This window comes from Pseudomonas sp. D4002 (assembly GCF_013385665.1).
GTDB lineage: Bacteria > Pseudomonadota > Gammaproteobacteria > Pseudomonadales > Pseudomonadaceae > Aquipseudomonas.
Genome location: NZ_JACAPN010000001.1, coordinates 57191 through 114861, shown reverse-complemented (window position 1 = coordinate 114861; position 57671 = coordinate 57191). Strand labels below are relative to the sequence as shown.

The 57671-nt window shown below is 59.0% G+C and carries 49 protein-coding genes and 1 tRNA gene (2 of these 50 running past the window's edge); 21 read left to right on the top strand and 29 right to left on the bottom strand.

Going from position 1 to position 57671, the window contains the following annotated elements:
• The 9 genes in view from HX824_RS00510 to bcsQ are tightly spaced (at most 17 nt apart) and all read right to left on the bottom strand, a layout consistent with a single transcriptional unit that may run on beyond the window.
• On the bottom strand, positions 1–806 hold the 5' portion of the coding sequence (locus HX824_RS00510) for a cell division protein FtsQ (RefSeq protein ID WP_008435708.1). The gene continues 322 nt to the left of window position 1, outside the view; the window shows 806 of its 1128 coding nt (coding positions 1–806); the start codon lies at positions 804–806; its stop codon lies off the left edge, out of view.
• A gap of 12 nt (positions 807–818) precedes the next feature.
• Complete coding sequence (locus tag HX824_RS00505; protein ID WP_177054010.1) at positions 819–2234, bottom strand: MBOAT family protein; 1416 nt, start codon at positions 2232–2234, stop codon at positions 819–821.
• A 17-nt stretch (positions 2235–2251) separates the two neighbouring features.
• Positions 2252–2917, bottom strand: a complete 666-nt coding sequence (locus HX824_RS00500) for an alginate O-acetyltransferase AlgF (RefSeq protein WP_177041013.1) — start codon at positions 2915–2917, stop codon at positions 2252–2254.
• A complete protein-coding gene (locus tag HX824_RS00495) occupies positions 2917–3588 on the bottom strand; it encodes an SGNH/GDSL hydrolase family protein (protein WP_003218072.1) in 672 nt (223 codons plus the stop codon). The genes HX824_RS00500 and HX824_RS00495 overlap by 1 nt, the downstream gene beginning before the upstream one ends.
• Positions 3589–3605: 17 nt before the next feature.
• Positions 3606–7463, bottom strand: coding sequence for a cellulose biosynthesis protein BcsC (locus tag HX824_RS00490; RefSeq protein ID WP_177054009.1), 3858 nt, complete (start codon positions 7461–7463; stop codon positions 3606–3608).
• Positions 7445–8641, bottom strand: coding sequence for a cellulose synthase complex periplasmic endoglucanase BcsZ (gene bcsZ, locus HX824_RS00485; RefSeq protein WP_008435713.1), 1197 nt, complete (start codon positions 8639–8641; stop codon positions 7445–7447). Before bcsZ ends, HX824_RS00490 begins: the two co-directional genes overlap by 19 nt.
• Positions 8638–10896: a cellulose biosynthesis cyclic di-GMP-binding regulatory protein BcsB gene (gene bcsB / locus HX824_RS00480; RefSeq protein WP_008435714.1), complete on the bottom strand. Its 2259-nt coding sequence runs from the start codon at positions 10894–10896 to the stop codon at positions 8638–8640. The genes bcsZ and bcsB overlap by 4 nt, the downstream gene beginning before the upstream one ends.
• The gene (gene bcsA, locus HX824_RS00475; protein WP_003218076.1) at positions 10893–13112 is read right to left on the bottom strand and encodes a UDP-forming cellulose synthase catalytic subunit; all 2220 of its coding nucleotides are present in this window, start codon (positions 13110–13112) and stop codon (positions 10893–10895) included. The genes bcsB and bcsA overlap by 4 nt, the downstream gene beginning before the upstream one ends.
• Positions 13109–14092, bottom strand: a complete 984-nt coding sequence (gene bcsQ, locus HX824_RS00470) for a cellulose biosynthesis protein BcsQ (protein ID WP_177054008.1) — start codon at positions 14090–14092, stop codon at positions 13109–13111. Before bcsQ ends, bcsA begins: the two co-directional genes overlap by 4 nt.
• A gap of 691 nt (positions 14093–14783) precedes the next feature.
• On the opposite strand from bcsQ, the gene HX824_RS00465 reads away from it, so the two are divergent.
• Positions 14784–15014: a DUF2790 domain-containing protein gene (locus tag HX824_RS00465; RefSeq protein ID WP_003218078.1), complete on the top strand. Its 231-nt coding sequence runs from the start codon at positions 14784–14786 to the stop codon at positions 15012–15014.
• A gap of 138 nt (positions 15015–15152) precedes the next feature.
• On the opposite strand, the gene HX824_RS32840 is transcribed toward HX824_RS00465, so the two are convergent.
• Positions 15153–15476, bottom strand: coding sequence for a hypothetical protein (locus HX824_RS32840; protein ID WP_371319399.1), 324 nt, complete (start codon positions 15474–15476; stop codon positions 15153–15155).
• A 24-nt stretch (positions 15477–15500) separates the two neighbouring features.
• Here HX824_RS32840 and HX824_RS00455 point away from each other — a divergent pair.
• From HX824_RS00455 to HX824_RS00435, 5 genes are all read left to right on the top strand, one after another.
• Positions 15501–15576 (top strand) — tRNA-Thr (locus HX824_RS00455).
• 522 nt (positions 15577–16098) lie between these two features.
• Positions 16099–16440 (top strand): DUF6124 family protein, encoded by a 342-nt coding sequence (locus HX824_RS00450; protein WP_177054007.1) that lies wholly within the window; start codon positions 16099–16101, stop codon positions 16438–16440.
• A 1312-nt stretch (positions 16441–17752) separates the two neighbouring features.
• Entirely contained in the window at positions 17753–18733 is a 981-nt protein-coding gene (locus HX824_RS00445) for an integrase domain-containing protein (protein ID WP_177054006.1), read from the top strand.
• Positions 18730–19005 (top strand): hypothetical protein, encoded by a 276-nt coding sequence (locus tag HX824_RS00440; protein WP_177054005.1) that lies wholly within the window; start codon positions 18730–18732, stop codon positions 19003–19005. The genes HX824_RS00445 and HX824_RS00440 overlap by 4 nt, the downstream gene beginning before the upstream one ends.
• Positions 19006–19176: 171 nt before the next feature.
• Positions 19177–19881, top strand: a complete 705-nt coding sequence (locus tag HX824_RS00435; RefSeq protein WP_177054004.1) for a hypothetical protein — start codon at positions 19177–19179, stop codon at positions 19879–19881.
• 1268 nt (positions 19882–21149) lie between these two features.
• Here the strand turns inward: HX824_RS00435 and HX824_RS00430 are convergent.
• From HX824_RS00430 to HX824_RS00415, 4 genes are read right to left on the bottom strand one after another with little or no spacing between them, the layout of a single operon-like run.
• Positions 21150–21608 carry a hypothetical protein gene (locus HX824_RS00430; protein ID WP_177054003.1) on the bottom strand — a complete coding sequence of 153 codons (459 nt, stop codon included), beginning with the start codon at positions 21606–21608 and terminating at the stop codon, positions 21150–21152.
• Positions 21609–22961 carry a hypothetical protein gene (locus HX824_RS00425; protein ID WP_177054002.1) on the bottom strand — a complete coding sequence of 451 codons (1353 nt, stop codon included), beginning with the start codon at positions 22959–22961 and terminating at the stop codon, positions 21609–21611.
• 2 nt (positions 22962–22963) lie between these two features.
• Positions 22964–24079 carry an AAA family ATPase gene (locus tag HX824_RS00420; protein ID WP_133714000.1) on the bottom strand — a complete coding sequence of 372 codons (1116 nt, stop codon included), beginning with the start codon at positions 24077–24079 and terminating at the stop codon, positions 22964–22966.
• A gap of 10 nt (positions 24080–24089) precedes the next feature.
• A complete protein-coding gene (locus HX824_RS00415) occupies positions 24090–25367 on the bottom strand; it encodes a protein kinase (RefSeq protein ID WP_177054001.1) in 1278 nt (425 codons plus the stop codon).
• 1150 nt (positions 25368–26517) lie between these two features.
• On the opposite strand from HX824_RS00415, the gene HX824_RS00410 reads away from it, so the two are divergent.
• The gene (locus HX824_RS00410; RefSeq protein WP_177054000.1) at positions 26518–26799 is read left to right on the top strand and encodes a DUF3077 domain-containing protein; all 282 of its coding nucleotides are present in this window, start codon (positions 26518–26520) and stop codon (positions 26797–26799) included.
• A gap of 166 nt (positions 26800–26965) precedes the next feature.
• Here HX824_RS00410 and HX824_RS00405 read toward each other — a convergent pair whose 3' ends face one another.
• From HX824_RS00405 to HX824_RS00395, 3 genes are read right to left on the bottom strand one after another with little or no spacing between them, the layout of a single operon-like run.
• On the bottom strand, positions 26966–27676 hold the full coding sequence (locus HX824_RS00405) for an SDR family NAD(P)-dependent oxidoreductase (protein ID WP_003218108.1): 711 nt from the start codon (positions 27674–27676) through the stop codon (positions 26966–26968).
• Between the two features lie 31 nt (positions 27677–27707).
• Positions 27708–28358 carry a DsbA family oxidoreductase gene (locus HX824_RS00400; RefSeq protein ID WP_177053999.1) on the bottom strand — a complete coding sequence of 217 codons (651 nt, stop codon included), beginning with the start codon at positions 28356–28358 and terminating at the stop codon, positions 27708–27710.
• On the bottom strand, positions 28355–28570 hold the full coding sequence (locus HX824_RS00395) for a 4-oxalocrotonate tautomerase family protein (RefSeq protein WP_177053998.1): 216 nt from the start codon (positions 28568–28570) through the stop codon (positions 28355–28357). Before HX824_RS00395 ends, HX824_RS00400 begins: the two co-directional genes overlap by 4 nt.
• Before the next feature lie 260 nt (positions 28571–28830).
• Here HX824_RS00395 and HX824_RS00390 point away from each other — a divergent pair, with 260 nt between their 5' ends.
• The gene (locus HX824_RS00390; RefSeq protein WP_177053997.1) at positions 28831–29604 is read left to right on the top strand and encodes an alpha/beta fold hydrolase; all 774 of its coding nucleotides are present in this window, start codon (positions 28831–28833) and stop codon (positions 29602–29604) included.
• A 72-nt stretch (positions 29605–29676) separates the two neighbouring features.
• Here HX824_RS00390 and HX824_RS00385 read toward each other — a convergent pair whose 3' ends face one another.
• Together HX824_RS00385 and HX824_RS00380 are read right to left on the bottom strand one after the other, a co-directional pair.
• Positions 29677–30963 carry an OprD family porin gene (locus tag HX824_RS00385; protein WP_003218115.1) on the bottom strand — a complete coding sequence of 429 codons (1287 nt, stop codon included), beginning with the start codon at positions 30961–30963 and terminating at the stop codon, positions 29677–29679.
• A gap of 272 nt (positions 30964–31235) precedes the next feature.
• A complete protein-coding gene (locus HX824_RS00380; protein ID WP_177053996.1) occupies positions 31236–31943 on the bottom strand; it encodes a DsbA family protein in 708 nt (235 codons plus the stop codon).
• Between the two features lie 227 nt (positions 31944–32170).
• Between HX824_RS00380 and HX824_RS00375 the strand changes: the two genes are divergently transcribed.
• On the top strand, positions 32171–34243 hold the full coding sequence (locus HX824_RS00375) for a TonB-dependent siderophore receptor (RefSeq protein ID WP_102367901.1): 2073 nt from the start codon (positions 32171–32173) through the stop codon (positions 34241–34243).
• A gap of 169 nt (positions 34244–34412) precedes the next feature.
• Here HX824_RS00375 and HX824_RS00370 read toward each other — a convergent pair whose 3' ends face one another.
• From HX824_RS00370 to HX824_RS00355, 4 genes are all read right to left on the bottom strand, one after another.
• Complete coding sequence (locus HX824_RS00370) at positions 34413–34625, bottom strand: hypothetical protein (protein ID WP_003213240.1); 213 nt, start codon at positions 34623–34625, stop codon at positions 34413–34415.
• Between the two features lie 243 nt (positions 34626–34868).
• Positions 34869–35975 (bottom strand): agmatine deiminase, encoded by a 1107-nt coding sequence (aguA, locus tag HX824_RS00365; protein ID WP_102604451.1) that lies wholly within the window; start codon positions 35973–35975, stop codon positions 34869–34871.
• Positions 35976–35981: 6 nt separating this feature from the next.
• Complete coding sequence (gene aguB, locus HX824_RS00360) at positions 35982–36860, bottom strand: N-carbamoylputrescine amidase (protein ID WP_008435737.1); 879 nt, start codon at positions 36858–36860, stop codon at positions 35982–35984.
• 125 nt (positions 36861–36985) lie between these two features.
• Positions 36986–39895 (bottom strand): aminotransferase, encoded by a 2910-nt coding sequence (locus tag HX824_RS00355; protein ID WP_177053995.1) that lies wholly within the window; start codon positions 39893–39895, stop codon positions 36986–36988.
• Positions 39896–40072: 177 nt separating this feature from the next.
• Here HX824_RS00355 and rfbB point away from each other — a divergent pair, with 177 nt between their 5' ends.
• Genes rfbB through HX824_RS00320 form a run of 7 tightly spaced genes read left to right on the top strand, consistent with a single transcriptional unit; the run spans position 40073 to position 47145 of the window.
• Positions 40073–41155: a dTDP-glucose 4,6-dehydratase gene (gene rfbB, locus HX824_RS00350; RefSeq protein WP_008435746.1), complete on the top strand. Its 1083-nt coding sequence runs from the start codon at positions 40073–40075 to the stop codon at positions 41153–41155.
• Positions 41152–42027 carry a glucose-1-phosphate thymidylyltransferase RfbA gene (gene rfbA / locus HX824_RS00345; RefSeq protein WP_032899443.1) on the top strand — a complete coding sequence of 292 codons (876 nt, stop codon included), beginning with the start codon at positions 41152–41154 and terminating at the stop codon, positions 42025–42027. The genes rfbB and rfbA overlap by 4 nt, the downstream gene beginning before the upstream one ends.
• Positions 42024–42569 (top strand): dTDP-4-dehydrorhamnose 3,5-epimerase, encoded by a 546-nt coding sequence (rfbC, locus tag HX824_RS00340; RefSeq protein WP_177053994.1) that lies wholly within the window; start codon positions 42024–42026, stop codon positions 42567–42569. Before rfbA ends, rfbC begins: the two co-directional genes overlap by 4 nt.
• Positions 42566–43435, top strand: coding sequence for a dTDP-4-dehydrorhamnose reductase (gene rfbD / locus HX824_RS00335; RefSeq protein WP_177053993.1), 870 nt, complete (start codon positions 42566–42568; stop codon positions 43433–43435). The genes rfbC and rfbD overlap by 4 nt, the downstream gene beginning before the upstream one ends.
• Before the next feature lie 36 nt (positions 43436–43471).
• Positions 43472–45280: an ATP-binding protein gene (locus HX824_RS00330; RefSeq protein WP_023659335.1), complete on the top strand. Its 1809-nt coding sequence runs from the start codon at positions 43472–43474 to the stop codon at positions 45278–45280.
• Entirely contained in the window at positions 45277–46662 is a 1386-nt protein-coding gene (locus HX824_RS00325; RefSeq protein WP_087692719.1) for a sigma-54 dependent transcriptional regulator, read from the top strand. Before HX824_RS00330 ends, HX824_RS00325 begins: the two co-directional genes overlap by 4 nt.
• 27 nt (positions 46663–46689) lie before the next feature.
• A complete protein-coding gene (locus HX824_RS00320; protein WP_003213222.1) occupies positions 46690–47145 on the top strand; it encodes a YiiD C-terminal domain-containing protein in 456 nt (151 codons plus the stop codon).
• 113 nt (positions 47146–47258) lie between these two features.
• Here HX824_RS00320 and cysQ read toward each other — a convergent pair whose 3' ends face one another.
• Both cysQ and nudE read right to left on the bottom strand, forming a co-directional pair.
• Complete coding sequence (cysQ, locus tag HX824_RS00315) at positions 47259–48095, bottom strand: 3'(2'),5'-bisphosphate nucleotidase CysQ (protein ID WP_008435771.1); 837 nt, start codon at positions 48093–48095, stop codon at positions 47259–47261.
• Entirely contained in the window at positions 48092–48658 is a 567-nt protein-coding gene (gene nudE, locus HX824_RS00310; protein ID WP_003213218.1) for an ADP compounds hydrolase NudE, read from the bottom strand. Before nudE ends, cysQ begins: the two co-directional genes overlap by 4 nt.
• Before the next feature lie 87 nt (positions 48659–48745).
• Here nudE and yrfG point away from each other — a divergent pair, with 87 nt between their 5' ends.
• Positions 48746–49408, top strand: a complete 663-nt coding sequence (yrfG, locus tag HX824_RS00305) for a GMP/IMP nucleotidase (RefSeq protein WP_003213217.1) — start codon at positions 48746–48748, stop codon at positions 49406–49408.
• 120 nt (positions 49409–49528) lie between these two features.
• On the opposite strand, the gene lysM is transcribed toward yrfG, so the two are convergent.
• Complete coding sequence (gene lysM, locus HX824_RS00300; RefSeq protein WP_003213215.1) at positions 49529–49969, bottom strand: peptidoglycan-binding protein LysM; 441 nt, start codon at positions 49967–49969, stop codon at positions 49529–49531.
• Positions 49970–50099: 130 nt separating this feature from the next.
• Between lysM and HX824_RS00295 the strand changes: the two genes are divergently transcribed.
• From HX824_RS00295 to HX824_RS00280, 4 genes are all read left to right on the top strand, one after another.
• Complete coding sequence (locus HX824_RS00295) at positions 50100–50987, top strand: LysR family transcriptional regulator (protein WP_003213213.1); 888 nt, start codon at positions 50100–50102, stop codon at positions 50985–50987.
• Between the two features lie 95 nt (positions 50988–51082).
• A complete protein-coding gene (fdhD, locus tag HX824_RS00290; RefSeq protein ID WP_177053992.1) occupies positions 51083–51922 on the top strand; it encodes a formate dehydrogenase accessory sulfurtransferase FdhD in 840 nt (279 codons plus the stop codon).
• Positions 51919–54267 carry an FdhF/YdeP family oxidoreductase gene (locus HX824_RS00285; protein WP_102367895.1) on the top strand — a complete coding sequence of 783 codons (2349 nt, stop codon included), beginning with the start codon at positions 51919–51921 and terminating at the stop codon, positions 54265–54267. Before fdhD ends, HX824_RS00285 begins: the two co-directional genes overlap by 4 nt.
• 257 nt (positions 54268–54524) lie before the next feature.
• Complete coding sequence (locus HX824_RS00280) at positions 54525–55007, top strand: glycine zipper domain-containing protein (protein ID WP_008435777.1); 483 nt, start codon at positions 54525–54527, stop codon at positions 55005–55007.
• Between the two features lie 180 nt (positions 55008–55187).
• Here HX824_RS00280 and HX824_RS00275 read toward each other — a convergent pair whose 3' ends face one another.
• From HX824_RS00275 to HX824_RS00265, 3 genes are all read right to left on the bottom strand, one after another.
• Complete coding sequence (locus HX824_RS00275; protein WP_003213207.1) at positions 55188–55619, bottom strand: thioesterase family protein; 432 nt, start codon at positions 55617–55619, stop codon at positions 55188–55190.
• Positions 55620–55679: 60 nt separating this feature from the next.
• Entirely contained in the window at positions 55680–56537 is an 858-nt protein-coding gene (locus HX824_RS00270) for a M15 family metallopeptidase (RefSeq protein ID WP_134325551.1), read from the bottom strand.
• Between the two features lie 114 nt (positions 56538–56651).
• A protein-coding gene (locus HX824_RS00265) for an ATP-dependent DNA helicase RecQ (RefSeq protein WP_177053991.1) crosses the window boundary here: on the bottom strand, positions 56652–57671 show its 3' portion. 918 nt of this gene lie beyond the right edge of the window; 1020 of the gene's 1938 nt are visible here — the last part of the coding sequence; the start codon falls outside the window, past its right edge; it ends in the stop codon at positions 56652–56654.

Below are 57671 nucleotides of genomic sequence, written 5' to 3'. Positions count from 1 at the left end.
TCGCCCACCGGCTGTAACTTCGGCGGCAACCAATCGAGACCGGCCAGGCGCACCAGGTCACCCGGACGCGGTGCGAGCGGTGCCTGGGTAATGTCGAAGGCTTGCTCCGGCGTGGCCTGGATACCGCGCTGCTGGATGCGCAGGGCCACGGCGCGGGCGCCGGCATTCGAGCCGATTTCGCTCCAGTGCGTGTCGGTACGCAGGTAGGCGTCCGGGCCGAGGGGTTTCAGGGTGTCGGTCAAATCCAGCACTTCAACGCCCGCCGCTTGCAACAGCGTGCTCCATTGCTGGATCCGGCCATCCAGCACGGCCGGACGATACAAGCCGCAACGCTGGGCAGCGGCGATGCGGGTTTTATCCGGCACCACCATCACTTGCAGATCAATACCGCGCTGGCCTAGCTGCTTTTTCAGGTCGATCACCGCGTCGGCCTTGGTGCGCGCATTGTCTTCGGCGTGGCGGTTGAGCTTCAGTTCATCGCTGATAAACAGCCAGCCCGGGCACCCCTGGCGCACCCGCGGCCCGGTGTCGCCGAACGCCAGCCAACTGGCGCCGCGCTCCAGGTTTGCCGCTTCGATGGCCATCGGTGCCTTGGACAGCTCCTTGGCAAACCGATGGGTCACTTCACCGTGCAGCAGCATGTCGCTGTCGACCTTGGGCGGCAGGAAACTCACCGGGCCCTTGACCATCAGCCAGACGCAAGACAACAGCCCCGCCGCCAGGAAAGGCACCAACACCCAGCCCGCCAGGGGGCTGGTGCGGACGGCCAATTCACTCGGTGGGGTCGGCGCGGTAGGGGCGGGCATCGTCAGGCTTCCTTAGAACTGAAAGTACAGAAACGGTACGGCATCGCGGCTGGCAATCAGCGCGAACGACAACACAAACCCGGCCACCGGCCACAGGGATGCGGCCACCACAAACCAGGGCTGCGTACCAAAACGCTGCTCGCAGCGGGTCTGCCAGATCGGCGCGATGATGCACACCAAACCGAGCAACGCGGCCATGCCATGAGCCGGGCGCATGGCCACGGCCAACGCATCACCCAAGGCCATGCCATGCATGCCGAATTGGCCGGCGTACATGGTCAGTGCCGAATGGAAGTCCGGTGCGCGGAACAGCGTCCAGGCCAGGCACACAAACAGCAGCGTCAAGATGTGCGACAGCACCGGCGGAATGCTCGGCAGGCTCGAGCGCGACCACGCCCGGTCAATGCACAACGCGATACCGTGGGCCGAACCCCACAACAGGTAGTTCCAACTGTCGCCGCCATGCCACAACCCGGCAATCGCCATGGTCAGGAACAGGTTGCGGTAGGTGCGCCATACGCCATCGCGGTTGCCGCCGAGGGCGATGTACAGGTAGTCGCGCAGCCAGCTGGACAACGACAAATGCCAGCGCCGCCAGAAGTCCTGGATGCTGCTGGCGAGGTACGGCCGGTTGAAGTTTTCCGGGAAGTGGAAGCCCAGCATCAAGCCCAGGCCGATGGCCATGGCACTGTAGCCGGCGAAGTCGAAAAACAGTTGCAACGAGTACGCCAGGCAGCCGATCCAGGCATCCACCAGGCTCGGGTTTTCCAGGTGGAAGGCGATGTCCACCAGCGGCGACAAGGTGTCGGCCACCAGCACTTTCATGCCCATGCCGATCATGAAACGCCGAGCGCCAAGGCTGAAATTCGGCCAGTTGAAATAACGCTGGTTCAGCTCGCGCCGCACCCAGTCATAACGAATGATCGGGCCCGCAATCGAGTGGCCGAACATCGAGATATAGGTCGCGTAATTAATGAAGCTGCGCTCCACCGGCACGGTGTGCCGATGCACATCCACCAGGTACGAAATCGCCTGCAGCACAATGAACGACAACCCGGCCGGCAACGCCACGCGCTGCCAATCCAGCGGCATCGCGCCGTACCAGGTGATTACCTCACTCAGGGTGCCCGCGACGATGTTGGCGTACTTGTACCAACACAGCACTGCGGTGTTGAACACGATCAACGCGATCAACAGCCGCACCCGGCCCTTGCCGTCTTCACGGGAACGGTCCACCAGCAAACCGCCGACCCACGCCACCACGGTCAACACCATGTGCAGGAACAGGAACAGCGGGCTCAACCAGCCGTAGAACAGCCAGCTGCCGATCAACAGGATGACGTTGCGCCAGCCCGGACGGGCCAGCGCATAAATCAACAGGAAGGCCGGCAGGAACAGCGTGAGGAATTCCAGTGAGGCAAAGACCATGGTGGTGTCGGGCCCGATCAGTTAGCGAGCGTGTCGGAGGTAAACAGCAACCTCGAACCGGCGGCCGATGGCAGTGCGAGCACGCTGTAGCGTTCGCCGGCCTTGAGGGTGAAGGTCAGCGGCTGGCCCACCGGCGCGTTGGCGCACTTGAGCTGCACCGACAGTTCCACCGGGTTGATCATGCGGCGCGAAATCGAGCCTTCGGCGACCTTCTTGAACAGCTCGGCTTTTTGCGCCACGGCTTCCAGGCTCGCGTCGGCGCAGGCGGCGTCGGCGTTGATAAAGGCCAGCGAGGCCTTCAGTGCGTTGAAGTCATCCGGCTGTTCGTGGATCACCAGCTGGCGCGTGCCGCCCTTGGCGTCCGGCACGGCCACTACGGTGGCGAACTCGCCCGGCGCGACGGTCACGGCCAGCTCGGAATCCTTGCCGCCCTGGCTCAACACACCCTTGATCGGGGTCTTGCCGCCCGACACCGGCAGGTAGTCAGACACCAGTTTGTCGCCACCCAACACCAGGCTGGCCTTGGAACCCTGGGGCAGCAATTTCAGCTCGCCGTCGGTGCCGTTGGCCAGGCGCAGGAACGCCGAATCCTTCTCCGGACCGGTGGGGTAAAGCGGGATGTCGGCGCTGTAGGCGCTGACGCTGGCGAGCAAGGTCGCCAGGCCCAGGGTGATCCGTTTCATTATTGCGCTCCTTTGCCCACGGCGGCCGGTGGCAACTTCGCCAGGGAGTCGCCGATCGCCTTGGCCCACTTCTGGTAGCCGTCGATGGTGAAGTGCTGGCCGTCGGTGGTGATCCACTGGCCCGGCTTGGAGAAGGTCAGCGAGTCGACGTAGGTGCACGGCGCCACGTTGGTGGCGAGGAACTGCGACATCACCTTGGTGCGCGCATCATCCTTCTTGTACTGCGAACCGACCTTGCCCCACGCCGGCCCGACCCACACACACTTGGTGCCGGTTTCGGTGATGGCCTTGGTCAGGGAAGTCACGCTTTTCCAGGCCCAGACTTTCGGGAACTGCGGCTCCGGGTACGAGGCCATGGTGTCGGCGATGATGATCACCACCAGGTCCGGCTTGTCCTTGGCGATCAGGTCTTTGATCGGGGTGGTGCTCATGGCGTTCTTGCCGAAAATCTCGGCCTTGCCAACCGGCAGGCGCTCGGCACCGCACTCGACTTTCTTCGGCACGATCCAGTCGGCTGCACCGGCGCCGCACGCGCCGATGGAGTGAACCTTGGCGCCCTGGGCGGTGAGGTTGTCCTGCAGCGGGTTGAGCAGTGAATCAGGAAAGCTCATGTGACTTTCGCCCAATACCAGCAGGGTCAGGCCGGCAATAGCAGAAGCGGAAACAGGCATGGATGACTCCTATCAAATCAATTCGAATAAGGGGAACGGTACGGACTGACCGGCAAGGGCATAGGCCCGCTCAGGTCTTCAAACAAGTAGCGCAGGTAGGCGTTACCGACGTACTGGCGATAGTCCTGAGCGTTGTCGAGACCGACTTCGCCACCCAGGTAAAAGCGCGAGCTGAGGCGGTATTCGGCGGCGGCATTGAAGCTGTAGCCGATGCCGGTCTTGCTGTCCTTGGCGTATTTCGGATCGCCCCGGGTCGGGTCATTTTGGTAATCGCTATGCCCCGGGAAATAATCGACCGCATCTTGCTCGATATGCTGGATGCCCACCGAACTTTTTATCTGGTAGCTGAAGCGATCAAAACTCTGCGCCCAGCGCACCGGCACACCCAGGGAGAAGAAGCGCTGCGGGCTGAAGTAACCGCCCTGGCCGTAGGTGTAGTAACCCTGGTTTTCCTTGAAGCCCATGACCGAACCGCTGATGCCGAGGGTCAGGGTGTCGGTCGGGGTATTGCGCAGGTACCAGTAGATGCCGCTGCCCAGCTCCAGGCGGGTGTTGTCTTCGACGTTGTTGCCCAACAGCTCGTGCAACGAGGCGTAGCCATACACACCGAGCTTCTGGTTGTCGTAGCTCAGGTCGCCACGCCCGCCGTTGGCGGTCACGCCGCCCCATTTCTCGCCGGTACGCTTGTCTTCGGAACCGGCAAAGGAGGTCACACTGTCGGTGACCGGGCGCCGCGAAACGTTGACCCCGTAACGGAAATTGGAGCCCTGGGAGAACGGTCGCGATACGCTGGCGCCACCGACGATGGTGTCGTACAGAAAGCCCAGCGGGCTTACACCAATGTCGGCCTTGAGGCCTTCATCCGGGTTCTCCACGGCAACGGCCAGACCGACGCCCGTGTCGCTCTGGGAGCCCGCCGGGTTGGCCGTGCCACCGCCAAAGCGTGTGGCAGAGTCGCTCTTCACGCTGCCGGAACTCACATGCACCGGCGTCACGCGCAGCGCAACGTTCAGATCCCCCACCGGCATCCGCGCTTCAAATGGCGCCTCGACGTCAGTGATTTTGCTCAAGCCGCTTTCGCCATTGTTGCTGCGAACGCTCAAGCCCTGCACCAGGTAACCGGTGCGATCCCGCAGGATCGTATCCAGCGCACGACGTGCCGGGCTGAGGTTGGCGGTGTCGAGTGCAGCAATGCTCGACGGTGGCTCGAACGGCTCGTTCCAGTTGTTCGACGCCGGACGCGCGGAGGCTGCCAGGGCATTGTCCGGCACGACATTGGTCGGTGCATCAATCGGCGGCGGCACGGCGCCGGCAACGGTCAGGTCGGTGACCTGGCGACGCTGGCCCGGCAAGCCGACGAAGGGGTTGTAAGGCGCGCCCTGGGAGCCGGCCTGAGCCAATTGCGTCTGGCTCTTCTGGCTGTTCTCAATCGCCAACGCCTTGCGCAGCAGTGCAGCGGCTTCGTTGTTCTTGCCCAGCCCCTGATAGATGCGCGCAGCCGAGGTGAGGATCTCGGGGTTACCCGGCTCCAGGGACAGCGCCTTTTCACTGGCGCTTTCCGCCAGGCCACGATCACGGCCTTGCAGCGCGATATCCGCCAGGCCCAGTTGCAGGCGAGCGTTGTTCGGGTTCTGCTGAATCAGCGGCGCATAAAGCTCCATGGCCTTTTTGCTATTGCCGCTGGCCGCGTACATCCGCGCCAGGGCACCTACCGCCATTGCGTCGTTGGGACGCTGGGCAAGGGCCGGCGACAGCATGTCGTAGGCCGCGACCAGGTCGTTTTTCTCACGCAGGGCATCAGCCTGTTTGACCCGGTACAGGTAGATCAAATCGTCGTAACGCTGGCGACCGGTTTCACTCAGCGGCTTGCCCTGCACTTCACGCAGGATGTCGCCCGCCTCGGTGTAGTGGTTGGCCTTGAGCAGCACATTGGCGTACAGCAGTTTCTGGTCGACGGTCGGGTTCGGATTGTTATCCAGAACCTTCTGCATGATATCCAGGCCCTGCTGCGTCGCGCCGACTTCCACATAAGCGGCCGCCAGCACCGCCAGGCGCTCAGGCTTCTGCCGGGTCATGGCTTCACTGCGGCCCAGCAGCGCGAGGGCTTCCGGGCGTTGGCCACGGCGGGCGGTCTCGATGGCGATGTCGGTCTGCTTGTGCAGCGCGATATCGATACCCAGCTCGTTCATGTCAGCGGTACGTTGCCCCGCAGGGATACGCGCGAGGGTCTCTTCAGCCTTTTTCCACTCACCCAGCTCCGCCGACAGCAGCGTGCTGGTGTACAGCGCGTCCGGCTGGTTCGGCTGCTTGGCCAGCAAGCCGTCGATCAAGGCACGGGCGTTGCGAATCTGGCCGTCGCGCAGGTAAATGCGCGCCAGGGCGAAGCGTGTCCACGGGTTTTCCGGGTCGGCATCAAGGGCTTGTTTGTAGGCGGCTTGCGCGGCTTTCAAATCGCCCCGCTGCTCGGCCAGCTTGCCGACCTGGGTAGCGCGCAACGCGGTGATTTTCACACTCGGCGCGAACTTCGCGCGCTCGGCGGGCGACACCGAGTCGATCAGCTTCAAGGCTTCTTCCGGCTGCCCGGATTGGGACAGCACGTTGATCAAGCCGCTCAGCGCGTCCGGGTCGCCAGGATGACGGGCGAGCACTTTGCGGTAGCCGGCTTCGGCGGTGTCGAACTGATTGTCCTGGGCCTGGAAACCCGCCAGTGCCACGGCAGCGCCGGGCTGGCCAGGGTTCAAGCGTTCGGCCTGGGCCACCAGGTCGCGGGCCTGGCTGCCGCGCCCGCCACGCTGGGCGTCACGGGCCTGGTTGAGCAGGTTCCAGTAGCGCACATCATTGAGCGCCGACTGCCATGCCGCGCCACCCGGCAAACGGGTGGCCTGAACCAGGTAGCTTTCAGCCTCGCTGAAGCGCTGCTGCTGTTGACGCAGCACGCCCATGCCACCGAGGGCATCGACGTCATTGGGTTTTTCGTTGAGGCGCGCCGCCAATAGCGGCTCGGCGGTTTTCAGGTCGCCGTCATCCAGCGCCTTGAACGCCTTGGTCATCTGCGGATCACGCTGCCAACCGGCGCCGGTCTTGCCTTGGGCAATGCCCTTGTTCATCAGCGCACGGATTTCGCTGTCGTCCGGATGCGCAGCCAGAAACTGCTGGAACAACGGCACCTGGTCGCTCTTCGGCGGGCCGAGCCAGATCAGCGCAAAGCGCCAGGTTTCATCGGCGTTGCCGCCCACGTCGTTGTTCGGTGCCAGCTTGGCCAGGGCGCGGATGCCGTCGGCGCGGGTGGCCGGGTTACGCGCCAGATGCTTGGCCAGGAACAGCGCCACAATCGGGTCGTTCGGCCGCTCGCGGGACAAACGCTGCAAGCCGGCGATGGCCTCGTTCGTGCCCTTGGGCGTGAAGCCCAGTGTGTTGTAATACTCGCGGGCAAGCAGGCCCTGGGGCTGGCGCCCCTGGAAAATCTGGCGATACAGCGCCACCGCTTGTTCGCGCTCTTCTTCAGGCTCGCCGAGTTCACGGGCCTGTTCCAGCAACTTGGCGTTGGCCGGGATGTTGACGGTGATGTCCTGCTCCAGCAGCAAGGCCTGGCGCGGTACCGGGCTCAGCGCCTGCAGGCGGGCCAGGTACTTTTGCGCTTCGGCCGGACGCTGTTGTTGCACCTGGATCAAGCCAATGCCGTACAGCGCATCCGGCTGTTCGGGGCTCAGGCGCAGCAGTTTCTGCCAGGTCTCGAGGGCGCGTTCCGGGTTCTTTTTCGACTGCCAGTAATAGCCCTGCTCGATCAGCAGGCTTTGTGGGTCAGTGGTTTCGGCAAAGCTGGCGCTGGAAGCCAGGGCCGCCAGAATCGCAATGGCTAGCGTGTGACGGCGCATGCAGACTCCCAGGATAATTTCACCGTGCCGTCTTGTTCGAAACGGTACTTTTGATCAGCGAAGCCCTGGCCGAACAGGCTGAGCATGTAGTCGTAGTAAATCGGCTGGGCGCTGTCCGGGGCCGAAGGCGCGAGCGCCTTGGCGAGGGCGTCGTCGACTTTCTGCTTTTGCAATTGCGCCAGGGCGGTTTCGCCCCGGGCCTGGAAGAAGGCCATGGTGGAGGCCGAGAAACCCGTCGGCGTGTAGCCGTTGTTTTTCTCGACTTCACCGGTCAGCACGTGGACTTTCTCCGGCGGCAAACCGCTGACCGACGCAGCGGTGGCACGGGAAATCCCGCCCAAGGCCTTGAGCATCGGCGCGGCCAGCGGGTCGCTCTTGGCGGTCATGCCGGCCCAGAGGTAAGTGCGGATCGCGTCGTAGCTGCCCAGGTCATCGGAAAACGGGTCGACGATAAACAGCCCGGTGTTCGCGCTGGTGGCGCGATAACCGACCCAGTTGGCCGCCAGGCCATGGGGATTGCTCGGCAGGTCGGCGAGCATCTTCGCGTTGCTCTCGGCCACTTCGTTCCAGCCGGCGTTCGGGCGTTCTTTTGCAAAGCGGCGCAGTTGCGGCAGTACTTGATAGCTGGGGTTGAAGCGCCACAGGCCTCCCGCGTGTGCATAGCCTACCGGCCCCGGCAACAGCATCTTGCCCAGGCCCGGTACGCGCACGATCAGGTTCCGTTCAACGTTGGCCAACACCAGTTGCGCGTCGCTGCGGTACTGCGGTGCGTTCCACACGCGCGCGGCTTCGAGCAACGCATAGGCCATCCACAAATCGGCGTCGCTGGCGGAGTTGCTGTCGATCGCGCCCCACTTGCCATCGTCACGCTTGCCCCACAGCCAGGCCGGCAGGTTCTGGCCGATGTCGGCGCCCGCCATGTTGGACTTGGTCCAGGTCCAGAGCTTGTCGAAGGTCGCCCGGTCGTTGCCCACCAGGGCAAAGAACATCGCGTACGACTGCCCTTCCGAGCTGCTTTCCGTCGGCTTCATGGACGAGTTCAACACCCGGCCATCGTCCTGGATAAACCGCTTGGCATAGTTCTGCCACAGCGGCCAATCGCAGGTCTGTGCCTGGGCGGCACCGGCAAGCAATGTGCTGCCAATCACCGCCAGGATCGCGCTACGCAAAGGGCTCATGCCAACCGCCGTTTTGCACGGGCACGCAGTGCCAGGTAGATCAGGCAGGTCAGCACCAACAGCCCCAGGAAGGTAATCGCCAGCATCCAGCCCAGGTTCTGGGACAGCTGCCATTGCATGAATTTGAAGTAGTTCAGGTCGCCGACGTAGTACTGCTGGTCCGCGACCAACGAGCTGATCTGCGTGCCCTGCACCACCGCCAGGCTGCCCTGGATCGAGTCTTTGTAGTCGTCACCGCCAATCAGCGCCGAGGTCGCTTCAAGCAGGCCCTGAGGCTGGTTGCTGGCGATCAGCACCACGCTGCGCCCGGCCTTGAGCGGCGATTGGAAGCCGGCGAACCAGGTGCTGTTGCTCAGGCCGCTGAAGGTGATGCCGGCATTGGCCGTATGCTGGTTGGCCGCGGCGTCCGGGCTGATCCAGCTGCGCACATAACGTGGCAGGTCAGACAACAGGAAGTGGTGCTGCAGGCCGTCACTGGTGGCCGGCAGGTATTGCTGCCATTGCTGCAGCAGCGGCTGGTTGCCGCCGGTGGCGAGCACCAGCAGGTCTTTGTCGGCAACGCTTTGCACGTCTTTGGCCTGCACCACTTTGACGGCGGTGGCCGGGTAGCCGGTGGACTCGCCGAAGCGGCCCATCACAGTCAGGTAAGCGCTCAATTCATCGGTGCCGACGTTGTCCGGCATCACCACCGCCGACTCCGAAAGGTCAGCCAGACGAGTGAACGGGAAGCCGGAATCGTTGAACACGCCCAGGTTCGGCATGGCGATAAAGTGCTGGTAGCTGCTCAGGTCCAGGCTCGAGTCCGGGTCAATCGCACCGCGCATGTTGTCGACGATGATGTCCCGGCATTCGCCTTCTTTGATGTAGTCGTACATGAAGCGCAGTTGCAGCTTGGACTTGGGCGAAGCCGAGCTGATCGGCAACAGGGTCGTCACTTCACGGGGCAGGGTTTCGTCTTTCTTCAGCTGGTCCAGCAGGCTCTGCCCGCCGCCCAGGTTGCTCACCGACGGCAACGCGACAGACTTCATGAACTGGTCATTCAGGCCGATCAGCAAGGAGGAGTTGGTGGACACCTGCTGCGGCGTGTAGCGGTATTTGACGTTGAGCGGCACGCCCTCTTCACGCCAGTTGAACAGGTCGGGCGGCAGGCGCAGGTCGACGCTGATCGGGCCCGGGTTGTAGCCGGAGACGTTGAGTTTTTTCAGTTCTACCAGCTCGCCAAGGCGTACCGGACGGTTGCTGGGCAGCCAGTTCGGCGCGTCGTAAGGGCTGCGCGGGGCCAGGGTGTCGAGCCTGGTGATGACCACGCTGTTGCCGGTCAACACCGGGTTGCCCAGCACCACGGCGGTGGCGGCACGCTTGAGTTCGGCGCCATCCCGGCCGGAGACGATCAGCAGCTTGCCATTCGGGTCGTTGGGGTTGGTGATCAGGGTCAGGGTGGGCCCTTTAGGCTCAGGGACCGCCACACCGTGTACATCCACAGCCTGGGTACTTTGCACCAGCACGATGGCGTTGCCCTTGGCCGGAATCTCGCCAAGGGTGGTCGGGAACGTCGCACCCCGGTAGCTGGCCAAGCCGCCTACCCACGACGACAGCGCACCGGCAGCTTCCAGCGCGGCGTTGTCCGGCGCGCTGGCAAACACGAACGGCAGGCTGACCTGGCGCGCATCACGCTTGTCGAAGAACGGCAGCGGCAGCACCGACAGGTCGTCTTTCAAGACGATCGGCTGCACCTGCACTTTCAGCTCACTGCTGTTGCTGATCTTGGCCCACAGGCTGCTGTGCAGCGGGTCTTCACAGGACATGGTGTAGTGGCCGATGAACTGCAGGCTCAAGCGGTTGAATTCGGTGATCAGGTGCGCCGGAATCTGCACCAGTTTTTCCTGCTGGATGCCCGCGCCTTCCTTGGGCAGCGGCAGGCTGGCGGCGACTTCGTCGTTGACCAGCACGTTGATCTGCGACAGGTCCGCCAGCAGCGCCGGCGAGTAGCTGTACTTGAGCAACAGTTGCGCGCCCTTCACCACTTCATCGGCACGGATGTCGAAGTTGACGCTGTCGGACGCTTCCACGCCTTGCAGGTTCATGGTGTCGCGACGGCCCAGTTGCTTGAGGGTCAGGCTGTAGCCGTCGTCAGTGCTCTGCACCGCAACAGCGGGTGCAGCTGCCTGTGCCTGCGAGCCCAGGCCCAGCAGCGAAGCGATCATCAGCGCGAGCACGCCGCGCGACTGCGGGCGGGCAAATAGTGTGGAAGTCATGGCTTGTCCATCAGCGTATCGAGCGGTTGTGAGGGAGTGCGGCGCAGGGCCAGACGCAATTCATGCAGCGTGGCGCGACCCAGGGTAAACAGGCCGCCGATGCCGATGGCACCGACTTCACGCAGGGCTGACAACGGTGTATCGGGCTGGCCGGCGCCCCAACTCGCGGCCCAGGTGTCGGCGCGGGAAAACGTCAGGCGTACCAGTTCGCTTTGTTGGCGCAGGGACAGTGCATCGAATTGCGCGCCAATCTGCGCGCCCTTGCTGAACACCACCCGCGCCTGGAACAGGCTGTCTTGTCCGTTGCGCGACAGCACCAACTGCAACTGTTCGCCCCGGGCAATCTGGTGCCCGTCGGCGAGGATCAGGCCGAAGCCGTTCTGCGAGAAATCCTGGGTCGTGCCTTTGAGCACACGACCGTCGGCGCAGATCACACTGACCGGCAATTTCGCGCTGACCCGCGGCTCGGAGCGCACTTGCCGCGCTTCGGAAGCCACCGCCACTGCAGCGCTGGTGATAATCAGGTTGTAGAGGGTCCAGGTCAGGTTGATCGCCACGGTGACCGCGGTGGACTCGTCGCCCCAGATCAACTGATAAAGACCGAAGCACAGCCCGACCAGGTTCACCGCCAGCAGTACCAGGTACGGCCGGGCGAGTTTCCAGTCGAAGAACTGCTTGTCGATGATCCCGCCCTTGTCGGTGACGTTGAAGCCGCCCGCCTTGGGGTTGACCAGCGCAACCAATACCGGCGGCAGGATGTACCAGGCCAGTACGGTCTCGTAGACCTCGTTCCAGAACGAGTGGCGGAAGCGCCCCTGGATCCGCGAGTTGGTCAGGCTCGAATGCACGAGGTGGGGCAACACATAGGCGACAATCATCAGCGCCGAGGCGTGGAAAATCTGCGCGCCGAAAATCAGGTAGGCCAGTGGCGCGGTGAGGAACACCAACCGTGGCAAGCCATAGAAGAAGTGCAGCATGGCGTTGGCGTAGCAGATGCGCTGGCCCCACTTCAGGCCTTTGCCCAGCAGCGGATTGTCGGTGCGGAAAATCTGCGCCATGCCCCGCGCCCAACGGATGCGCTGGTTGATGTGGCGTGACAGGCTTTCAGTGGCCAGGCCCGCGGCTTGCGGGATCGCCAGGTAAGCGGTGTTGTAGCCCAGGCGGTTGAGCTTGAGCGCGGTGTGGGCGTCTTCGGTGACGGTCTCGACGGCCACGCCGCCGATTTCCAGCAAGGGCTTGCGGCGGATCACCGCACACGAGCCGCAGAAGAACGTCGCGTTCCACAGGTCGTTGCCGTCCTGCACCAGGCCGTAGAACAACTCGCCCTCGTTGGGCACGGCCCGGAAGGTGTCGAGGTTCTTTTCAAACGGGTCGGGTGAAAAGAAGAAGTGCGGCGTTTGCAGCATCGCCAGCTTGGGGTCCTTGAGGAACCAGCCGAGGCTGACTTGCAGGAAGGAACGGGTCGGCACGTGGTCGGCGTCGAACAGCGCGATGTACTCGCCGTCGGTGACCTTCAACGCTTCATTGAGGTTGCCGGCCTTGGCGTGGAAATTGTTGTCGCGGCGGATGTAGTTCACGCCGATCTTGCGGCAGAAATCGCGGAAGTCGTCGCGACGGCCATCGTCGAGCACGTGGACGCGCAACTTGTCCTTGGGCCAGTCCATCGCCTGGGCGGCGAAGATGGTCAGTTTGACGATGCTCAACGCCTCGTTGTAGGTCGGGATGAACACGTCGACCGTGGGCCACTCCGACGGCTCGGTCTTGAGCCACACCGGCTCGCGGCGCAGCGGCCAGGCGGTTTGCACGTAGCCGAAGATCAGCACCACCAGCGCGTACAGCTCGGCGAGCACCAGGCCGTAGCCGAACAGCATGTCGAGCCAGGTTTCAAAACCCAGGGTGGAAGTCAGCCGCCAGTACATGTAGCGCAGCGACGCCACCAGCGACAACACCACCAGCGCGAGGATCGCCATGCGCCCGGGAATCTTGCGCAGCAGCAGCACCGCAAGGAAGCAAACGGCGGCAAACAGGCATTGGCTGTAGAGGTCCAGCGGGGCGCTGACAATGCTCACCAACAGCAAGGTGCCGACCACACAACTGATCACCACCAGCACTTTGCGCAGCGTATCGGGCCAGCGATTGAAGCGCGAAATCGCGGCGTCCAGCCGCTGCTCGGCGCGCCCCGGAGTGTGGGGCGTAGAGGACGTAGTGTCGGTCATGGAAGGTCCGAATCGATGCGTTCGAGCAACGTGCGGCACAGGGCATGAATGTCCTGGCAGCCGAGACTGTTGACGGTAGGGTCGAGGGGGTCGCGGCCGCAGGCCTGGGCTTCGCTGAACACCGGGTCACGGTGGACCGTGCCCAGCAGTGCATCGCCGAGGCGGGCCTTGAACACTTCGGCCATGTCCAGGCTGAAGCGGTGGGCGCCGTCGAGTTGGTTGATCACGTAGTAACGCAGTGGCGGTTTTTCGCACTCAAGGTACGGCGCCAGCACACTGTCCATCTGGGCCAGGGTGCTGAATGAGGAGACGTCCGCCTGCACCGCCACCAACACCACGTCTGCCAGGGCCATGGCCTGGTGCAGGTACACCGTGTTGCCGGCAGGCACGTCGATCACCACCGTGTCCTGGCCATTCAACTGCAAGCCGGCCAGGTGCCGGGGCAGCCATTGGGCGTCTTCGCCGAGCCAGCGATTGAGGTTTTTTTGCTGGTCGTTGTTGGTCTCACCGAAGGCCACCAGGCGGCAACCTGCAAAGCCGCGCTCAGCCAGGCCTTCCCAGGACTCATTGCTCAAGCTCGTCGCGCCGATGCCGGGCAAATTCAGGCCCAGGCACAAGTGATGACGCAGGGCATTTTGCGGGTCCAGGTCCAGCGCCACGGCCGGGTGGCCTTGACGCTGCAAGCCGCTGGCAATGGCCGCGGTCAGCGTGCTGCGACCCACACCGCCCTTGAGCGAGACCACCACGATCACCTTGGGTGAGGATTGATCCGAGTACACCTCACCGGTCGGCCCTTCGACCACTTCGGGAGGTTGCAGGTGATCGGCTTCGCCCTGGGTCAGCTCTTCGAGCAAGCGCAGCAATGGCGCCGACGGCGGCTCATCCAGCGCGACGGTGCAAGCGGTTTGGGCCGGGATGGGCACGGCGTCGAAAGGCTCGACCACCACGTCATCCTCAAGATAATCGTGGACGGCGTACATCTCCCGGTAGCCATTTGGATTGGCGCCCAGCTTATTGAATAGTTTTGAAATATCGTCTGCGCGACTCACCCACGGCCCTCCCCGGTTATTACGCTTTAAAGGCGTTAAAAAGGTCAGCCCGTTGAGCTGACCTTGGTTTTTCTAGTTATGTGTTGGCTGGCGGCATTCTGTGATATCAGATTGATGGTGTCAGTATTTTGATGCTTTTTGATTAATTCTTTCCGACGAGCGGCTGAGTGCCGTATTTTTGACTTATTTGGCAAATTTTTATCAATTTCTTTCAGATCAGAAGCTTGCGGAGGCTTCTAACAATTTTTCTGGCCGCCTGGTCAGGAAAAATTGCTTAGCTGACGAATCAAATTACAACTTAGTAATTAACCGCCAACGTTCCGTGAACCGGGTTAAACGATTCCGCTATTTATATGACGCTTAATATTTCGAAACAGAATACGGTAACACTCACCTTATTCAAGGGAAAAACGATGACCGTTATGTCGAAAACATCTAAGAGAAAGACCCTGAGGCACTAATGCCTCTAATGGATATGTTTCTGTATCAAGTTGTATGCAATCCCCTTCTCAACACATGCCGAGGCAAAACGCCGGGGTGCATGACACAGGCCGGATACCTCCCGGGCGCTCAATAGGCTCCAACGCAACACACACCCTATTGAACCTCAGAGGACATCACCATGAACCGCAACACCCTCATCGCCAGCAGCCTGTTTGCCTTGCTTAACGTTGCCGCCTTTTCGGCCCAGGCCAGCCCCAAGCTGGATGTACAGCAGGTACTGTCGACCGTGGACGATGGAGGCGCGGCGTGTGGCGTGGTGAATGCGCGGATGACCTACCTGGATTCCCATGGGCAGAAGCGGGTGTTTGAGTACAAGAAATTTGCCGATTCGTGTAATGAAGGCAGCTAAAAAGCTGAACGACAAAACCTGTGGCGAGGGAGCTTGCTCCCGCTGGAGTGCGCAGCGCTCCCACTGTTTTGGGCCTGCTGCGCAGCCCAGCGGGAGCAAGCTCCCTCGCCACAAAATTTCATCTGAAGTTAAAAGGCATTAACCGCGAATACGGTGCTCGGTGAACTCATAATCCTCCTGGCAATCGCCAGTCGGGTCCGCCGCCACACCAGGTGCCGTTCTCGGTTTGAATCGGCTGGGTTTGCTGCGCATCGCGGAAAACGTGATGGTGAAGCGGCCGTCGGGCTTGAGGTTGTTGTTCCAGGACAGGAACTGGCACTTGCCGCTTTCTGCACGCAGGCCTTTCCAGTGATCCAGCGCATGGGATTGGCGGGGCTGGGGTGGCTGAAACGAGGCCGCGCAGAGAAAACCCGGTCGGTTGCAAAAATAGTCAGAATTCAGGGGTTTACAGATGCTTGCCAATCGCTATAATCGTCGCCCTAACACGCCGGTATAGCTCAGTTGGTAGAGCAACTGACTTGTAATCAGTAGGTCCCGGGTTCGACTCCTGGTGCCGGCACCATACAAAACGAAGCCCTCGCAGAAATGCGGGGGCTTTGTTGTTTCTGGGGTGTTCATATTCTGTCTACGCCTGGCGCCCCAACTGAACAAGCCGGTGAGCCTCCAGAAAGATCAATTCCTGTAGCGAAGTCCCGCCTTCAGCGTTTTATGCAGAATTATGGGTAGCCAATAATTATGGCGTATCCATAAAAAGAGCTAATTCATGAGCACATGCCGCTGCGGCCCCGAATTTTCGTACACCCATATCAGCTTGCCTCCCCATCCACCACCCCGCTAACCTCCCCCAGTCGCTGCAAAATCAGCGGCCGGATGTGGAAGTCCGTACTATGGCTAAAGGCGCTCAAACGCCCATGAACACCTGCCGGCGTTTTTTTTCGCCTGTATTCTTGTGTTATGGCGGCTGTGTGCGGGGCACTTCGGTGCGCCGGGTTCCTTTAGCCCCGGTCTTCCACACCTGCGCACAGCTGCCACCCTCATGTGGAAGTGAGATTGGCAGTTCCTGAATCGCTAAAGGAGCTTCGCCATGTTCAAGGTCACACCCAACCCGCCTCAAGCCCCAATCGACGCCAAGCTTCATGCCGCCGCACAGCGGGCGATTGATCATTACTTGCACCCATCAGACGATGCAGAACCTGCGGCGCGTCCAGGCAGTAATCTGTTCTCCGTTTCGCCCGATGTGGATACCGAAACGCTGCTGGCCAATGCCGCAGAAACCCTCTCATCAGCCAACGAGATGGTCTCGAATCTGGCATTTGAGTTGGAAGGATCACAAAGGGCAGTGGCATTGGGGATTCAGCAACTGATTGAGTTGAGTTCAATGCTGGTAGATCGAGCGTTGGAACAAGTCGCGCCTGCAATCAGTTAATTCCGACAGACCAAAAAACGCCCCGAACCATCACGGTCCGGGGCGTTTTTCGTTCAACCGCTTCGCTTAGTGCCCAGCACTCTCCCACCGTCCACATGCAGAATTTCCCTGGTCAAAAACTCAGCCAATTCCAGATACACAATCGCCTGCGCAATATCCCGCGTTTCCCCCAAGGAATAGAGATCAAAGGGAATAGGGGTCAGATTCAATAACGAAAATCGTGGTCTGACCCCGTTTTTCTCTCAAGGCCGAGTTCATCTAGGAGCACAGACAGATCATTAACTGGTGGAGCGGGTGTCTGGAGGCCAACCGGCAGTAGCATGCCACTCCATACGAATTCGCGAACCAGACCGAAGCGAACGTCACTCGCCTAAAAGCAAAACGTGGCGCAACTGAGTAAGCGCTCAGTCTTCATATCTCAGCGATCCGCTTGTCCACGCGGGTCCATCCAAGCAGGTCTGCAAAGCCGCCCTGCTTGGATGGACCTCACTTTAAAAAACTAATGCCGATGCGTCTGTCTGTGGAAAACCACTGATTTCCATTAGTGGATAATTTCATCCACAGCCGCAGAATTCCCGAAAATTCTAGCCTTGACCCAAATTATCCACAGGCGTAGAAAAGATCGGGCAAAGCGTTGTCGTTGACAGCAACCCAGGTAGCCAGAACCTTTAAGGCTACGCCACACCGTGGTGGTTCTCCCAAAGTGCGATTAGCGTCCGGCGGTTCGCACGGTCACAACGATGTGATGGATGCCTACTTTTACCAGTGTGCCCACTGCGGCAACTCATCCCCTTTCATAGCTGCCCTGCAGCAACCTATCCGCTTGGCCATTCCCGTGCGCCAACCTGCGCCCGTCTCTTTCTCCCGGAAAGAGACGGGCGCTCCTACCACTATTGCAGGCCACATCGTACAAGGCTTTGCGACATTCCCCCCCCGTGACAATCGGCGTGACAAACACCGAAGTCACCAGCAACAGCGATGTAGATGATGGTGCCGCAGCCCAAGGAATGGACTGCACCTGACTGACAGTCAGGCATGCCCCGGCCATCGCATTACTACCTTCACCCGACTCAGGATCTCGCGGCGCTGGTCTCGTCAGCCAGTGCAGCCTCCACCCGCCCACTTCTTCGGAGGTGTTCAGGCGGCCAGATCATGAGATGCCCAAGCTCCCGGTAGTAAAGAGCCGCCAGTCCCGCGTTAGTGGACAACCCTCACAGGTCGCAGGGGCCTTGATCCCTGATAACACTCAACATTCGTGGCGGGATGACGTGGGGAAGTTTTCAAAAGTTTTGGCTTCGAGAGGGGTTTGATCATGCCACTGGTGGGTAGGCGAGATGGGCGAAATTTTGGCTATGGCCGGCAACTAAGTTATGCCGGGCCGCAAGCATTGAAAGATCTGTTTGGCGGTGGGCATTACGGGACCGTCAAAGCACACAGTGATCGCTGGCAGGGGTTTGTACGCTGGTGTCGATCGGAGGAAGGGCCGGGGTTTAACGATGCGCGGCTAATTGATCGGCAGGCGTTAATGGATTACGCCGGCCATCTCCGAAACCAAGTTGAACAAGGCTCCCTGGCCATCGCGACCGCACAAAACCGGCTGTCTAGCGTAAACCGAACCATGGCCGCGCTTCGCGGTGATCAGTCTGTGAAAGTGTCGAGTCCGAGCAAGGCTTTAGGACTGCAGCGCACAACCGTCCGCACAGAAGCCCCGCAAGGCCAGGATCGTGAGCAGGTTAAGCGAATCGTCGAGGCGCTCTGCGAACACCAGCTGCCGCGCGCGGCTGCCATCGTGCAGTTGACCCGAGCCACAGGCATGCGCTTACGCGAGGCCATTTTGGCCGACCTACCGCGCTTAAAACGTGAGTCCGAACAATACGGCAAGATCAACATCCAGGATGGTACCAAAGGGGGCCGCTCAGGCGCCTCGGCACCTCGCTGGATTACGGTAGATGATTATATTCGTGACGCGCTGAGGTTTGCCGAACAGGTCTCGCCTGACGGCAGCCACAACCTGCTTGCATCGGACGAAAGCTACCTCGATTTCCAACAAGGAATCGTCCGTCCTGTACGGGACATCCTCCATAAGCAAAGCCTCAAGGGCTTTCACGAATTGCGGGCGGTCTATGCATGCAAGCGCTATGAGCAAATCACCCATCATCCCGCGCCCATCAACGGTGGCAGTTGCTGCCAGCTCGAGCGACACCTTGATCAGGCGGCCCGAGCACAGATCGGCTACGAACTGGGGCATGGTCGTATCGACGTTGTGTCGGCTTACATTGGTGGGAGAGCATGAGCAAGGCATTTGATATGGAGCTTTTCTTGGCGGGCGCCCTGACCGGGTCACATACCACACGCCAACGCCACCTTCGTCAGGCGAAGACGATCCAAACAGCAATCTCTGAGCGCTGGCAACGCGACAATCCATGGACTTGGCAGAGAAAGCATCTTGTGTGGTTTTTGAATCACCACCTAAACCAGCACACTGAATCGACGCGCTATTACTATTTGCTGACCATGCAATTACTCACTAATCGCTTAGGAAAACCCTGGCAGTTCAGCCGCTAGACGAAGGTCAGAAAACGGCCAGGAGCCGTCAGTGGACACCATACTGGCAAAACGATAGCCTACAGCTAGAAATGCTCGAAAAGGATCGAGTCGCCTATGTCTCATTTGGATGCGACATAGCATGTCGCCTAATATAAGTTAGGGTACGTCAATACAGTACATGGATGAAACATGATCGATCTCGGAGCCACAGATTTTTATATTGACGTACCGAGCCTGCCACGGCATGAGTTCGAGAATTATTCGACTAAGTTGTTCGATGAGTGGGAGGCATATGTAGAACAAGTATTAAAAATTCCAGATTATGCACTTGCGCTTGAAGTTGAAGAAGGCTCAATAAAAGGTGGGGCTAAAATTGCAGCAGCTCTTTACGCACTTTATATGGGCATAGGCCAATATGGCTCGTTCATATCGGGAGTTCAAACAATACAAGGCCAAATAAGCTCAATAGGCGATTTTCTGGCTACTCATGCGACTACGCCTTTCTCGTCCAGTGAAGTCAAACCAAGAATCAAAAAACACAGTGGTTCTTTAGGTGAGTTACAACGATTATTCTTTAAAGTTCAGCAAGGAAAAATTACGGCTGAGCAAGCAATGCTTGAAGCTGAAGTCATATTCGGCGACGAAGCGAAATCCGAGCCAGATTTCATGAATGAAATGAAAAATTCATTTGAAAATACGCCTCTACTAGCAAAGCAACTAACGTTACCTCTAAACACTTTTGAGCAAGACGTGTTTCTACAAATCAGCAATAAAAAGCGCCAACCACGCTCACCGCGCCCTAAGCCAGAAGCACCGATTGGCCAACAATTTCGCGTAGAGGTTTGGCGCGACTCAAAAAAAGAAAAAAGAAAGGTACGTGTAATACAATTGTGAAAAATTAGGCCCCTAACATCTGGTTAAAATCGCTCGCGGGGATGGCCTAAAATCCGCTCATTAAGCAGACGTCAAGTTAACATAATCCGGAGTTATAAATATGAATGAAGCCAAAAAACAGAAGCCATTCTAAAAGATATTGATGAGTTATTCGTTTTCATCCACGATCTGATTAATGAGCAAAAACTGAATCTAGACGACCAGTATAAACGAATAAATTACACATATTTTAAGATGTTTTGCTGCCACTTTGAGTCAATTTATATATTAACAACTAACAACCACTTTAGCTCAGCCATTTTGCTAATGAGACCAGTTCTGGAGCTATTTGTAAAAAGCTTTTATTTCGAATTCATTGAAAAAGAAAAGGATTCCTGTGTAGAGGATTTCCTAGATGGGAAAAAGGAATTCCCAAACTTCTTCCTAATGACAAAGCACTTGAAGAATATACGCATGTTTCATTTGGTGATTTTAAAGAATCATTCAAGCAGTTCACCAAAAGCGGCTTGGCAAGCTACGAAAAATTTTCATTGTTTTCCCACGGCAGAGGTGAAACTTTAAAGGCATTCTACAAGAACAATAAAATCTCCTACACCACTGAACAAGTTTCAGATGTATTACTAACAGCAAAAGGACTTTTTGAACAACTATCCTTGTTGTTATTTTTTTACCCAAAATAAACCTAATGACGTTGGGCTTCTGCTAAAAAAAATAAAAGACCTAACAAATCGCTGAAGCATCGCGCGCTTTGTGCACCGTACGGTTTTTAACTCGCGGCTTTGTGGTTTTTTGCGTAAGAATAGTCCACAAAACCACAACTTAAAAACTGTCGCTTAGCTCGGCGCTATAACCCCAGTCTAAGCCAGGAAGCGAGGTAGCCTGGATGTCCATTGGTGGAAGACGCTCCGCCGTTTTTCACCCATCTCGAGCTTTGGAGCCGCGTAGTGGTAATAGGGGTCAGACCCGTTTTTCATTGCCGATCGCTGGCATCGAGATAGTCCGTGGACGTGGCAGCAGAAGCATCTTTTATGGTTTTTAAATCACCGCCTGAATGGGCATGCGCAATCGACCCGCTATTATTTTGTGCTGACTATGAGGTTGCTCACGAAGCGGCTGGGAAGATCGTGGCAGTTCGGCCTCTAGGCAGTACCGGGCAAAGCAAGGGGAAGCACTTTGTTCCGTTCACCGGCGCGCTACTTCCCGTCACCACTTGGTGCGAGGACGTTGCCGCATGTGTCTATCGAAACACCGTGGCCAGCCCCCGTTTTTTATAATGGATTTTGAGGGATTGATAAATATGAGTCGCAGAAAAGCATAACTTCATGGCCACTTGAATGCGCGGACGACAAATCCGACTCCGTATAGCCTGCCGCATCAAGCTCCTGATGAACTCCGCCGATAACAACCCCGCCGATGAATAACTCCATCATATCTCTCAGTTGTTTTGACCAGCAGAAACTATAGTTATCAATTGGTACTACTCTCGCAACATGCGCTGGAGAGTCTGCATATGCAATAGCAACATTTAAATCTGAAGTCACAAATACTGACTGGCTCCGGTAGAAAACACCGAATTTTTTCATGAACCACTCGTCTGCAGAAGCATGAATTTCCGGTGATAAATCCCTAGGACGTCGGTCTTTGCGCGTTACATGCACTTGGCGCTGAGTCATATCATAACGTGCGCTAAAACCTCTGTAAAAAATCAGATCATCAAATGTAGACATTCAGTACCCTCGTCTTTTACTTGTGGTTTGCGAAGCATAATTATCGCCTTGGGAAGTGCGCCCTTTTCTCTCATCCAAGAGTTCAAGCGCTTCAAAAAGCAATGACCTTATTTTTTTTGAATCAGGCTGATGGTGGTACTGGTCGGGTATCTTTTCCCGGGCTTCTGCTTCGCCAAATGCAATATCTATTTCGACCCCTGGCAAAAGAGAAACTCTCATTGTCCGCCGTTGCCGAGGTTTTATAGTAGATGCCTTTAACGAAAGACGGGATAAAACCTCAAGCTCATCGATCGAAATATCACATGATGGACGGGCCTCGAAATCCATCGGAGAGACCAAATCCCTTATAATCTTAATACATACGCCAGAAGCAATATTCCTCATATCAAACTCATCCGAAAGACATGCGAAAACTGCGTACCAGAAAACTATATCCGGGTAGCTCTTGACCTTATCTCTCAAAACCTCAACATGACTTAAAGAGCCAGGCAAAATCCTGTTGCAATAATAAGCCATACATATAGATTTCTGGTTCGCTGGCAAAGAGCTGGACTCAACAATTGCTGCCAAAGAGTTAAATCCAGAAACTCTATTATTGAAGGCCCCCCCTATCATCTTCGCTTCGTTAGTAACCGAAAAACTGGAAGCCAGAATATTATCTAGTTCAAACTCGTCTACCGATCCAGAAATGTACTTAGTCAGATCACTATTAAAATCTACAACATCGATTCTGGTTTTTTTTTCCGTTCTGGCTCCATCATCCATCAGCCTCAAGAACGCTATCGTAGTTTCAAGCAAAGACAAAGTTACTTCTTTATTTACGATTTTATGTGCAAGAACCCATCGTTCCGCCACATTTTCAGGCTTCATCCATGGATAAATTATATTCGAGCGCACCATTGAAAAGGAAACTGCCTGAGAGCACGATGCATAGCTTATAGCCCCCGTGGTCAATGTTTTACTTTCATGCAGAGCGCCAGTAATAACATCGCCCAATATACACGCCAAATACGCCTTTAACTTTCGTTCACTTGGCTTAGCTATTTTATAGGTTTTCTTCGTCCCCAAAAAAATATTTTTCGCAACATCGTCATTACAAATATGTATATATGATGAGATGGGAGAAAACGATGAATAATATGTCGCAACGTCCGCGAAAAAACTCTCCAAATCATCTTTTTCAGGGATCACAAAAACTGGAAGCCGCAGAAAATCAATTTCCTTGTTCCAAAAACACTTATGCTGAATGCCGGTAGCAGGTGAGGTGCTATCAAACAAATCGCCTCTAAATTCTTTATTTGACTTTGTAATGCGTAAAAAATCTTCCAAATTCTGCCGATTTTCAACAAGCATCTTCAGACTCCAAATAGGTTGTCGAATGATGGATCCGCTGCGGGCGGGGACAAGACCCGAAGTGCACTCTCTAAATAGCCTGGAATACTACCAGAGTAGTATAAGCTCACTGAAGTTTTACCACGCAAAATCCCAGTATAAGTTAGCCTTTTCTGTGTCGCCCGCATCTGAGGCAATGCTTCACACCCGCCTATGTGAACAGATCTGAACTCCCACCCCTTACTCGAATGAAGAGTCCAAGTTATCACGCGATCTTTATCGGGTAACGCGGAAACACTTAGCGAGTTTTTGAATTCAGCGACTTGATTCGCCCTTGGAAAAAAAACACCGATTTTCTCGCCTGGATACAAAAGTAGTTCTTCGTGTAACTTAGAAATAATTTCCGACACCTGAGACTGGAAGGTATCACACTGCAACTTTGAAACTGACGAAGGGCGGGCAGTTTCATCATATTTACACTCACCCGTAATATGCGGATAAGTGATATAATCTTTGTTGATTCCATCCGCAACCAAGCAAATATTATGACCGCTTCTATAATGGTATTTCAACCTGACTACATTTCCGTCAACTAAATTTTCCATCAAACCAGGGGTCTGTGCAACCCTGTAAATTGACTGTCTGGAATCAGCAGCAATAACCAATCTCTCCGCCAAGCTCCTGAATATAAAAAGCTCAGTATCCGTATAATCTTGGGCTTCATCTATCAATAACGCCTCAAATATATCTTCGATTCCATTGTCTGTTATAAAAGACTTTAAAACTCCCGCCAATAGAGATCTATCTTCCTCAAAGTTTCCAGTGCTCTCGGCTTCAAGACCATACTCAGCCAGCAACTCTCTAAACAATTGCATCGCCGTTACGGCATAATCCGCGGGAAGGTCATATTGTATGCAGCCATGCTGAAAAAACTCCCTCAAACTAGCGGTAAATACCACAATTTTAAAATTGCTAATGTTTTTTAATTTTAGCCATTTGGCTCTTAGCAACAGAATGTTGGTTTTCCCAGACCCAGCCGGGCCGGTTAAAAGAAAACTTTCAGTAGCCCCCATCCCTCCGACCGCTTTCTTCTGGAACTCATCCAAGTCGCCTTCGCCAATCCAAAACGCGCTAACCATTCCATGCTCCTTAAGCGACAGGGACTATCTTGTCCGCTACTGTATACAAAGCCAACTTACAACGCTCAAAAACTTTCTCGACCGAAAACACCTCCAGCCAAAGCCCTTTGAAAATTGACTCTCCATTGACTAGTGCGGAAATTGAGACCTCAAGAGTTTGCTGACTTACGTCGGGCAAACACAATAGAACATTTAGCTCCAAAACATCTTTAAAATTTAGGCTTTCGTCAGCCTCGAATACATATTGCAGCAGATACTCAACTTCTGAAATACTTTTGTGATTGCCGCTGAATCTTGGGAAGATTTGTTCAGCAATCAAGAATCGCCTGACCTCCATAAAAACTCTTCCCTGGATTTCCCAAAGAGCTTTTCTCAGAGTAATCCCAGGATCGATTGGACTCATTTCTTTCTCAAGCACCTTTTTTTCATCTGCGTGTATTTGCCTAAGCCTTATAGAGCGTCTAATCTCCGAAAAATCTGCTGCTTCTGAGGGCCCAGAAAAGCTTGACCAATCAATAAGCGACACTCTTTCACGCCAGTCCTTCACCAAACAAGATTGAGCCAGATGCACAATCCATTCTTCGGAAGATGACGACGTGAAGCTAGGAGTCCTCCATCTAACCGAATCATATAAACAAGCCCTTGGTCTATCATAGCCATCAAATATGCAATGCCCCTCTAACATTTCGTAGATGGTTGCGCCTATTTGATAGAAGGTAATCGCCCTCCACGCACTATTATCAGAACTTGCCTCCTGCCTCCACACAAATTCTGGAGGACTGTACCGTAAAGATGCTACAAACTCCCCACCGGAAAGTCGACTATCATCCCCCTCGGTCGCAATTGACTCATAGACAATGCCCAAATCAAGTAGACATAAACTTGTAAAGTCATCGTTCACGATGATATTTGCAGGCTTTATGTCTCGATGAACTAGACCTTGAGACTCAAGAAAACAAGCAGCTTCTGCCAGTTGGGAGATTAGCGGCGCAACTGAGGCTTGGGGAAGCTTACCAAGTAGAACCTCTAAAGTTGAACCGGAAACAAACTCCATAAAAAGATATATAGTGCCAGTCTCGCTACACAAGCCGCCATCAAAAACCTCAACCAGATTTGGGTGATGTTTTTTACCGGCCAACGAAAGTTGTAACTCAATCCTTTCTAACTGTTCTTCCAGCCCGTTTTTTTTAAGGGACTCAGGGAAAAACAGCTTGACTGCTCGGTCTACATCTTCTTTCCGTGCTAAATAAACAATTCCATCAGCACCACGACCTAGCTCTTTGTCCAACCTCCATCCCTTAAACGATTTCCCAACCAATCCTCGCACATCTACCATAAAAATCCCTTTCGCTAACTGTCTGCTTCCCAACCTTGAGAAAAAGGGTTGATGTATTTGTTCTGACAGGCCGGTCTCATAGCTGCAAAGCACCTGACACAGCAAGATCGCAAATTACCACGGAAAAGTATGGTGTGGCATGCGCGGCCTGACCGCCTCAATGCTTTTGGGCAAAGAGAAAAAACCTTCCAACTTATTGATTTTTAAATGTTTTACTTGAAAACCACTTGCGAGATCAGCAATGAATATTAATCATGACTCAGGTTGGTGCCCTTTGAAACAGGGCTGCCAACGTACAAAATTCTAAATCACTACCTCCGAATGATTTGCGCTTCCTATATCGAGATTGCCACACTCCTAATCACATCAGTTTCTCTAAAAAGGGTAAAAATAGGGGTAGACGATTAATCATCATTTGTAAAATATGTTTTTTTTCAACAAGTTATGAATAAATTCGACTCCTGGTGCCGCACCATACAAAACGAAGCCCTCGCAGAAATGCGGGGGCTTTGTTGTTTCTGGGGTGTTCATATTCTGTCTACGCCTGGCGCCCCAACTGAACAAGCCGGTGAGCCTCCGGATAGACCAATTCCCGTAGCGAAGTCCCGCCTTCAGCGTTTTATGCAGAATTATGGATAGCCAATAATTATGACGTATTCATAAAGCGTCATAACTGCACGAGCCGCATGATTTTGCATCCTGAACTGGCTGCAGGAATGGCAAACCTGCCCTTCAAGCTCAGCGTTCTGAGATGACGCGACAGACTCATCTTCAGGCCGCCAGAACCAAGCCCGGCAGCAGCAAAACGAAACAACTATTTCCCCAGTTGCACCCACCCCACCACCACGCTACCCTCCACCCGTCGCTGCCAATTCAGCGACCGGGCCTGATAACCCGGCAAGATGCAGGCGCAACAGCGCCCCACAACCACGATGTGCAGGCGTTTTTTTACGCCCACCATTTCGTGCAATGGCGGCTGTGCGTGGGAGACCTTCGGGTCTGCCGGGTTCCTGTATCTCCGGTTTATCAGCCTGCGCACAGCTGCCACCCATTCGCCTGATAACGAACGTGGTAGCTCTCACTTGATATGGGAGTTTTACCGATGAGCGCTCCAAATCCGTCTGGCCTCACTACCCTCGGCGTTACCCCTTTTTCATTTCATTCCGACCAGCCTCTGTTCCGCGTTAACAGCGGGGTTTCCCTGAGCGAAGCGCTGTCTCACGTTTCCGATTTGCTGCATGTGGCCAAGCTGTTGGCGGAGGATGCGGCGATGATTCGGAATACGGACCGATACGCCTGGGCTTCGCACTATTTGCAGGAGATGAGCAAGGCGGTGATTGATGATGTGGTGAAGGTGTTGGAGTCGCCGGGCAATAATCTGTAGGTGTGTCAGGTTGTGAGTGTGTTGGCTGGGCCATCGCCATCGCGGGCAAGCCCGGCTCCCACATTTGTTCTTTGTTGTTTGTTTTAGAGTGTCTGGCTAGAAGCCGCCACACAAAAAACGCCCCGAACCATCACGGTCCGGGGCGTTTTTCGTTCAACCGCTTCGCTTAGTGCCCAGCACTCTGCCCACCGTCCACATGCAGAATTTCCCCGGTCACAAACCCAGCCGATTCCAGGTACACAATCGCCTGCGCAATATCCCGCGCTTCACCCATATGCCCCACCGGATGCAGGCTGCCCAACGCCGCATGCGTCTCTTCCCCATGCATCGGCGTCTTGATAATCCCAGGGCTCACCGCATTCACGCGAATCCCGCGCTTGGCGTATTCAATCGCCAGCGATTTGGTCGCCGAGTTCAGCCCGCCTTTGGTCAGCGAGGCCAGCACCGACGGCACGCCATCAATCGCGTGGTCCACCAAACTGGTGGTGATGTTGACGATGTGCCCGGCGCCCTGTTTCAGCATCTCGGTAATCGCCAGTTGGGTGATGTAGAAGAACCCGTTCAGGTTCACCGCCAACACGTTTACGTAGTCTTCGTGGGTGTAGCTGGTGAACGGTTTGGCGACGAAGATCCCGGCGTTGTTGATCAGGCTGTCGATGCGGCCAAAACGCGCTACGCCTTCGCGGATGACGCGCTCGGCGGTGGCCGGGTCGGCGATGTCGCCGGCCACGGTGAGGATGTCCGGATCCGTCGACGGTTTGATCGACCGGGAAGTGGCAACCACGCGGTAATCCAGCTCGCGGTAAGCCTTCACTGCAGCAGCGCCCAGGCCTTGGGATGCGCCGGTGATCACAACGACTTTTTTCGAATTGCTCATGATGAAACCTCTATAGGGAAAATGGGATGGTTCAAGCAGCCGCGGCGGACATTTCCCGCAGCATCTGTTCGTAGTAACTGACGGATTGCGACCCGGAGACCAGCTGGCGGCCATTGAGGACCATGGCCGGTACGGAGTTGATGCCGTGCTCGCGGTAGAACGCTTCCAGCTCGCGCACTTCATTGGCGTAGGCGGTAGAGCCCAGCACCCGTCGTGCGCCTTCAATTTCCAGCCCGGCCTCGGCGGCCAGACGCGCCAGGGTTTCGTGATCGCTGACGTTCTGGCCATCGCTGAAATACCCGCGCAACAGCGCCTTTTTCAGCTGGAGCTGGCGCCCTTGCTGCAACGCCCAAAACAGCAACCGATGGGCGTCGAAGGTGTTGTAGAAGTGGCTGCGCTTTTCCAGGTCGAAGGTGAAGCCGATGGCCGCGCCGCGCTCCATCAGCATCCTTTTGCCGCTGGCAACTTCCTCGGCGCTGCGCCCGTATTTGCGCATCATGTGGGCGACGGCGTTTTCGCCTTCGGCCGGCATGTCGGGGTTGAGTTCGAAGGGTTTGAAGGTCAGTTCAACCGTCACTTCACCCGCCAGGTTGTCGATGGCTTGTTCCAGCGCAGTGGCGCCGAGGGCGCACCACGGGCACACCACGTCGGAGATGAAGTCGATGGTGACGGGCGTGCTCATGACGGATTTTCCGCGAGCTGTTTGCGGTACTGGGTGGTGGTGATGCCGGCGTAGCCCCAGTTATCGGTGTCGACTTCTTCGATGACGATGTGGGTCAGGTCGGGGCGTTTGTTGAGGACGCGTTCGAGGGTTTCGGTGATTTCGGCAATGACCTTAGCTTTCTGCTCCGAGGTAACGCCGTCGCGGGTGATACGTACGCTGACAAATGGCATGACAAGGCTCCAGTGACTTGCCCATCGACATGGTGGGCAGGCAGTGAGGCCAATTTAAGAGGTTGCCTGAGGTGGATAAAGGTGGGGCGGAGTACTTCATTAGTGATGCTATGTAATCAATCGAGACGTCCGGCGCTGCGTTTTTTTTACTGCTCCCTGGAATAAACCCCCCTCCCCGCGCGTCTTGCCTACATGCTTAAGGCAGGCTGCAAACGCCTTGAGTGCTGGCCGATAACCCCTCACTTACGGACGTGCCCCACATGCTTAAATCCACAGTCAAAACCCTGTTGCTGCCTACACTGATGGCCGCCGCGATGCTCACCGGCCAGGCCTATGCCGCCACCCCGGCGCTATCGGACACCACCGTGGTGCTGGTGCACGGCGCCTTTGCCGATGGCTCCAGCTGGAACAAGGTGATTCCGTTGTTGCAGGCCAAAGGCTTGAAGGTGGTGGCGGTGCAAAACCCGCTGACGTCCCTGGCCGATGATGTGGCCGCCGCCCAGCGGGTGATTGATGCCCAAAGTGGGCGGGTGGTTCTGGTGGGCCATTCGTGGGCCGGCAGTGTGATCACACAGGGCGGCACCAGCGACAAGGTCAAGGCACTGGTTTATGTGGCCGCGTTCGCGCCGTCCGAGGGCCAGAGTTCTGCCGAGTCCGAGAAAGGCTACCCAACCCCGCCGGGTATCGAGACCATCAGTGCCGACGCTTCCGGCTACTTGTATTTGCCCGCCGCGTCCGTGGCGAAAAACTTCGCCCAGGACTTGCCTGCCGACCAGGCCAACCTGATTGCCGTGACCCAGGGGCCGATTCTGGGCAAGGCGTTCGACGATAAAATCACGGTCGCCGCCTGGAAAACCAAACCCAACTATTACATCGTCGCCGCCAAGGACCGCATGATCGACCCGGGCCTGGAGCAGGCCTACGCGAAGAAAATCAATGCCACCACCACCGTGGTGCAAACCAGCCATGTGCCGATGCTGTCGCAGCCGCAAAAGGTCGCAGATGTGATCATCGCAGCCGCCAGCAAGCGCTGATCGCAGGCATAAAAAAACCCCGAACCAGTCGGGGTTTTTTATCGCCTTGAATCAGGCGCGACGCCGAATCAATTAGAAAACGTTGATTGGGTAGTCGGCAAACAGGCGGATCTCGTTACCACCCACGTTGTAGTTGCTGGCGTTGTTGGAAACGCGCAACCACGACGCACGGGCACGCAGGCTCAGGTCTTTCGCCGGGCCGCTCTGTACTACGTATTTGAACTGGTTGAAGATTTCACGCTCGGTGCCACTGCCGCGGTTGGAACCGTCGTCAATGTTGGTGCCGCGCACGTAGGCGATGTTGTAGGTCAGGCCAGGCACGCCGAAGGCGCTGAAGTCCAGGCCGTAGCCTGCTTGCCAGGAGCGTTCGTCCTTGCCGTTGAAGTCAGACCAGTAGGAGTTGGCCAGCAGGATGGTGTTGCCACCGTCGCCGATGCCGCCTGCGTTGCGGTAGCCGCCGTACAGGTAACCGGTGTCACCGGTGCTGCGCTGGTGAGCCACGGTGAAGCTGTGCGGGCCAACGGCCCACGTGGCGCCCAGGCTCCAGATTTTGTTGTCGCGAGCGTCGGCGTCACCTTGGTTTTCCAGGGCGAAGCTACGGTCGAGCTTGGTCTTGTAGCCGTTGAAGTCGAAGGTCAACGATTGCTTCTCTGGCAGGGCCAGCACGTAGTTGACGTTGACGTATTGCTTCTTCAGCACGTCCTGCATGTTGGAAGCGTAGAGCGCTGCCGACAGGCTTTCGGTGAATTTGTAGCTACCGCCGATGTAGTCGATGCTTTTCAGCGCGCCACTGTCGGAACCCTCGGCGCTCTTGCGAGCTTCCTTGGTGAAGTGACCAGCGTCCAGCTGCAGGCCGGCGATTTCCTTGGAGACGATCGAGGTACCGGTATAGGTTTCGGACAACAGGCGGGAGTTGTCGTATTCCAGGACCGGCACGGCTGGCATCTGATCACCGTACTTGATCACGGTGTTGGAGATGCGTGCCTTGACGGCAGCGCCGCCCTTGGCCAGGTCGTTGGCTGCTTCGCCGCTGTCGCCTTGCTTGAAGAAGTCGATACCGCCAGCGCCGCTGCGACCTTTACCACCATCCAGGCGAATGGCGTATTGGCCGATCACGTCCACACCCACACCAACGGTGCCTTGGGTGAAACCGGATTCGAACTTGCCGATGAAGCCCTGGCCCCATTCGGCTTTGTCTTGCTTGCCGTTTTTGTAGTCGCGGCTGATGTACGCGTTGCGTGCCGCGATGTTCAGGTGGCTGTCTTCAACAAAACCCTTCGATTGGGATTGGTCGTCAGCCATTGCTTGCGTAGCGCTCAAAATCCCCAGAGCGATCAGCCCCATCCGTTGCTTCAACATTTTCTTATATTCCTTATTGCTGGTTGAGTACGCGCTGTGACACCAGGCTCCGTGTTGCTTTTCTGGTGTCGACTTTCCCAGATAAAAAAAGGCCCGCGGACGACGTGAAATGCCGCGGGCCTTTTTTTATTGGGGAAGTCATGGCGGTTAGCCACAGGCGTTGGGGCGAATCCTATCCGCGCCCTTTACTGTGTGTCAATTTCGTGAATCTTCTGTATTTAGGCTAAAAAAGTCTAAGAAACATTAAATAGCCATCATTGCGCAAGGCTCTATCAAGCGCTTCCTGGATCTGCACACCCCTGCAGGCCACACATTGGTGCACTCGATTGGGTGGGTTGAATCGAAATTGCGACTCTTTGTCTCAGCCACTCAACGAAGGCTTCTGGCTTGCCCAACCAGGGGCTGATATCGAGCAATTGCAGCTGCCCATTCTGCTCCAGGGCCAGCGTGGGGAAGCCCTGGCCGCCGACTTTTGCCAGCCATTGGCGGCTGTCATTGATGTGCGCTTGAGTTGCTGCGCCAAGGATTTCACTGAAAGCGGCGGTGAAGGCTTGGGGATCCAAACCGATGGATTCGGCCAGGGTCAGCAGCACGTCCTTATCGGCAATTCGGCGACCTTCGACGTAGTGCGCCGTTTGCAGACGCGCCAATAATTCCAGCCCGCGACCGGCGATTTTTTCTGCGGCCAGCACGGCGCTGATCGGCGGGGCTGAATCGAACACCGCACCGTGGTCCCGCAACAAACCTTCGAAATACGCTTCGCCAAACGGTTGCCGGGTGTACTCGGCGATGCGCCGGTCGTGGGGCATTACGTAGTCACGCAACTGCGGCGATACGGATTGGCGATTCGCGCCGGTCATCATGCCGCCGCCATGCAACTGGATCGGTAACACGCTCCGGGCGGCGCTCAGCAGCGGCTCGGCGCCGTAACACCAGCCGCACAGCGGGTCGTAAATGTAGTGAAGTGTGGCTGCCGACATGACGGGCTCCGATGGATATTGATGACCGGCAGATTAGTCTCACGCACAATTGGGAAAAACCCCGGATCGGCTTTCAGACTGTTTCGAGAATCGGTCGAATACCCTTGAAAAACATACGCCGTAACATTTTTCAGAAAGGTCCGCCCAGGAATAGATAACCTGCGCAAATAGTAAGCATTACCATTAACGCGCTTTTATTCTGCCAACCTTTTTGGATACACACCCCGATGCCTGCCCTTCGCCTGACGCCCATGACCCTTGGGCTCTCTGTCCTGCTGTCTGCCGGATTTACCTGCGCTGCCACTGTCCTGCCGGAAACCTCCGTGAGCGCCGAAGCTGACGAGGACGACCCGCGCGTCAAGGAAACCAGCACCGCCACCCGCACGGCCACACCCGTGCGTTATGTGCCCCAGGCCATCGACTCGGTAAAAACCGACAACCTGCGTTCCTACGGCACCAATGACCTGGGCCAGGCCTTGAGCGGTATACCCAACGTCAGCAGCGGCGCCGACACACGGTTCGACAGCCTGCGCATCCGCGGCTTCGACGCCAGCAACGACTTCTACCTGGACGGTGTTCGCGACGACAGCCAATACGTGCGCGACCTGCACAACATCGAACGCATCGAGGTGCTCAAGGGCCCGGCAGCCGTGTTGTACGGCCGCGGCGGCCAGGGCGGCATCGTCAACCGTGTGAGCAAGCTGCCCCAGGCCGGTCGCGCCTCCAGCATCGAGGCCCAGGGCGGCAGCAATGATTTGCGCAGCCTGTACGCCGACCTCAGCACCGACCCCACCGACACCATCAGCCTGCGCCTGAACATGGGCAACCAGGACAACAACAGTTTCCGCGACGGCGTCAGCGGCAATCGCCAACTGTTTGCACCGTCCATGAGCTGGCAACTGAGCCCCGACCTGAACTGGCTGGTGCAGTACGAATACAGCCGCTACAACCGCACGCCGGACCGGGGCATTCCCGGGGTCAATGGGCGGCCGGCGGATGTCAGCCGCGGCACCACTTATGGTGACAAGCGCGATTACATCGACGACACGTCCCAATCCCTGCGTTCGCGGCTTGCCTATGAGCTGAACGACAGTTGGCAACTGCGCCATACGTTGGGCGTGTTCACCCTGGACAGCGACTTCGATAACACTTATGCCGTCAGCTACGACCCAAAAACCGGCAAGGTCGGGCGCCAGCGCTGGCAGCAGGACTTGACCACCCGCAACATCCTCAACAACGTCGAACTGGAAGGCGGCTTCACCACCTTCGGCCTGGAGCATCGCTTGCTCACCGGAGTGGAATTGGGCAACCAGCGCCGTGACCCGAAACTCTATCGAGCGCCGCTCGCCGCTGTGCCGAGCGTGGATGTGTACAACCCCAACCCGGACCTGCGCCACTACGGTCGCCTGCCGGCATTCAGCAGCAGTCACACCGAAGCGCAAAGCCAGGGAGTGTATGTGCAGGACCAACTGCGCCTGAACGATCAATGGCAACTGCTCGCCGGTTTGCGCTATGACCGCTTTGATGTGGAGTCCACCAACAAACTGACCAACGCCTCGGAACAGGTCGTGAGCCACAGCACCAGCCCGCGCGTGGGCCTGGTCTGGACGCCGCTGGAACACCATTCGTTCTATGCCTCGTGGAGCAAGACGTTCTCGCCGACCGGCGGCGGCCTGATCGGCATCACGCCCAATGCCACGGGCAACGCCAACGACCTGAGCCCGGAGCTGACCAAACAGAAGGAAATCGGGGTCAAGAGCGACTGGCTCGACGACCGCCTGAGCACCACCCTGGCGGTGTATGAACTGGAGCTCTACAACCGCCGCACCCGCGACCCGCTGGACCCGACCATCACCCTGCTCAGCGGCGAGCAGCGTTCCCGTGGCGTGGAGTTGACCGCTACCGGCAAGATCGTCGGCAACTGGTACGTGCGCGGTGGCGTCGGCCTGCAGGACGCCACGGTGGTGAAAGACAACAATGGCTTTGAAGGCAAGCGCATCAGCGACGTGGCCAAGCGCAACGCGAGCCTGTTCGTCACCTGGAAACCGGAGATGGGCTGGTACGCGGAAACCGGGCTGACGCTGGTGGGTGAGCGCTATGCGGATAACGCCAACACGGTGGCGTTGCCGGGTTATGGGCGTTGGGACGCACTGGCCGGGTTCCGGCAGAAGGAATGGGATGTGCGGGCGGCGCTGAACAATATCAGCGACAAGACATACTACGCGTCAGCGACGAGTGCGGCGCAGATTCAGTTCGGCGACCCGCGCAGTCTGGTGGTGACCGGAACCTACAGTTTCTAACAGGCTTGCGTGGCGAGGGCGCTTGCTCCCGCTGGGGTGCGAAGCGCCCCCAAAATAGGCGACTGTGTTTTTTCAGATAGAACTCGATGATCTGTTTTGGGGCTGCTGCGCAGCCCAGCGGGAGCAAGCTCCCTCACCACAAGGTCCAGTGCAACATTGAAAACAACCGTCAGCCTTGCATCAATTCACACAACGCCTGCACCTCGTCCTCGCTGAACAGCCCCGCCGGGTACCGTTCGCTCATCACCCGGCGCGGGTCGGGCGTCCTGATCTGCCGCGAACCGTTTGCCTTCAACCAGAGCGCCAGCGCGTGGATCGCGTCACCGTTCACCCGCAAAGGGTGGAACGTGCGCGTGTACATCAGGTTGATATCGGCATTCATTTCAGCGCTCTCTCCGACGGCATGAGCGGCTAACTTACTCAAGGTTTATGACAGAACCGCTTAGTCATACACCGTGCTGTGTGTCGCAACAGCGATACAAGAGCTATGCCAATGTGCCCGGTTTGTCGGCACTTGCACACAAAAAAGCCCGCGAACCTGACGGGCCGCGGGCTTGCCGTGAGCTCGCAAAACATGGCGCACTCGAATGCCGGTAAACCCGGCACCAGGCTGTTACAACTGCACTCAGTTTTTGTGCGGGGCCGGCTGTTGCTGGGTCAGACAGTGGATGTTGCCGCCCCCCAGTAACAGTTCGCGGCCAGGCACCATCACCACTTCATGCTGCGGGAACAGGCTTTGCAGAATCTCCTTGGCGCGGCTGTCCAGCGGGTCGTCGAAGCTCGGCGCGATGATGCCGCCGTTGACGATCAGGAAGTTGACGTAGGAACCGGCCAACCGCACGGTGGGATTGCGCTCCTGGGTGCCGTCTACCGGGTCCACGCCTGCGCATTCTTCCTCGGTGGCGTACAGCGGCCCCGGGATCGGCATTTTATGCACTGTGAACGAGCGGCCCTGGGCGTCGGTGCTGCTTTGCAGTACGTCCATGGCGGCATGGCAGCGCGCATAGTTCGGGTCTTGCGGGTCGTCGGTCCAGGCCAGCAACACTTCGCCTGGGCGTACGTAGCAGCAGAAGTTATCCACATGCCCGTCGGTTTCGTCGTTGAACAGGCCATCCGGCAACCAGATGATCTTATCCACCGCCAGGTTGGCGCTGAGCACCGCTTCGATTTCCTCACGCTGCAGGTGCGGGTTGCGATTGCGGTTAAGCAGGCATTCTTCGGTGGTGATCAGGGTGCCTTCGCCGTCGACGTGGATCGAACCGCCTTCCAGCACAAATCCTTCGGTGCGATAACGCGGGCTGCGCTCGATCTCGAGGATCTTGCCGCCCACCTGGGAGTCGCGGTTCCACGGCGAGTACAAGCCGCCGTCAAAACCGCCCCAGGCGTTGAAGTCCCAGTTCACACCACGCACTTCACCGCTGTTGTTGATCACGAAGGTCGGCCCGGTATCGCGGACCCAGGCGTCGTCGCTGGACATTTCCACCAGGCGAATATTCGGCACGTCCAGGCGCGCCCGGGCGTTTTCGTACTGGCCGGCCGAGACCGCCACGGTCACCGGTTCAAAACGTGCAATGGCCTTGGCCACCGCCACATGGGCGGCCTGCGCCGGCTTGCCGCCCAGGCGCCAGTTGTCCGGGCGCTCGGGCCAGATCATCCAGGTCTGGGTCTGTGGCGCCCATTCGGCAGGCATGTAGAAGCCGTCGGCGCGGGGGGTGCTGTGCAAAGTGGTCATGGCGATTCAGGACTCCAGGGAACCGTCGAGGGTTTTAAGCGCACCATACAGGTTCGGACGGCGGTCGCGGAACGAACCCCAGGCGCTGCGAATGTGTTCAAGTTCATCGAGATCGAAGCGGTGCACCAGGATGCCTTCTTCGGTTTCGTTGAGTTCTTCTACTTTCTCGCCGAACTGATTGGCAATGAAGGATGAGCCGTAGAAGGTGATGTCGTAGCCGTCTTGCTCTTCGTTACCGATGCGGTTGCTGGCGATCAGCGGCATCAGGTTGGCACCGGCATGGCCTTGCTGTACCCGCTGCCAGTGGTCACGGGACGAAATTGTCTTGTCGTGGGGCTCGCTGCCGATGGCGGTCGGGTAGAACAGGATTTCCGCGCCTTGCAGCGCCATGCTGCGGGCGGCTTCCGGGAACCACTGGTCCCAGCAGATGCCCACGCCGATCTTCGCGTAGCGGGTGTTCCACACCTTGAAGCCGGTGTCGCCGGGGTTGAAGTAATACTTTTCATGGTAGCCCGGGCCGTCCGGGATGTGGCTTTTCCGATAAATCCCGAGGTTGGAGCCGTCAGCGTCGATGATCGCAATGCTGTTGAAACGCGCGCGGCCGGCCAGTTCATAGAAACTGATGGGCAACACCACCTGCAGTTCCCGGGCGACCTTCTGGAAGTGCTTGATCGCGACGTTATCTTCAACCGTGGTCGCCAGTTGCAGGTAGTCCGGGTTCGGCTTCTGGCAGAAGTACGGGGCCTCGAACAGTTCCTGGATCAGGATGATCTGCGCGCCCTTGGCGGCGGCCTCACGCACCAGCCTTTCAGCGGTTTCGAGATTGGCATCAAGGTCCCAGGAACAGGCCATCTGGGTCGCGGCAACGGTAACGATACGGCTCATGAATCATCTCCTCGGCGGCGGGCAAGTGGACGCCTTTATAGCGGATAAAAATCGGCTTTTGAAGCTAATAAATATCCCCTCATCGAAAAATGATCAAATTTTACCGATAACAATCGAGTTTATTGTTACAAGCCTTCCTCCAGAACCTTCGCCAGCATGTCGACGAAGAAATCCACACTGTGCCGTGAGGTGACCATCGGCGGCTTGATCTTGAGGATGTTCAGGTAGTCGCCGGTGGGCTGCATGAAGATCCCCAGCTCCCGCAGCCGGTCACACAGCAGCGCAGTCTCTTCGGTGGCCGGTTCCAGGGTCTGTCGATCGCGGACCAATTCCAGCCCCAGGTAAAACCCGGAACCATGCACTGCGCCCACCAATGGATACTGCTCGACCAGCGCCTCCAACCGCGCCTTGAAGTGTCCGCCCACCTCCTGGGCGTTTTCCCACAGCTTTTCTTCCTCCATCACATCCAGCACCGCCATGCCGATCCGGCAACTCACCGGGCTGCCTCCCGATGAGGAGAAGAAGTAACCCTCGGCCTCCAGCGCCTCGGCGATTTCCCGGCGGGTGATCACCGCGCCCAACGGCTGGCCATTGCCCATGCCCTTGGCCATGGTGATGATGTCCGGCACCACGCTCTGCTCTTCAAAGCCCCAGAAGAAATGCCCCATGCGGCCGTAACCCACCTGCACTTCGTCGGCGATGCACACGCCGCCCTGCTCACGAACCAGCGCGTACACCTGCTGCAAATATCCCGGCGGCAAAGAAATCCCGCCGGCATTGCCGTACACCGGCTCGCAAATGAAACCCGCCAGCTGGCGATTCTGCGCGGCGATTTTCGCCAGGTTGTGTTCCACGCTGCGTACGTAGTCGGGGGCGCTGTCCTGCCCGCGAAACTCGCCGCGATAGGTATTCGGCGCGGTCACCGGGTGCACCCAGTCCGGGCGGCTGCTCAAGGCCTGGGGGTTGTCGGCAATCGAGGTCGACACCGCATCCGCCGCCACCGACCAGCCGTGGTACGCCTCCAGCACGCTGAGCATGTCGCGCCCGCCGCTGTAGGCCCAGGCCAGGCGAATCGCCAGGTCGTTGGCCTCGGTGCCGCTGTTGACCAGAAACACCCGGTCCATGGAGTCCGGCGCCAGCGCCAGCAAACGCTCGGAGAATTCGGCAATCGCCGCATAGTGGAAGCGCGAGTTGGTGTTGAGCAGCGACCATTGCCGCGCCGCCACCTCGGCCATGCGCGGGTGACCGTGGCCGAGGACGGCGACGTTGTTGAGCATGTCGAGGTAGGAACGGCCCTGCATGTCGATCAGGTGGTTGCGCCAGCCGCGCTCGATGCGCGGCGGGTCGACGTAATAGTGCTTCTGCGAGCGGGCGAAGCTGGCGTCCCGGCGCGCCAGCAGGGCTTCGGGGTCCAGCTCCGGCTCGGCGTCGCAGGCCAGCCCCAGCAACGTGGCCGGGGATGGGCAGAGCGTTTGCCATGCCGCCGCCCGGGAAGGCGTGCAGAACAGCGGTGGCTCAAGCTCGGCGCGGCACAGTTGTACTGTCAGCGGCGCGACCACGTCGCCGATTACCTGGCCTTTTACCACTGCGGCGCCGTGCTTCAACAAGGCGTTCACGCCCCACAACCGAACACTCAACTGGGCGCTATGCAGGCTCAGCAGGCCGTCGGCGCCATGGCGCAAGGTGCCGGCGAACGGTGCTTCCACCGTGGCGCCCAAGGGCATGTGCAGTTCTACGTGAAGCGCGAAGGTGTCGGGCTCGACGGCACTGTCGGGTTGGGTGCGGGACAGACGGTATTGACCATAACGACTGGCTGCCAGGCCATGGACCACGGCCGCTTGTTCCAGCAATCGGCGATCAATGCCCTCCTGCTCCCAGTTACCGGCCTCGAAATGCGGGCTGAGCACGCCCAGATCGATCAACGCGAATTCACGCCCAACGAGCCCCGGCAACAAAGGCGCGAAGCCTTCACCGACAATCGGCGGCAATTCGGCACCGACGCAGTTCAGGATCGCCGCCTCCATCAATTCAAAGGGCACCGAGGTGGCTACGTGGAAAATTTCCCACTCATGCTCGGCATTCTTCAACAGGTACGCGTTATCCGGGTCCAGGCGTTGCTGCTGTTCACTGCTCAGCACCAACACCGCGGCCCGCGCGACGATCAGCGGCCATAGCACCTGCAACTCTTCGTGCTGCAACGGCGTGATCCGGTGGCACGCCTGGATCGCCGGCAGGATTGCGAACGGATCACCCTCGGCATGATGCAGCAGCGCCGCGCAGGTCACCGACAGGTCGGCAATGCGCCAGGTGCGCACCAGGTCGCCAAAATCGATCACGCCTTCAATCTGCCAATGCCGCTGGGCATCACGCTGCCAGACCACGTTGTCATCGGTGATGTCCATGTGCACGGCTTGCCAGGGCAGGCGGTCGGCCAACGGCAGCAGACGCTGCCCGACCTGCTCCACCACGCGCTCCAGCCCGGCCCGGTGCGGGAGGTTTTCGAGGGTCGACAGCAAATGAGTGATCAGCTCAAGGGCATGGCGTGGGTCCCATTGCAGGGTACGTTCCAGGCCCGGATGCTCGAAGTCGGCCAGCGCCTGGCTCATCCGCCCGCAGAGTTCGCCGAAGCCTGCGATCACCTCGCGCCCCAGATGGGGCAGATGGGTCAGCGGCTGGCCGTCGATGTAGTCCAGCAACCGCAGGTGCACGGTTTGCCCGGCGACGGTCTCGGTCAGCAGTTCTTCGCCAGCAAGCGACGAGATCACCTTGGGCACCCGTACATCCGAATGTTCCTGCAGATGCTTGAGGGCTGCGTGCTGGGCCTGCAACTCGACGGCGGCGTAGTCGCCCCGGCAGATTTTCAGCACAAAGCGGCCACGCTCGCTGTCGAGACGGTAGTTGAGGTCTTGCTGGCTGCCGAGGGACTGCAACGCCCCACCCAGGCCGTAATGCTGCTCAAGTAGCTGCGTCGCAGGCACAGGCCCGACTTGCGGGCATGGCAGGCTGGCGCGATGAATCAACGTGGCGAGCAACATGTGAAGACCCCTGGCTTTTTTATCAGGCGCTTATATCGCCATTGTTGACGGGGGTTACGCAACCCCCAGTCCCGCGCAGTGCCGTCAATCTGACTGTGGCCCCTTGCACCACCTGGCTCCACAACTCAAGCTATGCTCCATTCGCTTAATGTCTGTCTAAGGAAAAGGGCCTCCGACATGCGCATTCTCATCACCGGCGGCGCCGGATTCATCGGCTCCGCTCTGATCCGGCACCTGATTCAACACACCGGGCACGAAGTGCTCAACCTGGACAAATTGACCTACGCCGGCAATCTTGAGTCGCTGGCCAGCATCGCGAGCAACAGCCGCTACGAGTTCGTCCAGGCCGATATCATCGACCAGGCCACCGTCAGCGCCGTACTGGCGCGCTTTGAGCCCCACGCGATCATGCACCTGGCGGCCGAGTCTCATGTGGACCGTTCCATCGACGGCCCGTCGGATTTTATCCAGACCAATATCGTCGGCACCTACAGCCTGCTGGAGGCCGCACGCGGTTATTGGCAGAAGCTGGAAGAACCGGCCAAGAGTGCCTTCCGCTTCCACCACATCTCCACCGATGAAGTGTATGGCGACCTGCACGGCGTCGATGACCTGTTCACCGAAACCACGCCCTACGCCCCAAGCTCGCCGTATTCGGCCAGCAAGGCCGCATCCGATCACCTGGTACGCGCCTGGCAGCGCACTTACGGCCTGCCGGTGCTGTTGACCAATTGCTCGAACAACTACGGGCCGTTCCACTTTCCCGAGAAGCTGATTCCGCTGGTGATCCTCAACGCCCTCGCAGGGAAACCATTGCCGGTGTACGGCGACGGCCTGCAAGTGCGCGACTGGCTGTTCGTCGAAGACCACGCCCGCGCGCTGTTCAAAGTGGTGACTGAAGGTGTGGTAGGCGAAACCTACAACATCGGCGGCCATAATGAGCAGAAGAATATCGACGTGGTGCGCAGCATCTGCGGCCTGCTGGAAGAACTGGCACCACAACGCCCGGCGGGCGTGGAGAAATTCACTGACCTGATCACTTTCGTCAAGGATCGCCCGGGCCACGACCAGCGCTATGCGATCGACGCCAGCAAGATCGAACGCGAGCTGGGCTGGGTTCCGCAGGAAACCTTTGAAACCGGCCTGCGCAAAACCGTGCAGTGGTACCTCGATAACCTGGAATGGTGCCGCAGGGTCCAGGACGGCAGTTATCAAGGCGAACGACTGGGCAACACCGACTTTAAGGATCTGATCGCATGATGAAGGGAATCGTACTGGCCGGTGGCTCCGGCACGCGTTTGCACCCCATTACCCTGGGCGTTTCCAAGCAACTGTTGCCGGTGTATGACAAGCCGATGATCTACTACCCGATCTCGGTGCTGATGCTGGCCGGGATCAAGGAAATCCTGGTGATCTCCACCCCGGTAGACCTGCCGCAATACCGCAACCTGTTGGGCGATGGCAGCCAGTTTGGCGTGCGGTTCACTTATGCGGAGCAGCCGTCCCCGGACGGCCTGGCCCAGGCGTTTTTGATTGGCGAAGAGTTTATCGGCGATGACCCGGTATGCCTGATCCTGGGCGACAACATCTTCCACGGCCAGCACTTCGGCGAACAACTGCGCACGGCTGCCGAACGCCCATCTGGCGCCACGGTATTCGGTTACTGGGTCAAGGACCCGGAGCGTTTCGGCGTGATCGACTTCGACAGCCAGGGCCGCGCGCTGTCCATCGAGGAAAAACCAGCCAAGCCTAAGTCGAGCTACGCGGTGACCGGCTTGTATTTCTACGACAACGACGTGATCAGGATCGCCAAGGCAGTCAAGCCATCGCCACGGGGCGAGCTGGAGATCACCGACGTCAACAACGCCTACCTCAATCGTGGCGACCTGCACGTGGAGCGCTTCGGACGTGGTTTCGCCTGGCTCGACACCGGCACCCACGACAGCCTGCTGGAGGCCTCGACGTATGTGCAGACCATCGAGCACCGCCAGGGTTTGAAAGTGGCGTGCCTGGAAGAAATCGCCTACGAGAACGGCTGGATCGACCGTGACCACTTGCTGGAGCGGGCCAAGTACTTCGGCAAGACCGGCTACGGCCAATACCTGTATTCACTGGCCGGGGAGCAAAAATGAAGGTCACCGACACGGCGTTGCCGGGCGTATTGATCATCGAACCGAAAGTGTTCGGTGACGAGCGCGGCTTTTTCTACGAAAGCTTCAACGCCCGCGCCTTCGAAGAGGCCACCGGGCTCAAGCGTGATTTCGTGCAGGACAACCACTCGCGCTCGCAAAAAGGCGTGCTGCGCGGCCTGCATTACCAGCTCGAACATACCCAGGGCAAACTGGTGCGCGTCATCGCCGGCGAAGTGCTGGATGTGGCCGTCGACATCCGCCGCAGCTCGCCCAACTTCGGGCAATGGGTGGGCGTGCGGCTTAGCGCCGATAACCATCGCCAGTTGTGGGTACCGGAAGGTTTCGCCCACGGCTTTGTGGTGCTGAGCGACTACGCCGAGTTCCTCTACAAGACCACCGATTACTACCAGCCGAGCGCCGAGCGTTGCATCCTCTGGAACGACCCGACGCTGGCCATCGACTGGGAACTGATGGAGACGCCGCAACTGTCCGCCAAGGACCAGGCCGGGAAAAGCCTGCAAGAGGCCGACCTGTTCCCATGAAAATCCTTATCAGCGGCCAACATGGCCAAGTCTCCCGGGAGTTGCAACAACGTCTCCGGGGCCTGGGCGAGTTGATCGTGCTGGGCCGCGACCAGCTTGACCTGACCCGTCCCGAGCAGGTCCGCGACCAAGTACGCGCCCATCGCCCGGGCCTGATCATCAACGCAGCCGCCCATACGGCCGTCGATCAAGCCGAGAGCGAGCCGGACGTGGCCTTCGCCATCAACGCCATCGCGCCCGGGATTTTCGCCGAGGAAGCCAAGGCACTGGGCATTCCGCTGATTCACTATTCCACCGACTACGTGTTCGACGGCAGCAAGGCCGCGCCCTACAACGAGGACGACGCAACCAACCCGCTGGGCGTCTATGGCGCAAGCAAGCTGGCGGGCGAACAGGCGATCGCGGCCATCGGCGGTGAACACCTGATCCTGCGCACCAGCTGGGTCTACTCGACCCACGGCAAGAACTTCCTGCTGACCATGCAACGCCTGCTGCAGGAAAAACCGCAGATGCGCATCGTCGCCGACCAGATCGGCGCGCCGACCTGGGCCGGGACCATCGCCAACAGCACCCGTGCACTGATCGAGCGCTGGCAGGCGGGCCAGGCCGGTGATTGGGGTGTCTACCACCTGACGGCCCAGGGCGAGACCTCGTGGTTCGGCTTTGCCCAGGCCATCGGCGAGCAACTACGGGCCAACGGTCGTGCCTGCGCCGAGCTGGAAGCGATTCCCTCCAGCGCCTATCCAACGCCGGCCAGGCGCCCGCTGAACTCGCGCCTCGATTGCAGCCGCCTGCAACAGCAATGGCATGTCTCGCAACCGCAGTGGCATGACGCATTGCGCGAGTGTCTTGCCGAGCAGCACTAGGCATAATGCGCCTGTACCCACAGGCGCATGACTCCCATGACTCCACCCCTTCCGCGAAGACCCCGCTGGCGCAGCCTGGCATTGCTGGCGCTATGCCTGGCACCGCTGTTGTGGCCGCTGGAGCACTTGGCCGAGCGTTATTACCGCAACGAACTGGCCGGTCAGAACCGCCAGACGCTGGACCTGTACGTCGCCAACCTGCTGGGCACCCTGCATCGCTACGAAGTGTTGCCGCAAATCCTCGGTGACCTGCCGGCCCTGCGCACCGCCATCGACGCGCCTCACGTCAGCACCAACCTGGTCAACGCCAACCACCTGCTCAAGGACGTCGCCGCGCAGGCCGGGGTGGAAGTGATGTACCTGATGGACACCACCGGCAAGACCCTCGCCGCGTCCAACTGGGACAAGCAGGACAGCTTCGTCGGGCGTAATTTTTCCTTTCGCCCCTACTTCAGCGAAGCCATGGCCGGGCGCCTCGGGCGCTTCTTCGGCCTGGGCACCACCTCGGCCAAGCGCGGTTACTTCTTCGCCGCCGCTGTGCGAGATGGTGACAAGATCATCGGCGTGCTGGTGGTGAAGGTCGACCTGGATCACACCGAAAGCCTGTGGGGCAACACCCCCGAACAACTGCTGGTCACCGACCACAACGGCGTGGTGATCCTGACCTCGCGCCCGCAATGGCGCTTTCGCGCCACCCGGCCGCTGACGGATGAAGAACGCCGCGCCATCATCGCCATCCAGCCCTATCCGACCCGCGACCCGCAGCCGCTGAGCCTCAGCCCGACGGCGTGGGTGCGCCAATCCACCGACATCGCCGAAACCGGCTGGAAAGTCGAGATTCTCGCGCCGCGCACCTTGATCAGCCGCCCGGTGCGCACCGTGGTCGCGGTGGGTGGCGCCGCCTTGCTGGTGCTGATGCTGTTGCTCGGCCTGATGATGCAGCGCCGTCGTCACTACCTGGAACGCATCGCCTTCGAAGCCAAGGCCCGTCGCGAACTGGAGATGCGCGTGATCGAGCGGACCAGCGACCTGGAAGGCCTCAACCGGCGCCTGAAACAGGAAGTGCTGGAGCGTGAACATGCCCAGCAGGAACTGGTGCGGGCTCAGGATGACCTGGTGCAGGCAGGCAAACTTTCCGCGCTGGGCACCATGTCGGCCAGCATCAGCCACGAGCTCAACCAACCGCTGGCGGCGATTCGCAGCTACGCGGAAAACGCCGGGATTTTGCTCGACCATGAGCGCACCGACGACGCCCGTGGCAACCTCAAGCTGATCAGCGAGTTGACCGGGCGCATGGCTTCGATCATCGCCCACTTGCGCGCCTTCGCCCGACGCGACCGGCATGCGCCGGAAAGCGTGGCCCTGCAACCGGCCCTGGACGATGCCCTGGCGCTGCTGGCCAAGCGGCGGCGGGCAATGGAAGTGGAACTGATCCGCGACCTGCCCGAGGCCACCTTGTGGGTGGCGGCCGGCGAAACCCGCCTGCGCCAGGTGCTGGGCAACCTGTTGGCCAACGCTCTGGACGCCCTGACCGAAAAAGGCCCGCCGCGCAAACTTTGGCTGAGTGCCCAAACCACCGAACAGGGCGTCAACCTGTACATTCGCGACAACGGCCCGGGTTTCTGCATGGAAGCCCTGGGCCGCGCCAGCGAGCCCTTCTACACCACCAAGACCCGCACCCAGGGCCTGGGGCTGGGCCTGGCGATCTGCGACACCCTGATGCGCGCCTTTGGCGGTGAACTGTTGTTCGCCAACCACAAGGAAGGCGGCGCACTGTTAACCTTGAAACTGCGCGCCGGAGCACCGGGTGTCAGTCTGCAACCGTCCGAGGACCGCAGTGTATGACTATCGATAACCAGATTCAGGTGGTGTTGATCGACGATGATCCACACCTGCGTCAGGCCCTCTGCCAGACCCTGGACCTGGCCGGGCTGAAAGTCCTGACCCTCGGCGAAGCCCAGGGCCTGACCGCGCGCCTGTCCCGGGATTGGCCGGGGGTTGTGGTGAGCGACATCCGCATGCCCGGCATGGACGGCCTGGAACTGTTGAAGGAACTCCACGCCCAGGACCCGGAGCTGCCGGTACTGCTGATCACCGGCCACGGCGACGTGCCACTGGCGGTGCAGGCGATGCGCACCGGCGCCTACGACTTCCTGGAAAAACCCTTCGCCAGTGACGCCCTGCTCGACAGCGTGCGCCGCGCCCTGGCCCTGCGCCGCCTGGTGCTGGACAACCGCAGCCTGCGCCTGGCCCTGAGCGACCGTCAGCAATTGAGTACGCGCCTGGTGGGCCACTCCCCGCAAATGCTGCGCCTGCGCGAGCAGATTGGCGCGCTGGCGGCGACCAAGGCTGATGTGCTGATCCTCGGTGAAACCGGTGCCGGCAAGGAAGTGGTAGCGCGTGCGCTGCACGATCTGTCGAACCGCCGCAGCGGCCCGTTTGTGGCGATCAACGCCGGCGCCCTGGCCGAGTCGGTGGTGGAAAGCGAGTTGTTCGGGCATGAGCCCGGGGCCTTTACCGGCGCCCAGAAGCGGCGCATCGGCAAATTCGAATTCGCCAACGGCGGCACGCTGTTTCTCGACGAAATCGAAAGCATGAGCCTGGATGTGCAGGTCAAGCTGCTGCGGCTGTTGCAGGAGCGTGTGGTGGAGCGTCTGGGGGGCAACCAACTGATCCCGCTGGATATCCGCATCATCGCCGCCACCAAGGAAGACCTGCGCCAGTCCGCCGACCAGGGGCGCTTCCGGGCGGACTTGTATTACCGCCTCAACGTTGCGCCGCTGCGCATTCCACCGCTGCGCGAACGGGGTGAGGATGCGCTGATGCTATTCCAGCACTTTGCCGACGAAGCCAGCACGCGCCACGGGCTACCGATGAAAGAGCTGCAACCGGGCCAGCGCGCGCTGTTGTTGCGTCACAGCTGGCCGGGCAATGTCCGCGAGCTGCAAAACGCCGCCGAGCGTTTCGCCCTGGGCCTTGAACTGGCGCTGGACAGCACCCCGGACAGCCCTTCGCCGGGCATCCTCACCAGCACGCCCGGCGGCTTGAGCGAACAGGTCGAACAGTTTGAAAAAAGCCTGATCGCCGCCGAACTGGCACGCACCCACAATTCCATGCGCAGCCTCGCCGAGGCATTGGGCGTGCCGCGTAAAACCCTGCACGACAAACTGCGCAAGCACGGGCTGAACTTCGCCGACAGCGGCAACAGTCACGCTGACGACGAATGACCCTTTCCCCCCTGCCACGAGGCCACCATGAGTCGCGATAGCCGTTACCTGGAATCGATCCTTCACCACGACATTCCCCTGACCCGGGAAATGGGCCTCAAGGTTATCGACTGGCAGGACCGGCAGCTGCAACTGCGCTTGCCGCTCGACGCCAACATCAACCACAAGAGCACCATGTTTGGCGGCAGCCTGTATTGCGGCGCCGTGCTGGCAGGTTGGGGCTGGCTGCATTTGCAGTTGCGCGAGGAAGGGATTGAAGACGGGCATATCGTGATTCAGGAAGGGCAGATCAGTTATCCGCTGCCGGTGACTACCGATGCGACGGCGATTTGCCAGGCGCCTGATGACAAGGTGTGGAAGCGATTCGTCGCCACCTACAAGCGTTATGGCCGGGCGCGCTTGGCGCTGGAGACGTGGATCGTCAATGAGGGCAGTGAAGAGCGGGCCGTGGCCTTTACCGGGCAGTACGTCCTGCACACATAACAAATGTGGGAGCGGGCTTGCTCGCGAAAGCGGTGGATCAGCCAATACATCTGGTGACTGACACACTGCCTTCGCGAGCAAGCCCGCTCCCACATTTTTGATCGGCGCTGTGCTTAAGACCGGGCCAGGGTCAGCAACCGCTCACGCCACTCCGCTTTAGCCGGCAATGCCAGGAAGAACGGGTTCAACAACGACGCCCGCGCCGGGTAACTGAACGGCTGCCCATCCAGCTCCAGCACTTCCCCACCCGCACCTTCCAGCACCCCTTGCGCGGCCGCGGTGTCCCACTGCGAGGTGGGCGCCAGGCGCGGGTAGCAATCGGCGCTGCCTTCGGCCAACAGGCAAAACTTCAATGAACTACCGATGTTCGCCAGCTTCAACTCACCCAACCCGGCGCTTAGGCCCGCGAGCAAGCGGTCCTGTTCAGGGCTCGTGTGGCGACGACTGGCAACCACGGTAAATGCTTCACCGCTCGCCGGGGTCTGGCGCACCTGGATTTGCTTGGGCGCAGCACCTACATCGGAACGCCAGGCACCCAGCCCGGCCCCCCCGAAGTAGCACCGACCGCTGGTAGGCATCGACACCACACCGAACACCACGCGACCTTTTTCGATCAGCGCGATGTTGACGGTGAACTCCTCGCTGCCGGAGATGAATTCCTTGGTGCCATCCAGCGGGTCCACCAGCCACCAGCGCTGCCAACCGGCGCGCACGCTCTGGTCAATGTCGGCGTCTTCCTCCGAGAGCACCGGAATGCTCGGGTCCAGGGCAGTCAGACCGGCGAGGATCAAGTGATGGGCAGCCAAGTCGGCGGCAGTGACCGGTGAATCATCGGTCTTGGTGGTGACGGCAACATCGGCGCGCCAATACGGCAGGATGACCTCGCCAGCCTGGCGGGCCAATTCGATCGCGGGGGCAATAAACGGGTGACCCAGGAACAGTTCGCTCATGGCTGGAACGCTCCACGTTGAGTCAACAGGTCACGTACCAGGTACAGCGCGGCCAACGCGCGGCCCTCGCTGAACTGCTCGTTCTGCGCCAACTGCGAGAGCTCCCTCAGGTTGACCCGGTCGACGCGCATCGGCTCGGGCTCGTCGCCTTCCAGGCGCTCTTCATACAGTTCGGTGGCCAGCACCACCTGGATTTTCTGGCTCATGTAGCCGGGGGACAGCGACAGCTCGGTGATGTGCTCCAACTGGCGGGCGCCGAAACCGGCTTCTTCCTTGAGCTCACGGTCGGCTGCCGCCAACACGTCTTCGCCCGGTTCGATCAGGCCCTTGGGCAGTGACAGTTCATACTCGTCGGTGCCGCCGCAATATTCTTCGATCAGCAACGCATGGTCCGAGTCGATCATCGCCACGATCATCACCGCGCCATATCCGGCACCCCTGCCCACCAGGCGCTCGTAGGTCCGCTCCACGCCATTGGAAAAGCGCAATTGCACTTCCTCCACGCGGAACAAACGGCTACTGGCGACTATTTCGCGGGCGAGGACGGTGGGTTTCTGGCGCATGAGCGGCTCCTTGGCGTGATCGGGTTACTATACCGTGGCTTTTCCGATTGTCTGTGTCGGATATCTTTTCTTACATGAGTGTTCTTTATGCCTCCATTGCCCTGGCACGCCATCGACACCGTCCTGCTGGACATGGACGGCACCTTGCTCGACCTGCACTTCGACAACCATTTCTGGATGGAGCACCTGCCCCAGCGCTATGCCGAGTTGCATGGTGTGAGCCGGGCCATGGCCGAGATGGAGCTGCAGCCGCTGTTCGAGCGTAACGCCGGACAGTTGCAATGGTATTGCCTGGATTTCTGGAGCGCCGAACTCAAGATCCCGGTGCGCGAGCTCAAGCTGGAAACCGCACACCTGATTGCCTTGCGCCCGGATGCCGACACCTTCCTGGCGGCGATCAAACAGGCGGGCAAGCGGGTGATCCTGATCACCAACGCCCATCGGGATTCGCTGTCGTTGAAGCTGGAACGCATCGAGTTGGCGCCTTATTTCGAGCGACTGATCAGCTCCCATGACTATGGTTTCGCCAAGGAAAACCCGCAGTTCTGGGACGCCCTGCACGCCGACATCGCCTTCGACCCGGCCCGCAGCCTGTTTATCGACGACACCTTGCCGATCCTGCGCAGCGCCCGGGATTTTGGCGTGGGGCACTTGCTGGCGGTCAAGGAACCGGACAGCCGGAAGGGGCCCAAGGACACGGCGGAGTTTGCGGCGGTTGGGGATTACCGGGACTTGATCGTAGGTTTGTAACAACACTGAAGGTCCAATGTGGGAGCGGGCTTGCTCGCGAATACGGTGTGTCAGCCACTGAATATATTGACTGACACACCGCATTCGCGAGCAAGCCCGCTCCCACATTGGGTCCGCGGATTACTCAGGAATACGCAGCGTCTGCCCTGGGTAGATTTTGTCCGGATGGGACAGCAGCGGCTTGTTGGCCTCGAAGATTTTGTTGTACTGGTTGGCGTTGCCATACACCGCCAGCGAAATCGCACTCAGGGTGTCGCCCTTTTTCACCACTACAAAGCGGGCCGCCGCGACAGCAGGACCGGAAACGGTGATCTGGTCATCAACACTCGCAACGCCGGCGATGTTGCCCAGCGCCAGCAATATCTTCTCTTTCTCTTCCTGGCTGGCGACTTCACCTGTCACGGTCACCTTGTCACCGTCGACGGTGGTTTGCACATTGGGGTTACCCAATCCAACCTTGGCCACGTGCTCTTTTAACTGCTCGCTCGCGTTGGCATTACCCGGTGTCAGCAGGTCAATCAACTTCTCGCCTGCTTCCTTAACAAAGCTTAAAAGACTCATGGTGCGCTCTCCTTGGGATTTAATTTCCAGATGCCAAAGACTAGACCAGTCCTACAGAATTGGGTTCCAGCCTGACCAAAGACCCAAACACGCTAGAATCCCACCGCATTGGAATAAGCCCGGAGCGAAGATGGACATCAAACAGCTGAAATTCCTCATCGCCCTCGACGAAACCCGTCACTTCGGCCAGGCGGCGGCGCGCTGCCACATTACCCAGCCGACCCTGTCGATGCGCCTGCGCAGCCTGGAGGAAGAGCTGCAGTTGCCGCTGGTCAATCGCGGGCAGCGCTTCGAAGGCTTTACCGCCCCCGGCGAACGCGTGCTGGCCTGGGCACGCACGGTGCTGGCGGCCTATGACGGCTTGCAGGCCGAGGCCGCTGCGTGTCGCGGCAACCTGGTAGGCACGTTGCGCCTGGGGGTGGTGCCGTTGTCGAGCTTCGATCCGCTGGCGTTGATGCAGAAGCTGCACAAGGAACACCCCAGCCTGCGCTTTGAGTTGTCCGCGTTAAGCTCCGAGCAAATACTTGAACAACTTGCCAGCAACCGCCTGGACCTCGGTGTGTCGTACCTCGAGCGCCTGGACGCCGAACGTTTCGACTCCCTGGCCCTGGGCGAAACCCGCATGGGCCTGCTGTACGACCAACGGTTCTTCAGCTTCGGCGACAAGCCCCTGAGTTGGGAGGCGCTGATCGAACTGCCCTTGGGCATGCTCACCAGCGGCATGCACTTTCGCCAGTCCATCGACCACAATTTCCACAGCCGTGGCCTCAACCCGCAGCCACTGTTACAGACCGATGCCGTCCATCAATTGTTACAAGCGGTGCACGGCGGCCTGTGTTGCGCGGTGATGCCACTGGACGGCGGCCTCGACGCCCTCACCGAGCACCTGCGCCTGCAACCCATTGAAGACGCTCACACTTTGGCTCGCCTGGGGCTGATCATGCGCCGCAGTGCACCCCGTTCGGCCTTGGCGGAAGCGTGTTTTGCGCTGTATCAGAAATCGCTGATCGAGACTTGATCGACGGCATCTATCGGTAGATCAGTACTGACGATTAGACGCGACCCTTTGTCGCGCCTAGTCTTACAGCTGAATACTCCCGGTGGTAATGCCCAATGAACGCCCAGCGCCCAGTCTGCGCGGCGCCCGCCCTCGAAACGCCCGCGCCCGCCGCCAGCCAGAGCTACCAGTTTTGTAATCTCGAACACACCGAATCGGCCCGCACCGCGCTTGCCGAGGAAGTTGCGTTGGCGATTGCCTATAACGACATCAGCCAGGCGGTGATGCTGGTGACGCCGACCGACCTTGAAGACTTTATCGTCGGATTCAGCATCGGTAGCGGCATTATCGAAGACGTTAGCGACATTTATGACCTGAAAATCAGCGATTCGGGCTCGACCCAATACGCTCAGGTGCAGATTTCCAGCCGCGCGTTCTGGAATATGAAGCAGCAGCGCCGGCAACTTGCCGGCACCAGTGGCTGTGGGCTGTGCGGCGTAGAAGCCGTGGAGCAGGCGCTGCCCAACCTCAAGGTGTTGCCCGGCGCGCCTTTGCCGCCTGCCGAATGGATGGATGGCCTGCGCCAGCGCATCAGCGCGTTCCAACCGCTGGGCCAGTACAGCGGCGCGGTGCATGCGGCGGTGTTCATGAACAACCAGGGCGAATTGCTGCTGGGCCGTGAAGACATCGGCCGGCATAACGCCCTCGACAAGCTGATCGGTGCGCTGATCCGCCAAAAGATTCCGACCGACGGCGGCCTGGCGATTGTTACCAGTCGCTGCAGCCTCGAACTGATCCAGAAAGTCCTGCGTGCAGGCATCCAGACCCTGGTCAGCCTGTCGTCGCCCACCGGCCTGGCCCTGCAATGGGCTCGCCGGCACAACCTCAATCTCATCCACCTGCCGCAGAAAAGTGCGCCGCGGGTCTATAGCCCTGCGATGGAGAATCAAGCGTGAGCAATCATCATCAAGCCGACGACAAACCCACCCCGCGCTACAAGCCCTATAAAGGCCCGGCGGGTGGTTGGGGCGCACTGATCAGCGTGGCGCAAGCCTGGCTGACCAGCGACAACGCGCTGAAAAACATCCGCATGATGCTCAAGACCAACCAGAACGGCGGCTTCGACTGCCCGGGCTGCGCCTGGGGCGACTCGCCGGAAAGCGGCATGGTCAAGTTCTGCGAGAACGGCGCCAAGGCGGTCAACTGGGAAGCCACCAAGCGCCGGGTCGACGCGGCATTCTTCGCCAAGCACAGCGTCAGCGCGCTGCTGGAGCAGAGCGACTACTGGCTTGAGTATCAGGGCCGCCTGACCGAGCCGATGAGCTACGACGCCGAAACCGACCGTTACAAACCCATCAGCTGGGAATCGGCTTTCGACTTGATCGGCAAGCACCTCAATGCGCTGCCAAACCCGGACATGGCCGAGTTCTATACCTCGGGCCGGGCCAGCAACGAAGCGGCTTACCTGTATCAACTGTTTGTGCGCGCCTACGGCACCAACAACTTCCCGGACTGCTCGAACATGTGCCACGAAGCCAGCGGCGTCGCCCTGGCGCAAAGCGTGGGCGTGGGCAAAGGCACCGTGACCTTCGATGACTTCGAGCATGCGGACGCGATTTTCGTCTGGGGCCAGAACCCCGGCACCAACCACCCACGCATGCTGGAGCCACTGCGCGAAGCGGTAAAACGCGGCGCACAGGTGGTGTGCATCAACCCGCTGAAAGAGCGTGGCCTGGAACGCTTCCAGCACCCGCAACACCCGCTGGAAATGCTCACCAACGGCGACAAGCCAACCAACACCGCCTACTTCCGCCCGGCGCTGGGAGGCGACATGGCCATCCTGCGGGGCATGGCCAAGTTCCTGCTGCTGTGGGAACGCCAGGCCCAGGCCGAAGGCAAGGAGGCCGTGTTCGACCACGACTTCCTCAACGAACACACCGCCAACGTGCTGGATTACCTGGGCAAGATCGACGACACCTCATGGGATGAAATCGTCGAGCAGTCCGGCCTGACCCTGGTAGAGATCGAGCAAGCGGCGCGCATGTACGCCAAAGGCAAGAACGTGATCATGTGCTGGGCGATGGGCATCACCCAGCATCGCCACTCGGTGCCGACCATCCAGGAAATCGCCAACCTGATGCTGCTGCGCGGCAACATCGGCCGCCCGGGCGCAGGCCTGTGCCCGGTGCGTGGCCACAGTAACGTGCAGGGCGACCGCACCATGGGCATCAACGAACGGCCACCGGTGGCGTTCCTCGATTCCCTGGAGCGTCGTTTCCAGTTCCAGGTACCGCGCGATAACGGCCACAACGTGGTGGAAGCGATTCACGCCATGCTCGAAGGCCGCTCCAAGGTCTTTATCGGCCTAGGCGGCAACTTCGCCCAAGCCACCCCGGACAGCCCACGCACCTTTGAAGCACTGCGCAATTGCGACCTGACCGTACAGATCAGCACCAAGCTCAACCGCAGCCACCTGATGCATGGCAAGGACGCGCTGATCCTGCCATGCCTGGGCCGCACCGACATCGACATCCAGGCCGAAGGTCCGCAAGCCGTGACCGTTGAAGACTCATTCAGCATGGTCCACGCCTCCAACGGCCAACTGCAGCCGCTGTCGAAACAGATGAAATCCGAGCCTGCGATTCTAGCGGGCATTGCCGCCGCCACCCTGGGCAGCAAGCCGGTGGACTGGAACTGGCTGGTGGCCGATTACGACCGTATTCGCGACCTGATCGCCGACACCATTCCGGGCTTCAAGGACTTCAACGAGCGCCTGAAAAACCCGGGCGGTTTCTACCTGGGCAACTCGGCTGGCGCCCGTCGCTGGAACACCCCGTCGGGCCGCGCCAACTTCCGCCCGAACATCCTGCCCAAGGACCTGGTGCACGAACGCACCCGCAACACCGGGCAATTGCCGGACCTGATCATGCAGTCGATGCGCTCCCACGATCAGTACAACACCACCATCTATGGCCTGGACGACCGCTATCGTGGGGTCAAGGGCCAGCGGGATGTGTTGTTCGTCAACGAAGCCGACATCATCCGCCTGGGCTTCAAGCCGGGGCAGAAGGCTGACATCGTGTCGATCTGGGACGACGGCCGTGAGCGTCGGGTGAAGGGCTTTACCTTGCTGGCATTTGATATTCCGGCGGGGCAGGCTGCGGCTTATTACCCGGAAGTGAATCCGCTGGTGCCGCTGGAAAGCACGGGGGATGGCAGCCATACGCCAACGTCGAAGTTTGTAGCGATCCGCCTGGAAGCAGCGAGTGCAACCGGCTTGATCATGGCGAAGTCGGCCTAAGCGACACCTCATTGTGGCGAGGGAGCTTGCTCCCTCGCCACAGACAGCACCCGAGTTTCTTACGGGCACAAAAAAGGCCGCTTTTGCATAAAAGCGGCCGTTCCGAAGTAACTAAAGACTCGCAAAACTCACTTAAGTTCCCTATACAAAACAGCAACTTAGAGAATTGTATACAACCCATACCACTGGTCGGGTTTCGATTGTCACCGTCTCGATACAACCTCAGGATCGCGCCGTCATCCTCTTGAGGTTCCTCTATGAAGTTCTCCTCGATTCTCTTGTTGTCCCTTGGCCTGGTCAGTGGCGCAGCCATGGCCGGTGGCACCACCGAAGCCGGTGTGGGCGGCGCATTGGGCGGGGTTCTAGGTTCTGTCGTAGGTCAGCAGTTGGGCGGTAACACTGGTTCAGCCATCGGTGCGGCTCTTGGCGGCGCAGGCGGCAGTGCGGTGGGCGCAGACAAGCGCAGCCGCGGTGAAGCAGCCATTGGCGGCGCATTGGGCGCGGCCGGCGGCAACGTGGTGGGTCGCAGTGTCGGCGGCAGCACCGGCAGCCTGATCGGCGCAGCAGCCGGCGGTGGCGCCGGTGGCGCACTGGGCAACTACATGGGCAACAAGAGCGATGACGATGATCGTCGTTACCGTGGGCGTGATAACCGCCGCTATGACCGCGACGACCATCGCGGGCGCGGCCATGCTTATGGGCATCGCAAAAACAAGCATCACTATCGCCACCACCGGTAACGCGCGAATCGAAAGAACAACGCGGGTTTAATGTGGGAGCGGCGGTGCGACGATTCGACTTGCTCGCGAAGGCGGTGGATCAGTCGCCGGATGTATTGGCTGATACAACGCCTTCGCGAGCAAGTCGAATCGTCGCACCGCCGCTCCCACATTGGATTTTCATTGCTTCGCAGATCGTATTCAGATCACCAATCGCTGTAACGCCTCGCGCAACATCCCCGGGATCGTCACCGGCTGGTTCGACGCCCGATCCACAAACACATGCACAAACCTCCCCGCAGCACAGGCATCTTCTTCTCCCGCCTTGAACACCGCCAACTCATACTGCACCGAACTGTTGCCCAACTTGCCCACCCGCAGGCCGATCTCGATGCGGTCCGGAAAGGCAATCGAGGCGAAGTAGTCGCACGCCGAACTCACCACAAACCCAACCACTTCGCCGTCATGAATATCCAACCCGCCCTGCTCGATCAGGTAGGTATTCACCGCGGTGTCGAAGAAGCTGTAGTAGGTGACGTTATTCACATGGCCATATACATCGTTGTCGTGCCAGCGCGTGATGATCGGCTGGAAGTGGCGGTAATCGGCGCGTTGTGGCATGGCGTTGGTCATCGGTAAAACCCGGGCAGGAGGAGGCTCTCTTGATACTGGGTTCAAGCACTACCCGCAAGCCTAGGTTGGGCTTTGCTCAATCGTTTGCTGGACGCACGCCATACGCTTGAGCGCTTGATCCGTCTCGGCCGATTGCTGCAGGCACTGGCGATAGGCGGTGATATAGGTCTCGACTGCAGCGCTGGCCTGCTGCGGCGTGACCCGCGCCAGATACTCCACGAACGAACGCCGGCCGATCTGGAAGTGTTGGTAATCCAGCGGAAAATCCCAATAACCACCCCAGGTCAAAAAGCCGTGTTCGGCGAACAGGTCAATCACCTCTTCTGCCCGGCCAGGGCGCGCCGGCTTGCCGGGGCGGGCATCCAGGCGGTTAACGGCAGTCGCGGTACTTGCCCTGGGCTCAACAGTGGCCTGGCCGGTGAATTCACCTCGCGGGTTACGCCCGAACAAAACGAATGGGTTTTGCAGAGGGTTAAGGTCAATTGCGGCGCCGTAGGCGTGCAGCGACCACCCCGAAGCGCCACTGACCTGGCGCCCATTAAAACCACTGGTATTGTTGCGGGCCATCGAGACCTTGTCGTTGCCTCGATAGGTTTCCAGCCTGACCGCCTGATGCACCGGGAACCGACGTTGCAGCAACTGCCTGAAGATCTCCTCCACATGGGGTGCGATGGCATCCAGCACCACGAGCTGCCCGTTGTTATGCAGCACTCCGCCAAAGTCCACATAGCTGAACGTCACCCGCGCCAGGCGTGCGCAGGGCAATGGATTGGCGGCGGTGATGGTGTTGCGAAGCTGCATCTGCCGACAGTCATTCACGCTCAACGGGATGACCGAGGCCAGCGTGCCTTGTGCGACCAGCAACCCGGCGAACAGCAAGACGCCGGGGACAACACCACGAGAAAAACCAAAAGCCATGGGCAATTCCTTTGCAGAAGAAGTGAAGCGTCAAACCTTCTCACCTGCGGGCACGGTCCGGCTGTCGGCGGCGTCTGCCACTGGAAGGGAAAGCGCGACCCTCCAGACCGGAAATCAGAGTGCCTCCAACCCTGCCTCCGCCCATTCACGAACCTCTGCATAGGGATACTCCTCCAGTACCGCGAAACCTGGAATCCCTCGTGCCTTCAGCTTGGTAAACAACGGCACGCTGAGACCGCATAAAAACCGTGTCAGCCGCTCCGCGCTCGGCAAGTCGCCGCTGTATTCATGGTGGCTGTGGATAAATTCACCGCACAGCGCGAAAAAGTTTTTATCCACAAGCGGCGGCAAGCTCGGCGGCGCCGGCAAGTGGGCGACGTTACCGTGGCACACCGAGCAGTGCCCGCACTGCCGGGGCGCGTTTTCATCGCCGAAATAGTGCGCCAGGCGGTAACCCAGGCACTCCTGTGTCGCGAACAGATCCAGCATGGCGTGAATTCGCGCCACCTCCGTCACCTCATGCTGCTTGAAGCCTGTGTATAACTCCGTGCTCAGCGCCGGTGGATCGAAGTCGGTATTCAGCAGGGCGTAAACCTCGGTCATCTGCCGGCTTTCCATCTCGATCAGGCCTTGTTCCTGAAAGTAATCCAGGGCCTTCACCACCCGGCTGCGCTCGGCCTGGTGCTGTTGATACAGCGCGTCGAAGTCCACCGTCGCCCAGGTTTTCGCCCGTTTGCAGACCTGGATAATCGCTGCGACAAACTGCTGCCGCTCGCCGGTAAAACACGCCAGCAATGCCTCTGGTTCAATCAAATACTTGAAGCGGTATTCGGCATAAAACGCGTAGCGTGGCGCGATCACACCCTTGAGTTCAAGCTGCACGAGCAAGGTCTTCAGCGGTAGTTCACGGATGTTGCTGTGGTCCGACAGTGACCGGAGCATAAACTCCCACTGTCCATCGGCACGGACCGCCTGTATTTCCTCCAGGACTCGGCGAATACCTTCCTGTTCCGGCGTATCGCCGTACACAAAGTTTTCCAGGATATTCAGGCTGTCGCGGTTGGCCAGAACCAGACACTCAGACGGCTGCCCGTCACGCCCGGCACGGCCGATTTCCTGGCTGTAGTTCTCGAT

Coding starts and splice junctions, on each gene's coding strand:
- HX824_RS00420 (WP_133714000.1), bottom strand. CDS start 24,079: ATGGTTAGCGCGTTTTGGATTGGCGAAGGCGACTTGGATGAGTTCCAG.
- aguA (WP_102604451.1), bottom strand. CDS start 35,975: ATGACCACTTTGCACAGCACCCCCCGCGCCGACGGCTTCTACATGCCT.
- HX824_RS00465 (WP_003218078.1), top strand. CDS start 14,784: ATGAACCGCAACACCCTCATCGCCAGCAGCCTGTTTGCCTTGCTTAAC.
- fdhD (WP_177053992.1), top strand. CDS start 51,083: ATGAACGCCCAGCGCCCAGTCTGCGCGGCGCCCGCCCTCGAAACGCCC.
- HX824_RS00270 (WP_134325551.1), bottom strand. CDS start 56,537: ATGGCTTTTGGTTTTTCTCGTGGTGTTGTCCCCGGCGTCTTGCTGTTC.
- cysQ (WP_008435771.1), bottom strand. CDS start 48,095: ATGAGCGAACTGTTCCTGGGTCACCCGTTTATTGCCCCCGCGATCGAA.
- lysM (WP_003213215.1), bottom strand. CDS start 49,969: ATGAGTCTTTTAAGCTTTGTTAAGGAAGCAGGCGAGAAGTTGATTGAC.
- bcsB (WP_008435714.1), bottom strand. CDS start 10,896: ATGACTTCCACACTATTTGCCCGCCCGCAGTCGCGCGGCGTGCTCGCG.
- rfbD (WP_177053993.1), top strand. CDS start 42,566: ATGAAAATCCTTATCAGCGGCCAACATGGCCAAGTCTCCCGGGAGTTG.
- HX824_RS00280 (WP_008435777.1), top strand. CDS start 54,525: ATGAAGTTCTCCTCGATTCTCTTGTTGTCCCTTGGCCTGGTCAGTGGC.
- HX824_RS00395 (WP_177053998.1), bottom strand. CDS start 28,570: ATGCCATTTGTCAGCGTACGTATCACCCGCGACGGCGTTACCTCGGAG.
- rfbC (WP_177053994.1), top strand. CDS start 42,024: ATGAAGGTCACCGACACGGCGTTGCCGGGCGTATTGATCATCGAACCG.
- HX824_RS00495 (WP_003218072.1), bottom strand. CDS start 3,588: ATGCCTGTTTCCGCTTCTGCTATTGCCGGCCTGACCCTGCTGGTATTG.
- HX824_RS00380 (WP_177053996.1), bottom strand. CDS start 31,943: ATGTCGGCAGCCACACTTCACTACATTTACGACCCGCTGTGCGGCTGG.
- HX824_RS00405 (WP_003218108.1), bottom strand. CDS start 27,676: ATGAGCAATTCGAAAAAAGTCGTTGTGATCACCGGCGCATCCCAAGGC.
- HX824_RS00325 (WP_087692719.1), top strand. CDS start 45,277: ATGACTATCGATAACCAGATTCAGGTGGTGTTGATCGACGATGATCCA.
- rfbB (WP_008435746.1), top strand. CDS start 40,073: ATGCGCATTCTCATCACCGGCGGCGCCGGATTCATCGGCTCCGCTCTG.
- HX824_RS00500 (WP_177041013.1), bottom strand. CDS start 2,917: ATGAAACGGATCACCCTGGGCCTGGCGACCTTGCTCGCCAGCGTCAGC.
- HX824_RS00450 (WP_177054007.1), top strand. CDS start 16,099: ATGTTCAAGGTCACACCCAACCCGCCTCAAGCCCCAATCGACGCCAAG.
- HX824_RS00425 (WP_177054002.1), bottom strand. CDS start 22,961: ATGCTTGTTGAAAATCGGCAGAATTTGGAAGATTTTTTACGCATTACA.
- HX824_RS00490 (WP_177054009.1), bottom strand. CDS start 7,463: ATGCGCCGTCACACGCTAGCCATTGCGATTCTGGCGGCCCTGGCTTCC.
- HX824_RS00375 (WP_102367901.1), top strand. CDS start 32,171: ATGCCTGCCCTTCGCCTGACGCCCATGACCCTTGGGCTCTCTGTCCTG.
- bcsA (WP_003218076.1), bottom strand. CDS start 13,112: ATGACCGACACTACGTCCTCTACGCCCCACACTCCGGGGCGCGCCGAG.
- yrfG (WP_003213217.1), top strand. CDS start 48,746: ATGCCTCCATTGCCCTGGCACGCCATCGACACCGTCCTGCTGGACATG.
- aguB (WP_008435737.1), bottom strand. CDS start 36,860: ATGAGCCGTATCGTTACCGTTGCCGCGACCCAGATGGCCTGTTCCTGG.
- HX824_RS00355 (WP_177053995.1), bottom strand. CDS start 39,895: ATGTTGCTCGCCACGTTGATTCATCGCGCCAGCCTGCCATGCCCGCAA.
- HX824_RS00445 (WP_177054006.1), top strand. CDS start 17,753: ATGCCACTGGTGGGTAGGCGAGATGGGCGAAATTTTGGCTATGGCCGG.
- HX824_RS00430 (WP_177054003.1), bottom strand. CDS start 21,608: ATGTCTACATTTGATGATCTGATTTTTTACAGAGGTTTTAGCGCACGT.
- HX824_RS00410 (WP_177054000.1), top strand. CDS start 26,518: ATGAGCGCTCCAAATCCGTCTGGCCTCACTACCCTCGGCGTTACCCCT.
- HX824_RS00435 (WP_177054004.1), top strand. CDS start 19,177: ATGATCGATCTCGGAGCCACAGATTTTTATATTGACGTACCGAGCCTG.
- HX824_RS00370 (WP_003213240.1), bottom strand. CDS start 34,625: ATGAATGCCGATATCAACCTGATGTACACGCGCACGTTCCACCCTTTG.
- HX824_RS00440 (WP_177054005.1), top strand. CDS start 18,730: ATGAGCAAGGCATTTGATATGGAGCTTTTCTTGGCGGGCGCCCTGACC.
- HX824_RS00385 (WP_003218115.1), bottom strand. CDS start 30,963: ATGTTGAAGCAACGGATGGGGCTGATCGCTCTGGGGATTTTGAGCGCT.
- HX824_RS00320 (WP_003213222.1), top strand. CDS start 46,690: ATGAGTCGCGATAGCCGTTACCTGGAATCGATCCTTCACCACGACATT.
- bcsZ (WP_008435713.1), bottom strand. CDS start 8,641: ATGAGCCCTTTGCGTAGCGCGATCCTGGCGGTGATTGGCAGCACATTG.
- HX824_RS00390 (WP_177053997.1), top strand. CDS start 28,831: ATGCTTAAATCCACAGTCAAAACCCTGTTGCTGCCTACACTGATGGCC.
- bcsQ (WP_177054008.1), bottom strand. CDS start 14,092: ATGTACGCCGTCCACGATTATCTTGAGGATGACGTGGTGGTCGAGCCT.
- HX824_RS00295 (WP_003213213.1), top strand. CDS start 50,100: ATGGACATCAAACAGCTGAAATTCCTCATCGCCCTCGACGAAACCCGT.
- nudE (WP_003213218.1), bottom strand. CDS start 48,658: ATGCGCCAGAAACCCACCGTCCTCGCCCGCGAAATAGTCGCCAGTAGC.
- rfbA (WP_032899443.1), top strand. CDS start 41,152: ATGATGAAGGGAATCGTACTGGCCGGTGGCTCCGGCACGCGTTTGCAC.
- HX824_RS00275 (WP_003213207.1), bottom strand. CDS start 55,619: ATGACCAACGCCATGCCACAACGCGCCGATTACCGCCACTTCCAGCCG.
- HX824_RS00400 (WP_177053999.1), bottom strand. CDS start 28,358: ATGAGCACGCCCGTCACCATCGACTTCATCTCCGACGTGGTGTGCCCG.
- HX824_RS00505 (WP_177054010.1), bottom strand. CDS start 2,234: ATGGTCTTTGCCTCACTGGAATTCCTCACGCTGTTCCTGCCGGCCTTC.
- HX824_RS00330 (WP_023659335.1), top strand. CDS start 43,472: ATGACTCCACCCCTTCCGCGAAGACCCCGCTGGCGCAGCCTGGCATTG.